The sequence below is a fragment of the Halosolutus halophilus genome, assembly GCF_022869805.1.
Classification (GTDB): Archaea; Halobacteriota; Halobacteria; order Halobacteriales; family Natrialbaceae; genus Halosolutus; species Halosolutus halophilus.
In genome coordinates this window covers 2772835-2829053 of sequence record NZ_CP094974.1, presented here as the reverse complement: position 1 = coordinate 2829053, position 56219 = coordinate 2772835, and the positions used below count along the sequence as shown (strand labels likewise).

At 65.4% G+C, this 56219-nt stretch carries 53 protein-coding genes, 1 tRNA gene and 2 pseudogenes (1 of these 56 running past the window's edge); 32 read left to right on the top strand and 24 right to left on the bottom strand.

Translation table 11 applies throughout. The features are described 5' to 3' along the window. The first annotated feature begins 49 nt into the window (after positions 1 to 49). Genes MUG98_RS13790 through MUG98_RS13780 form a run of 3 tightly spaced genes read left to right on the top strand, consistent with a single transcriptional unit; the run spans position 50 to position 3220 of the window. A complete protein-coding gene (locus MUG98_RS13790; protein WP_265108021.1) occupies positions 50 to 1258 on the top strand; it encodes a substrate-binding domain-containing protein in 1209 nt (402 codons plus the stop codon). Positions 1259 to 1283: 25 nt separating this feature from the next. Beyond that, positions 1284 to 2264 carry a carbohydrate ABC transporter permease gene (locus MUG98_RS13785; protein ID WP_265108020.1) on the top strand — a complete coding sequence of 327 codons (981 nt, stop codon included), beginning with the start codon at positions 1284 to 1286 and terminating at the stop codon, positions 2262 to 2264. Next, entirely contained in the window at positions 2264 to 3220 is a 957-nt protein-coding gene (locus MUG98_RS13780) for a sugar ABC transporter permease (protein ID WP_265108019.1), read from the top strand. Before MUG98_RS13785 ends, MUG98_RS13780 begins: the two co-directional genes overlap by 1 nt. On the opposite strand, the gene MUG98_RS13775 is transcribed toward MUG98_RS13780, so the two are convergent. Then, positions 3160 to 3531 carry a class I SAM-dependent methyltransferase gene (locus MUG98_RS13775; protein ID WP_265112460.1) on the bottom strand — a complete coding sequence of 124 codons (372 nt, stop codon included), beginning with the start codon at positions 3529 to 3531 and terminating at the stop codon, positions 3160 to 3162. The two genes, MUG98_RS13780 and MUG98_RS13775, sit on opposite strands and share 61 nt — an antisense overlap. On the opposite strand from MUG98_RS13775, the gene MUG98_RS13770 reads away from it, so the two are divergent. Beyond that, positions 3511 to 3651, top strand: a complete 141-nt coding sequence (locus MUG98_RS13770) for a hypothetical protein (RefSeq protein WP_265112562.1) — start codon at positions 3511 to 3513, stop codon at positions 3649 to 3651. The genes MUG98_RS13775 and MUG98_RS13770 overlap by 21 nt on opposite strands. Before the next feature lie 131 nt (positions 3652 to 3782). On the opposite strand, the gene MUG98_RS13765 is transcribed toward MUG98_RS13770, so the two are convergent. From MUG98_RS13765 to MUG98_RS13745, 5 genes and pseudogenes are all read right to left on the bottom strand, one after another. After that, positions 3783 to 5918 (bottom strand): alpha-amylase family glycosyl hydrolase, encoded by a 2136-nt coding sequence (locus MUG98_RS13765; protein ID WP_265108018.1) that lies wholly within the window; start codon positions 5916 to 5918, stop codon positions 3783 to 3785. A 186-nt stretch (positions 5919 to 6104) separates the two neighbouring features. Then, the gene (locus tag MUG98_RS13760; RefSeq protein WP_265108017.1) at positions 6105 to 7343 is read right to left on the bottom strand and encodes a mandelate racemase/muconate lactonizing enzyme family protein; all 1239 of its coding nucleotides are present in this window, start codon (positions 7341 to 7343) and stop codon (positions 6105 to 6107) included. 72 nt (positions 7344 to 7415) lie between these two features. Beyond that, positions 7416 to 8690: an alanyl-tRNA editing protein gene (locus MUG98_RS13755; RefSeq protein WP_265108016.1), complete on the bottom strand. Its 1275-nt coding sequence runs from the start codon at positions 8688 to 8690 to the stop codon at positions 7416 to 7418. A 50-nt stretch (positions 8691 to 8740) separates the two neighbouring features. Next, the gene (locus MUG98_RS13750; protein WP_265108015.1) at positions 8741 to 9280 is read right to left on the bottom strand and encodes a helix-turn-helix domain-containing protein; all 540 of its coding nucleotides are present in this window, start codon (positions 9278 to 9280) and stop codon (positions 8741 to 8743) included. Between the two features lie 89 nt (positions 9281 to 9369). Beyond that, a pseudogene (locus MUG98_RS13745) lies at positions 9370 to 9552 on the bottom strand (IS200/IS605 family accessory protein TnpB-related protein); the annotation flags it as partial. A gap of 419 nt (positions 9553 to 9971) precedes the next feature. Here MUG98_RS13745 and MUG98_RS13740 point away from each other — a divergent pair. The 4 genes from MUG98_RS13740 to MUG98_RS13725 all read left to right on the top strand — a co-directional run bounded on the left by MUG98_RS13740 (position 9972) and on the right by MUG98_RS13725 (position 11929). Continuing rightward, positions 9972 to 10056: transfer RNA gene (locus tag MUG98_RS13740), tRNA-Leu, on the top strand. Between the two features lie 404 nt (positions 10057 to 10460). Then, the gene (locus tag MUG98_RS13735) at positions 10461 to 10739 is read left to right on the top strand and encodes a hypothetical protein (RefSeq protein ID WP_265108014.1); all 279 of its coding nucleotides are present in this window, start codon (positions 10461 to 10463) and stop codon (positions 10737 to 10739) included. After that, a complete protein-coding gene (locus tag MUG98_RS13730) occupies positions 10708 to 11670 on the top strand; it encodes a hypothetical protein (RefSeq protein ID WP_265108013.1) in 963 nt (320 codons plus the stop codon). Before MUG98_RS13735 ends, MUG98_RS13730 begins: the two co-directional genes overlap by 32 nt. Further along, positions 11663 to 11929, top strand: coding sequence for a MarR family transcriptional regulator (locus tag MUG98_RS13725; RefSeq protein WP_265108012.1), 267 nt, complete (start codon positions 11663 to 11665; stop codon positions 11927 to 11929). Before MUG98_RS13730 ends, MUG98_RS13725 begins: the two co-directional genes overlap by 8 nt. 179 nt (positions 11930 to 12108) lie before the next feature. On the opposite strand, the gene MUG98_RS13720 is transcribed toward MUG98_RS13725, so the two are convergent. Both MUG98_RS13720 and MUG98_RS13715 read right to left on the bottom strand, forming a co-directional pair. Next, entirely contained in the window at positions 12109 to 12576 is a 468-nt protein-coding gene (locus tag MUG98_RS13720) for a GNAT family N-acetyltransferase (protein ID WP_265108011.1), read from the bottom strand. 636 nt (positions 12577 to 13212) lie between these two features. Next, on the bottom strand, positions 13213 to 15462 hold the full coding sequence (locus MUG98_RS13715) for a PQQ-binding-like beta-propeller repeat protein (RefSeq protein ID WP_265108010.1): 2250 nt from the start codon (positions 15460 to 15462) through the stop codon (positions 13213 to 13215). 596 nt (positions 15463 to 16058) lie between these two features. Here MUG98_RS13715 and MUG98_RS13710 point away from each other — a divergent pair. Continuing rightward, complete coding sequence (locus MUG98_RS13710) at positions 16059 to 16274, top strand: PLDc N-terminal domain-containing protein (protein WP_265108009.1); 216 nt, start codon at positions 16059 to 16061, stop codon at positions 16272 to 16274. Between the two features lie 166 nt (positions 16275 to 16440). On the opposite strand, the gene MUG98_RS13705 is transcribed toward MUG98_RS13710, so the two are convergent. Further along, complete coding sequence (locus tag MUG98_RS13705) at positions 16441 to 16689, bottom strand: HalOD1 output domain-containing protein (protein ID WP_265108008.1); 249 nt, start codon at positions 16687 to 16689, stop codon at positions 16441 to 16443. A gap of 181 nt (positions 16690 to 16870) precedes the next feature. Here MUG98_RS13705 and MUG98_RS13700 point away from each other — a divergent pair, with 181 nt between their 5' ends. The 3 genes from MUG98_RS13700 (at position 16871) to MUG98_RS13690 (ending at position 19003) form a co-directional block, all read left to right on the top strand. Beyond that, positions 16871 to 17152: a hypothetical protein gene (locus MUG98_RS13700; protein WP_265108007.1), complete on the top strand. Its 282-nt coding sequence runs from the start codon at positions 16871 to 16873 to the stop codon at positions 17150 to 17152. Positions 17153 to 18098: 946 nt separating this feature from the next. Next, entirely contained in the window at positions 18099 to 18296 is a 198-nt protein-coding gene (locus MUG98_RS13695) for a hypothetical protein (protein WP_265108006.1), read from the top strand. 143 nt (positions 18297 to 18439) lie between these two features. Then, positions 18440 to 19003 (top strand): DUF420 domain-containing protein, encoded by a 564-nt coding sequence (locus tag MUG98_RS13690; protein WP_265108005.1) that lies wholly within the window; start codon positions 18440 to 18442, stop codon positions 19001 to 19003. A gap of 17 nt (positions 19004 to 19020) precedes the next feature. Here the strand turns inward: MUG98_RS13690 and purF are convergent, their stop codons facing one another. Together purF and MUG98_RS13680 are read right to left on the bottom strand one after the other, a co-directional pair. Further along, complete coding sequence (purF, locus tag MUG98_RS13685; RefSeq protein WP_265112459.1) at positions 19021 to 20493, bottom strand: amidophosphoribosyltransferase; 1473 nt, start codon at positions 20491 to 20493, stop codon at positions 19021 to 19023. Between the two features lie 311 nt (positions 20494 to 20804). Next, positions 20805 to 21695: a ribonucleotide-diphosphate reductase subunit beta gene (locus MUG98_RS13680; protein WP_265108004.1), complete on the bottom strand. Its 891-nt coding sequence runs from the start codon at positions 21693 to 21695 to the stop codon at positions 20805 to 20807. A 162-nt stretch (positions 21696 to 21857) separates the two neighbouring features. Between MUG98_RS13680 and MUG98_RS13675 the strand changes: the two genes are divergently transcribed. Then, positions 21858 to 23669 carry a MutS-related protein gene (locus MUG98_RS13675; protein WP_265108003.1) on the top strand — a complete coding sequence of 604 codons (1812 nt, stop codon included), beginning with the start codon at positions 21858 to 21860 and terminating at the stop codon, positions 23667 to 23669. Positions 23670 to 23728: 59 nt separating this feature from the next. Here MUG98_RS13675 and MUG98_RS13670 read toward each other — a convergent pair whose 3' ends face one another. Together MUG98_RS13670 and MUG98_RS13665 are read right to left on the bottom strand one after the other, a co-directional pair. Then, complete coding sequence (locus MUG98_RS13670) at positions 23729 to 24289, bottom strand: DUF6735 family protein (RefSeq protein ID WP_265108002.1); 561 nt, start codon at positions 24287 to 24289, stop codon at positions 23729 to 23731. Positions 24290 to 24500: 211 nt separating this feature from the next. Beyond that, positions 24501 to 26015 carry an HTTM domain-containing protein gene (locus tag MUG98_RS13665; protein ID WP_265108001.1) on the bottom strand — a complete coding sequence of 505 codons (1515 nt, stop codon included), beginning with the start codon at positions 26013 to 26015 and terminating at the stop codon, positions 24501 to 24503. A gap of 181 nt (positions 26016 to 26196) precedes the next feature. Here MUG98_RS13665 and MUG98_RS13660 point away from each other — a divergent pair, with 181 nt between their 5' ends. After that, positions 26197 to 26877: an HAD family hydrolase gene (locus tag MUG98_RS13660; protein ID WP_265108000.1), complete on the top strand. Its 681-nt coding sequence runs from the start codon at positions 26197 to 26199 to the stop codon at positions 26875 to 26877. Between the two features lie 85 nt (positions 26878 to 26962). Here the strand turns inward: MUG98_RS13660 and MUG98_RS13655 are convergent, their stop codons facing one another. Next, entirely contained in the window at positions 26963 to 27403 is a 441-nt protein-coding gene (locus MUG98_RS13655) for an SRPBCC domain-containing protein (protein WP_265107999.1), read from the bottom strand. Positions 27404 to 27652: 249 nt separating this feature from the next. Here MUG98_RS13655 and MUG98_RS13650 point away from each other — a divergent pair, with 249 nt between their 5' ends. From MUG98_RS13650 to MUG98_RS13635, 4 genes are all read left to right on the top strand, one after another. Next, complete coding sequence (locus MUG98_RS13650) at positions 27653 to 28942, top strand: DUF7405 family protein (RefSeq protein ID WP_265107998.1); 1290 nt, start codon at positions 27653 to 27655, stop codon at positions 28940 to 28942. 341 nt (positions 28943 to 29283) lie between these two features. Further along, positions 29284 to 30045: an ABC transporter ATP-binding protein gene (locus tag MUG98_RS13645; protein ID WP_425601052.1), complete on the top strand. Its 762-nt coding sequence runs from the start codon at positions 29284 to 29286 to the stop codon at positions 30043 to 30045. Next, positions 30035 to 31315 (top strand): FtsX-like permease family protein, encoded by a 1281-nt coding sequence (locus tag MUG98_RS13640; RefSeq protein ID WP_265107997.1) that lies wholly within the window; start codon positions 30035 to 30037, stop codon positions 31313 to 31315. The genes MUG98_RS13645 and MUG98_RS13640 overlap by 11 nt, the downstream gene beginning before the upstream one ends. Further along, the gene (locus tag MUG98_RS13635; protein ID WP_265107996.1) at positions 31312 to 32553 is read left to right on the top strand and encodes an ABC transporter permease; all 1242 of its coding nucleotides are present in this window, start codon (positions 31312 to 31314) and stop codon (positions 32551 to 32553) included. The genes MUG98_RS13640 and MUG98_RS13635 overlap by 4 nt, the downstream gene beginning before the upstream one ends. An 88-nt stretch (positions 32554 to 32641) precedes the next feature. Here MUG98_RS13635 and MUG98_RS13630 read toward each other — a convergent pair whose 3' ends face one another. Next, positions 32642 to 32782 carry a hypothetical protein gene (locus tag MUG98_RS13630; RefSeq protein ID WP_265107995.1) on the bottom strand — a complete coding sequence of 47 codons (141 nt, stop codon included), beginning with the start codon at positions 32780 to 32782 and terminating at the stop codon, positions 32642 to 32644. A gap of 400 nt (positions 32783 to 33182) precedes the next feature. On the opposite strand from MUG98_RS13630, the gene MUG98_RS13625 reads away from it, so the two are divergent. The 3 genes from MUG98_RS13625 (at position 33183) to MUG98_RS13615 (ending at position 35554) form a co-directional block, all read left to right on the top strand. Next, positions 33183 to 34196, top strand: coding sequence for an alcohol dehydrogenase catalytic domain-containing protein (locus MUG98_RS13625; protein WP_265107994.1), 1014 nt, complete (start codon positions 33183 to 33185; stop codon positions 34194 to 34196). Between the two features lie 200 nt (positions 34197 to 34396). Further along, a complete protein-coding gene (locus MUG98_RS13620) occupies positions 34397 to 35197 on the top strand; it encodes an NAD-dependent epimerase/dehydratase family protein (RefSeq protein WP_265107993.1) in 801 nt (266 codons plus the stop codon). A gap of 135 nt (positions 35198 to 35332) precedes the next feature. After that, complete coding sequence (locus MUG98_RS13615) at positions 35333 to 35554, top strand: DUF7535 family protein (RefSeq protein WP_265107992.1); 222 nt, start codon at positions 35333 to 35335, stop codon at positions 35552 to 35554. 46 nt (positions 35555 to 35600) lie between these two features. On the opposite strand, the gene MUG98_RS13610 is transcribed toward MUG98_RS13615, so the two are convergent. After that, positions 35601 to 36608: a glutathione S-transferase family protein gene (locus MUG98_RS13610; protein ID WP_265107991.1), complete on the bottom strand. Its 1008-nt coding sequence runs from the start codon at positions 36606 to 36608 to the stop codon at positions 35601 to 35603. Between the two features lie 235 nt (positions 36609 to 36843). On the opposite strand from MUG98_RS13610, the gene MUG98_RS13605 reads away from it, so the two are divergent. Then, on the top strand, positions 36844 to 37266 hold the full coding sequence (locus MUG98_RS13605; RefSeq protein ID WP_265107990.1) for a DoxX family protein: 423 nt from the start codon (positions 36844 to 36846) through the stop codon (positions 37264 to 37266). A 70-nt stretch (positions 37267 to 37336) separates the two neighbouring features. On the opposite strand, the gene MUG98_RS13600 is transcribed toward MUG98_RS13605, so the two are convergent. Together MUG98_RS13600 and MUG98_RS13595 are read right to left on the bottom strand one after the other, a co-directional pair. After that, on the bottom strand, positions 37337 to 38539 hold the full coding sequence (locus MUG98_RS13600; protein WP_265107989.1) for an iron-containing alcohol dehydrogenase family protein: 1203 nt from the start codon (positions 38537 to 38539) through the stop codon (positions 37337 to 37339). 36 nt (positions 38540 to 38575) lie between these two features. Next, on the bottom strand, positions 38576 to 39541 hold the full coding sequence (locus MUG98_RS13595; protein ID WP_265107988.1) for a ring-cleaving dioxygenase: 966 nt from the start codon (positions 39539 to 39541) through the stop codon (positions 38576 to 38578). A gap of 192 nt (positions 39542 to 39733) precedes the next feature. Here MUG98_RS13595 and MUG98_RS13590 point away from each other — a divergent pair, with 192 nt between their 5' ends. Further along, entirely contained in the window at positions 39734 to 39979 is a 246-nt protein-coding gene (locus tag MUG98_RS13590) for a hypothetical protein (RefSeq protein WP_265107987.1), read from the top strand. Beyond that, the gene (locus MUG98_RS13585) at positions 39976 to 40818 is read left to right on the top strand and encodes a beta-keto acid cleavage family enzyme (RefSeq protein ID WP_265107986.1); all 843 of its coding nucleotides are present in this window, start codon (positions 39976 to 39978) and stop codon (positions 40816 to 40818) included. The genes MUG98_RS13590 and MUG98_RS13585 overlap by 4 nt, the downstream gene beginning before the upstream one ends. A 35-nt stretch (positions 40819 to 40853) precedes the next feature. On the opposite strand, the gene MUG98_RS13580 is transcribed toward MUG98_RS13585, so the two are convergent. Both MUG98_RS13580 and MUG98_RS13575 read right to left on the bottom strand, forming a co-directional pair. Then, the gene (locus MUG98_RS13580; RefSeq protein ID WP_265107985.1) at positions 40854 to 41855 is read right to left on the bottom strand and encodes a calcium/sodium antiporter; all 1002 of its coding nucleotides are present in this window, start codon (positions 41853 to 41855) and stop codon (positions 40854 to 40856) included. 148 nt (positions 41856 to 42003) lie between these two features. Then, the gene (locus MUG98_RS13575; RefSeq protein ID WP_265107984.1) at positions 42004 to 42414 is read right to left on the bottom strand and encodes a high-potential iron-sulfur protein; all 411 of its coding nucleotides are present in this window, start codon (positions 42412 to 42414) and stop codon (positions 42004 to 42006) included. 193 nt (positions 42415 to 42607) lie between these two features. Here MUG98_RS13575 and MUG98_RS13570 point away from each other — a divergent pair, with 193 nt between their 5' ends. Beyond that, positions 42608 to 43966 carry a 4Fe-4S ferredoxin N-terminal domain-containing protein gene (locus MUG98_RS13570; RefSeq protein WP_265107983.1) on the top strand — a complete coding sequence of 453 codons (1359 nt, stop codon included), beginning with the start codon at positions 42608 to 42610 and terminating at the stop codon, positions 43964 to 43966. A 203-nt stretch (positions 43967 to 44169) separates the two neighbouring features. Beyond that, positions 44170 to 45231 carry a site-specific DNA-methyltransferase gene (locus MUG98_RS13565; RefSeq protein ID WP_265107982.1) on the top strand — a complete coding sequence of 354 codons (1062 nt, stop codon included), beginning with the start codon at positions 44170 to 44172 and terminating at the stop codon, positions 45229 to 45231. A 315-nt stretch (positions 45232 to 45546) separates the two neighbouring features. Here MUG98_RS13565 and MUG98_RS13560 read toward each other — a convergent pair whose 3' ends face one another. Then, positions 45547 to 46209: a potassium channel family protein gene (locus MUG98_RS13560; protein WP_265107981.1), complete on the bottom strand. Its 663-nt coding sequence runs from the start codon at positions 46207 to 46209 to the stop codon at positions 45547 to 45549. Between the two features lie 169 nt (positions 46210 to 46378). On the opposite strand from MUG98_RS13560, the gene MUG98_RS13555 reads away from it, so the two are divergent. Both MUG98_RS13555 and MUG98_RS13550 read left to right on the top strand, forming a co-directional pair. Beyond that, positions 46379 to 47815, top strand: a complete 1437-nt coding sequence (locus MUG98_RS13555; RefSeq protein ID WP_265107980.1) for an NCS2 family permease — start codon at positions 46379 to 46381, stop codon at positions 47813 to 47815. Positions 47816 to 47905: 90 nt separating this feature from the next. After that, entirely contained in the window at positions 47906 to 48151 is a 246-nt protein-coding gene (locus MUG98_RS13550; RefSeq protein ID WP_265107979.1) for a glutaredoxin family protein, read from the top strand. Between the two features lie 36 nt (positions 48152 to 48187). On the opposite strand, the gene MUG98_RS13545 is transcribed toward MUG98_RS13550, so the two are convergent. Next, positions 48188 to 49153, bottom strand: coding sequence for a transcriptional regulator (locus MUG98_RS13545; protein WP_265107978.1), 966 nt, complete (start codon positions 49151 to 49153; stop codon positions 48188 to 48190). A gap of 170 nt (positions 49154 to 49323) precedes the next feature. Between MUG98_RS13545 and MUG98_RS13540 the strand changes: the two genes are divergently transcribed. After that, positions 49324 to 50676: a tRNA(Ile)(2)-agmatinylcytidine synthase gene (locus tag MUG98_RS13540; protein WP_265107977.1), complete on the top strand. Its 1353-nt coding sequence runs from the start codon at positions 49324 to 49326 to the stop codon at positions 50674 to 50676. A 241-nt stretch (positions 50677 to 50917) separates the two neighbouring features. On the opposite strand, the pseudogene MUG98_RS25555 reads toward MUG98_RS13540, so the two are convergent. Beyond that, positions 50918 to 51064, bottom strand: a pseudogene (locus MUG98_RS25555) (hypothetical protein); the annotation flags it as partial. Between the two features lie 179 nt (positions 51065 to 51243). Between MUG98_RS25555 and MUG98_RS13530 the strand changes: the two are divergent. The 3 genes from MUG98_RS13530 to MUG98_RS13520 all read left to right on the top strand — a co-directional run bounded on the left by MUG98_RS13530 (position 51244) and on the right by MUG98_RS13520 (position 55040). Beyond that, positions 51244 to 52356 carry an OBG GTPase family GTP-binding protein gene (locus tag MUG98_RS13530; protein ID WP_265107975.1) on the top strand — a complete coding sequence of 371 codons (1113 nt, stop codon included), beginning with the start codon at positions 51244 to 51246 and terminating at the stop codon, positions 52354 to 52356. 125 nt (positions 52357 to 52481) lie between these two features. Beyond that, on the top strand, positions 52482 to 54197 hold the full coding sequence (locus tag MUG98_RS13525) for a Na+/H+ antiporter NhaC family protein (protein WP_265107974.1): 1716 nt from the start codon (positions 52482 to 52484) through the stop codon (positions 54195 to 54197). Between the two features lie 48 nt (positions 54198 to 54245). Beyond that, on the top strand, positions 54246 to 55040 hold the full coding sequence (locus tag MUG98_RS13520) for a VOC family protein (RefSeq protein WP_265107973.1): 795 nt from the start codon (positions 54246 to 54248) through the stop codon (positions 55038 to 55040). A 99-nt stretch (positions 55041 to 55139) separates the two neighbouring features. On the opposite strand, the gene MUG98_RS13515 is transcribed toward MUG98_RS13520, so the two are convergent. Then, positions 55140 to 56219 carry the 3' portion of a hypothetical protein gene (locus MUG98_RS13515; protein ID WP_265107972.1) on the bottom strand. The gene runs 144 nt beyond the window's last position, so the window shows 1080 of its 1224 coding nt (coding positions 145-1224); its start codon lies off the right edge, out of view — the gene reads right to left on this strand; it ends in the stop codon at positions 55140 to 55142.

The following is a 56219-nucleotide window of genomic DNA, read 5'->3' as shown; positions in this document are numbered from 1 at the left end:
AATCATTAAATACGTGAAGTCATAATTCCTCACTGATTGCAGCATGTCAATGCAACGCAGATCACTGCTCAAGGGTATCGGTGGGGCGACGGCGACACTCGGAATGGCCGGCTGTCTGGGCGTCTTCAGCGGTGACGATCGCGGACCGGTCCTGTGGCACGACTTCGCGGATTCGGAGGAGGAGGATCTCGAGAACTACCTCGGGGAGTTCAACGACGGTCGGGACACCGAACTCGAGGCCGACGCGGTCTCGGACCTGGAGCAACAGCTCAACACGGGGATCCCCGCCGGAGAGGGGCCGGTTTCGTTCGCGTGGGCGCACGACTGGGTCGGCGCGTTCGAAGACAAGGACTTCCTCTACGACGGGTCCGACGACATCGAGGTCGACCTCGAGAGCACGTACACGGAGGCCGCAGCGGAGGCAGTTTCGTTCGACGGCGGCGTTTACGGCCTCCCCTACGCGGCCGAGACGGTCACGCTGATGTACAACGCCGAGATGGTCGACGAACCGCCGGAGACGGTCGACGAAATGGTCGACATCATGGAAGAGTACCACGATCCGGATCAGGGTCGATACGGGCTTTCCTACCCGTCGACCGACCCGTACTTCGTCAGCGCCTGGATCCACGCGTTCGGCGGCTACTACTTCGACGACGAGACCGGCGAACTGGGACTCGAAGACGACGCCACCGTCGAGGGTCTCGAGTACCTCGCCGACAACTTCTGGCCGTACGTGGCGGCCGATCCGGGCTACGAGTCCCAGACCGCCGTGTTCAGCGACGGCAACGCACCGTTTGCCATCCAGGGACCGTGGGAACTCGGTGGCTTCCGTGACGGCGGCGTCGACACCGAAGTCGCCCCGCTGCCGACGGCCGACGGGAACGACCCCTCCCCGTACACCGGCATCCAGATGTGGTACTTCACGTCCGAAGTCGGCGATGCGGACGAGAACGAGCGAGCGGCGACGGCCGACTGGGCCGAATGGTACACGACGAACGAAGACGTCATTCTCGGCAGTGCAGAGAGCCACGGATTTATTCCGGTCCATCAGGACTACATCGGCAGTGACGAACTCGGTGACGACGTCGAGACGTTCGCCGAGACCGTCGACATGGGGATCCCCATGCCGACCGATCCGCGAATGGACCAGGTGTGGGTGCCGGTCGAAGAGGCCCTCGAGTCGGTCTTCAACGAGGAGGCGACCGCCCAGGACGCGTTAGCGAACGCCGCCGAGCAGATCCGCGGCAACTGGGACTAACGTGCCGATCGACTAGGTCCACCTCATGACCTCGCTACCGTCTCTCCGACCCCACTCGTGGGTCGAACGCGACTTGCCGTTCGGCTCACGAGACGTCGGTCTGTTCCTCGTCCTGCCCGGGTTGATCCTGTTCTCGATGTTCATGATCTACCCCATCGCCTTCCTGGTCTACCTGTCGATGACCGACGCCACCCACGCGGGGACCGTCATCGGCGGTAACTCGGCGTTCGTCGGACTCGAGAACTACGCCGAACTCTTCGCCGACAGCCAGTTCTGGACGTCGATGGGGACCACCTGGATCTTCCTCGCAGTGAGTCTGGTGTTCAAGGTCGTCGTCGGAATCGGGATCGCAATGATCCTCACGCACGCCCGCGTCGTCGGCAAACGCTTCATGCGGGCGCTCGTGATCGTCCCGATGGGATTCCCGCCCATCTTCACCATCGCCGTCTGGCGAGGGATGTTCAGCGGCGCCCGGTTCGGCCCGTTCAACGAGTTCCTCGCCGTCTACAACCGCTTCGTTAGCGCCTTCGGTGCCCCGGAACTGTTGCTCGCCGACGTCCCGATCGGGTGGCTCAGCGGCCGCTGGAGCGCGTTCGCGGCGTACGTGACCACGGAAGTGTGGCTCGCGTACCCGTTCATGGTGATCATCATCGTGAGTGCACTCCAGGACGTCTCCGCCGAGTTGCACGACGCCGCGAAGGTCGACGGAGCCGGTTTCTTCAACCGGTTTTTGCACGTGACGTTGCCCTCTATCAAGGGCCCGGTCATGTTCGCGTCGATCCTGACCGCGGCCACGTCGTTCCAGCAGTTCCTGATCCCGTGGGTGTTCAACCAGGGCGGCCCGGCGCGCCAGAACGAACTGATCCTGGTCTACGGGTTCCGTGAGGCGATCCAGCTCAACCAGTACGCGTTCGCGTCGGCAATCATGGTCACAGCAATCGCGTTCATCGGCGTGTTCATGTGGATCGCAGTGAAGAAAGGCGGCCTCGCGGAGGGGGTGAACTGATGAGCGTTCGCGACCACGTTCGGTCCTGGGCGCACCGGAAGGCCACCTGGCCCAGCCGCGCCGTCGCGACCGTACAGAACACGATCCACGAGGTTCGAACCGGTCGTCGGAGCCCGTGGGACGTCGCCAAGACGATTCTGGCGACGTCGGGAGCGATCGGCATGCTGCTGGTCCTGATGTTCCCGGTGTACTGGATCGCGACGGCCTCGCTCTCGCAGGGCTCGTCGTTGATGTCGTCGAACGGAATCTTCGCCGATCCCGCGACGTACAACCTCGACGCCTACTACTGGGTCATCCTCGAGTCGAAGTTCACGGACGCACTCGTCAATAGCCTGACCGTCGTGTTCGTGACGGTTACCGTCTCCATGTCGGTGATCATCCCCGGAGCGTACGCGCTCTCGCGACGCCAGTTCGTCGGCCGCGAGAAGATCCTGTACTTCTACGTCGTGTTCACGCAGGTCGGGGCGGGGCTCTCGATCGCCACGCTGATCGCGCTGTACGCCCTGTTCGTCAACCTCGGTCTCGCGGACAACCTGTTGATTCTCGGGCTCTTCTACGCGGCCGGTGCGATCCCGTTCAACACCTGGCTGCTGAAGACCTTCATGGACAACATCCCCGTCTCCTACGAGGAGGCGGCGATGGTCGACGGTGCCAGCCAGTGGCAGGCGATCCGCGAGATCATCCTCCCGCTCTCGAAGCCGGGGCTCGCGGTCGTGCTGATCTTCACGTTCCTGGCCGGCTGGAACGAGTTCATCATCGCCCAGACGCTACTGGGCCCGGACAACTACACGCTGTCGGTCGAACTCTACCGGCTCGTGACCAGCGGTCGCTACGAGACGCCCTGGACCGAGTTCGCGGCGTTCGCGATCGTCTTCGCGATGCCGGTCGCGATCGTCTACTTCTTCGCCCAGCGGTACGTCGAGAGCGGGCTCTCCTTCGGCGGCATGGAAGGCTGAGCACTCGATTCTCTTCTCCGGCTCTGGCTTCGGGTCCGTCCGGAAGATCTGACGATCACGCGGATGCGACGAAGCGGAGACGGAGGACGTTCGGATGCATTGCCCCGTACTCGTGCCGCTCCGGGTTCGCCCGCCGGTACTCCGCGGTCGGCGTCGAGCGGAAGGGGGCGTCCGAGGTCGGCCTGAACGAAGCCAGCATCGGGGGCCCGTTCCCGGGCGTACGTCAGCATGTCGCGGCTCACGTCGAGACCGACGACCGGAGCGCTACGATCCCGCAGTTCCCCGGTGAGATGGGCGGCCCCGAAGCCCACATCGAGGACGTGACTGGCCTCGACGTCGAGGAGCAACGAAAGCGTTCCCGATCGTTCGAGGTGGCCGTTCGCGGGCTTTGCGTCTCCTCCCGGTCGGATCCGTCGGCGAGTTTCCCGTAGGCGTCGGGGCGATCGGCCGGGTCGGTCTCTCGGTCATTCCGTTTCTGGACGTACTGCGATCGGATACGGGTTCGAATTCCCGGCGTCCTCGAACTCCGACGACTCGTCGGAAACCGGAGCACGGGACCCGGTTACTCGGATCGCGATCCGCGACCGGGACGTGCGGCTTCGAGGACCGCGACGCTGTCGACTACGATGGTACCGGTTTCGGGATCGAGAACGGCGTCGCCGGTCAGCAGATCCGTCCCGTCGATCGACTCCTCGATCGCCACCGACGCGGCGCCCTCTCCGAAGTGGATCGCGACGATCACCCGCCGACCGGACCCGGGAGCCGATCGGGCGAACGCCACGGCGTGATCGGTGTCGGCCTCGTAGGGGATCCGCTCGAGGGCGGCGTCGGATCGCAGTGCCGGCTCCGCCTGTCGGATCTCGAGCAATCGCTCGTAGAACGCGAGCAACTCCTCGTCGAACGCGCCCCAGTTCATCGGGTCGCGGCGGTTTCCCAGCCCCGTCTCCTGACCCTGGTAGAGCATCGGGGAACCGGGCATGGTGAACGTGACAGCACCCGCGGCCCGCTGTGCGTCCCGCCCGTACTCCGCGAGGTACCGAACAGTGTCGTGATTCTCGACGTACAGCAGCCACTCCGAGTCGGGGTGGGAACCCCGGCGTGCCCGCTCGTCGATCGCGTCGAGGATCGCCTCGGCCCCGTCGACGTCGACGCCGGAATCCGTGAATTCGTCCGCGACGGCGTCCTCTTCGCCGTCGCTGGGATTACCGTCGTCGTGAGCGTCGCCGCTGACACCGGCTACCGACTCGCCGATCGCTTCGAGCGTGTCGTGGAGGACGTCGTCGTGGTGCATGTGGAATCGGGGACCCCCCATCTCGACGTCGGAGGGGAGCGTCTCGTCCAGCAGGAAGAACTCGTCGTCCGTCCCCGTCAGCCGATCGGAAATCTCCGTCCAGAAACTCAACGGGACACCCCAGGCGACGTCCGTCCGGAAGCCGTCGACCGTCCCGGCCCAGAAGTCGACGACGTCGAGCAGGTACTCCCGCACCTCGGGGTTGCCGTGGTCGAGGTTCGGAATTCCATCCCAGCCGAAGTAGGTGTCCGGATCGCGCGCCTCAACGTCCTCCCACCGGTACCAGTCGCGGTACCGCTCGTGGTCCGGGTGGGACTCGTCGACGGCGGCCTCGTAGAACGGGTGGGTGTCCGCCGTGTGGTTGATCACGAGGTCGAAGACGACCCGTATGTCGCGATCGTGACAGGCCTCGACCAGCGCCTCGAAGTCGGCCATCGTCCCGAGGTCCGGGTCGACGCCGAAGTAGTCCCGCGTGTTGTAGCCGTGGGGGCCACCGTGCTCCGTGGGCGTCCCGAATCCGCTCTCGGCCTCGAGAAACGGCGTCAGCCAGAGCACGTCGATCCCGAGCCGATCGAGGTGGTCGAGCCGATCGGCGATCGTCTCGAAGGTCGGCTCGTCCTGGTCGGGGAACCGTCTGGTGAAGATCTCGTAGACGATCGCGTCCTCGACCCACGCAGGCGGCTCGAACGGGTGCTCGACGCGAACCGATGCGTCGCTCTCCTCGCTCCTGCGCCCGTCGTCACCGTCCGCGGGCACGAGTTCGATCGCGTCGGGGACGGAGTGCCGATCGCCGACCGCGACGGCGTAGACTCGCACTCGATCGGTCACGTCCTCGATCGCGATCGTCCCGTCCGATCGGATCTCTGCGTCGTCGCGGTCGTCGACGTAGTACTCGATCTCGAGGTCGTCGTCGGCGCCGCCGGCGATCGTCGCGGTCGCCGAGAGTTCGACCCGATCGCCCTCGACCGCCGCGTCGAGCGACGCCTGCGGTCGGGGATCGGCTTCGTCTTCGGCTGGAAAGGCTCGAACCGTCAATTCGTGAGTTCCGTCGGGGGCCTCGAGCGCGAGCGTGTACTCACCCGGGACGTCGGGTTCGAACGCCGCGATCGGCTCGTCGGTCGGCTCTGCGCTGGATCCCAGCGGCGCGTCGACGACGGCCCACTCGTACTCGCCGTCGGCGTCCGGGTTCCACGGCGCGAGGTCGTCACGCGTCTCCATCTCGCGTCCATTCGGGTTGCCGATACCGTCGTCGACGGTGACGAACCGCGGCGGTCCCGGATGGTGCGAGCCGTCACCGCTCTCGAACTCCCGCTTCGATTCGTGACCTCCGCCGTCGGGCCGGAATCGCTGGTCGCTCGTCGGTTCGTTCGATCGGCCGGTCGTCTCGGGATCGGATCGATCGGTCATACCGGATCGATCGGTGCCGAGGATTAAATCTGTGGTGTACTCGTTCGTCACAGAATCCTCGTCGGAGTTCCGGACCGACGCGAGCGATTTACGCTCCGTCGAACGCCGAAAACCGGGCTTTCTCGAGCGTGACGAAGCGATACTTCGCCACGCAGCGCAATTCGGATAGGTGCCCGTTCGACGGGCTTACGCCGCGTCGAAGAGTTCTTCGCCCTCGACCATGTGCGCCGCGACGGCGTCCATATCGAGGGTGACGCCCAGTCCCGGCTTTTCGGGGACCTCGACGTAGCCGTCCTCGATGACGTCTTCCTCGACGAGGTCCTCCCACCAGCCGAGTTCGTAGGAGTGGTACTCCACCGCGAGCGAGTTCGGGATGGCCGCGCCGACGTGGACGCTGCCCATCGTCGCGACCGGCGAGGCGACGTTGTGCATCGCCACCGGCATGTAGTACATGTCGGCTTTGTCCGCGATTTTCGCCGTCTCACGCATGCCGCCGACCTTGGGCATGTCCGGCGCGATGATGTCGACGGCCTGGTTTTCGATCAGCCGACGCTGGCCGTGCTTGCGGAAGACGTTCTCGCCGGCCGCGATCGGTGTACTTGACGACTGGGTGACCTCGCGCTGGACGTCGTGGTTCTCCGGCGGGACGGGGTCTTCGAGCCACCAGACGTCGTAGGGTTCGAGCGCGCTCGCGAGCCGTTTGGCGCTGCCGCCGGAGAACGACCAGTGGCAGTCGAAGGCGACGTCGGCCCGCGAGCCGACGGCCTCGGTGACCGCCTCGACGATGCTCACCTTGTGGGCGATTTCCGGCTCTCGAAGGTGGCGGTTGGCGCGGTCTTTCTCGTGGCCGCTGGGGACGTCGAGGTCGAACTTCAGCGCGTCGTAGCCCAACTCTTCGACGACGCGTTCGGCTTCCTCGGCGCAGGCGATCGGGTCCGCCTCTTCTTCAGTGTGACAGTCGCAGTAGACGCGGACCTCGTCGCGGTACTTCCCGCCCATCAGCTGGTACGCTGGAACGTCGAGGATCTTGCCGGCGAGGTCGTGGAGGGCGACCTCGATGCCCGAGATGGCGGTGACGGTGACGCCGCCGATCGACCCTTCACCGGACATCTTCTGGACGAGGTGCTCCGTGAGGCGATCGATGTCGAGCGGGTTTTCGCCCTGGAGGAACGGGGTCATGCGCTCGATCAGTTCGGGTGCACCCGCGCCCCAGTAGGCTTCACCGGTGCCGACGATGCCGGCGTCGGTATAGATCCGCACGAGCGTCCACGGGAAGTTGCCGTCGACCATCGTCGTCTGGACGTCCGTGATCGCGACGTCCCGGTCGCCGCCGCGCTCTCGCGTCACTCCCATCGTCTCCGCCGAGAGGTCCCGCATCGTGTACTCGGCGTTCGGGTCGCGAAGCTGTGAGTAATCGATTCTCATACGTCGTCTCTCGGCCGCACGGCAGTAATAGGTTGTACCGGGCGATGCCTGACGGTTGTGCCGGTGCGTCGGCTACTCGAACGCGTCGAGCAGTTCGTCGGGGGTCGCGTCGAATCCGCCACCCTGGGCGATCGTCTCCGACCCGCCGCCACCGCCGCCGAACTCGTCGGTGAGGTCGTCGAGGACGGCCGCGGCGGAACGGGATCCAGTCGCGCCGACGACCGCGAACGGCGGCCCATCGTCGGTCCCGCCGACGGCCACTACGACCTCGCCCTCGTCGTCGCCACCTTCGGCGATCGAGCCGACCTGTTCGCGGACCACGTCGCTCACCGTGTCCGTGGGGAGGTCACCGACCCGCGCCGTGAGCCACGTCTCGCCGTCACGATCGACGGGGTCGGCGTTCGCGAGCCGTTCCGCGACGAGCGATCGCTCTCGCTCCGCGAGGTCCGCAGCGAGTGCGTCGCGTTCGTCGGTGAGCCGATCGAGTTCGTCGGGGACGTCCCCGATTGCGACGCCGAGGGTTCCCTTCGCGTCGTACGCGGTTCGTTTCTCGGTGGTTCGGCGATCGATTGCGCGGGGTCCGACGGCGAGTTCGACCCGCGTCAGTCCCTCGCCGGGGTTCGATCGACCGAGCACCGTCACGGGGCCGACCTCGCGCGTGTTCCGGACGTGCGTCCCGCCACAGGCGGCGACGTCCCACGGGTCGCCCGCGTCGCCGCTGGTGGTCCCGTTCGGCCGTCCTCCGTTCCCGTTGTCGTTCTCGCTCCCTATCGTGACGATCCGGACGCGGCCCTTCTGGAACGCGCCCTCTTCGGTCGCCTCGTTGAACGCGATTTCGTCGCGCTCGCGCGCCTCCGCGACGGGCACGTCCTCCCACGAGACGGGCCGGGACTCCCAGACGGCCCGGTTGACCAGTTCGTTCAGTTCGATCAGCGTCTCGTCGTCGATAGCGGTGCTGGTCTCCAGGTCGACCCGGACCTTTTCGTCGCTGATGTCGAACCCGCCGTAGCCGAGGTCGTCGAGGAGCCGTCTTCCGGCGCCGTAGAGGACGTGGCTGGCGGTGTGAGCCCGCATGCAGTACATCCGGAACGACCAGTCGATCGAACACAGCACGCGCTGGCCGGTCTCGAACGACGGTTCCTCCGCGAGGACGTGGCCCTGTTCGCCGTCGACGTGCTGGACGTCCGCGACCGCGACGCCGTCGATGGTTCCGCGGTCGGCGGGTTGGCCGCCGCTCTCGCCGTAGAAGTAACTCGTCTCGAGCCAGACCGTCCGCCCGTCGATGGCGGTCACTTCCGTCTCGAATCGCGTCGTGTACGGCTCCGCTGCTGCCCGTTGCCCACTCATCGAAGCGTACTCGGTCGGCCGCCACCAAAAGTCTGCTCGCCGATCGGCGACTACTCGGCGAGTTCCACGTCGAGTCGATCCTCGAGCGCGTCGATCAGGCCGCCGCCGACGCCCGCCTGGGTTGCCCGTCCCTGCTCGATCGCGAGGACGTCTTTCTCGCGCGCGCCGAGTTCGTCCGCGAGTTCCTCCCGCTGAAGGCCGGCCTCCCGACGGGCCTCGACGAGGACCTCGCCGTAGTCGGAGACGAGGTACGGCAGGGGGTCGTCGTCGTAGTTCGTCCCCTCTTTCTCCCAGTGTTGGGAGTCGCCGTCCCAGACCGGATTCGCCTTCGCGACGTTCTGGGCCGCCTTCTTCTTTCGACTCGTCTCGTCTCGGGAGCCGCCGGAACTCCCGGAACCGCCGCTCTGGTCCCGGCGTCCCTGCCCGCCCCGGCCGCCCGTTTGACTGTCGTCGTGGGGCGCACAGTCGGGGCAGACCTCGAGTTCGGCTCCGGCGACCTCGGCACGTCGCAGCGAGTTGCTCTCGGCGCCACAGAGTTCACAGTTCGTCCCGCCGCCGCCGGAGGACGAACCGGTCGAATACTTGGCCATGTTAGACTTTGGCAACTATCGCATTTTAAATCTCCGCTTGGGCCGGTTCCGTGTGACCTCGGGGCAGGCGCGGCCCAAAGGAAATGTTCGACATGGCATCCATACAGATCCGCTTTGTATTCAAGCAGTCGGATGAACTGTCGCCACGCCGCGTTCTGCTTGTTCTTCGCGTTCTCCGCGGATTGCATCATTTTCTGTACGTTCAACTCCTCGACGAACACCGCGTCATACTCGGTGACCGGCCACGTCGTTAGCTTGTGCTGGAAGTCTTGTCGTTCTCGGGACTGTTCTCGTAGTCCCATTTCACGTGGTTGTAGAGTTGACGGTGAGTATCGATGTGGTACTTGGCGTCCGCGGTTACGCCCGCCCAGTCCGGATAGGTGCGATATCGATAGCTGTACCACATTCGCATATCTTGTTTTATAGATTTATAATTAATAGTTTTAATTTCATAGGTGATTTATATTCCAAAGGCACGCCGAGAGATGTCCAAAACCAATCGCGAGATACACCTTTCCTCGATCTTGTACCTCGGGTAGCGTCTATTTGTTGCTGATATTGACATCTGTCAGTACAGACGACGTATACATTGGTACGATCACGCAGAATCGAATAAGATCGTGATGTATTTAAGGGGGCACCGCCCACGTTCAGTTGCAGTCGGCACGAAGCCGACGACAAAGATGGCGGCGCGTGGGTAGCCAAGCCAGGCCAACGGCGCAGCGTTGAGGGCGCTGTCCCGTAGGGGTCCGCCGGTTCGAATCCGGTCCCACGCACTACGCTGATGGTGCAGATATTCCCGCTTCAACGGGGGTCCCCTTCATAAAGGGACATGCACCCACGCATCATCCTCACGGAACTACTCCTCGAGCGCCAGCAGCGGCGCTCGTTGTACCAGATACCGCGATAGCGACTGCTGGACCTTCAGCAGAAGCACGGGGTGGTCGGCGTGAGTCCCCGATCGATCGTACTCGGGGCCCGCACTCGACGGGACTTACCAGTACATTACCGAGCGTCCCGAACTCGAGAAGGATGCCGATCGGACCCTCTACGCGACCGAACCCGAGCCACGGGGCGAGGAACGCGCTGAGAACGTCCCCGATCCCGAGAAACCAGAGTCAGCTGCCCGTCCAGATGTCGAGGGGCAGACCACCCTCTCCGACTGGGGAGGTGGTCAGGCGTGAGCGACGACGATGAGTGGAACCGCGAGGGAGTCTCGGTCGTCCTCGACGAGAGCAACGACGTCCGGTCCGTTCGCGTAGTCCCGGACTTCGGTTCTGCTCGATCAGTCGTCGGGCTGGACGCCCATCCCGCGACACCGCTCTGGCAAGCGAGTACGCTCCCGTGGATCAAGACTACCAAAGTCCTCGATTCGGAAGAACGCCAATTGTGGCGGCGCTACGAACGCGGGCTTCGCGTCGTCCAGGTTGGCGACGCGACCCGGCCGCTGTCCGGGTGACAAGGCACTGGAGTGGCTCAATGAGGGTGAACTCGAGGCGCTGCTCGACCATCTCGTCGACGAGTACGGCACCCAGTTCCGCACCGCGATCACGACCGCGCAAGTCGAGGATCGTCTCGAGGAGCTCATGGAGGAGGCCGGCTGTCGCCGTCCGGAGTTGATGCACTTCGGCGAGGAGAAGTCACGCAACGACTTCGCGAACGAACGCGTCGGGCACGTCAACGGCTGTATGGATCCCGGCGACGACTATGTGATCGACCCGCTGGCCGAACTCGATCTCGAGGCCCATCCCGAAACGGCCGTCGACGGTACGGGCGAAGAGTACCGAACCCGTGGGCGTGGGTTCGACGGCGAGGACGCCGAAACCGCCGCCGAGATCCTCGCCAGTGTTCGCGAGAACCACATCGCCCAGGCAGCCGGGCGCTACGCTCGTGACCCGACTGATCCCGACGTCAACGCGACGGTGTTCGTTCGGACGGCTGCAATGCCACCGGGCTTCGCCGATGTCCAGACGCCTGGGGTGGAATGGGTCTCCACCGATCTTCAGGAGGAAATCGTCGAGAGACTCCGTTCGAGTCAGCACTCACGAACGGCGCGGGGGATCGCCGACGCTGTCGGCTGCTCGAAAGAGCACGTCCGCCAGACACTCGAGCGACTGGCCGACGACGAGGTCGGTGAGCCCGCGGTCTACGTGGCCGAGGGTGCTGGGTCACACGGAGCAACGCTCTACAGCGACTCCGGCCTGCCATCCGTTGGATTCGTGGACGTTCAGGAATCGCCAACTACCTCCTACGGGGACTCTAGTAGGTGGGCGTTGGCGATCCGCACCCCCGCAGACGGTGGTGACGTTGATCGAGAGGTGACTGAGACGGATAGTGGCGACACTCACCCGTCAATCTGGCCCCGATCGGCCTCTGATCGAGGTGACTGACGTCGCCACCTCCCGTCGCGACGACGTTCCAGCGGACCTCCCGCCCAGTGCCAAGTACGTCATCTTCGTCCTCGAGGAGAGTGGTGGATCGATCACCCGGTCGCAACTCCAGGAGCGAACCGATCTCGCCGATCGGACGCCCGATCGAGCACTCGATCGGTTCGAATCCGTGGGGATAGTCCGTCGCGATCGTGACGCTGACGACCTGCGTTTCGTCCGGATCGAGTTCGATGCCTCTGTTGATACACTCAGAGAGTGATAGGTATAGACCCTCCAGCGTTCAGTACAGGCGAACAATGTAATGCGACGGATCGGAATCGACCCAACTCCTGTCAAGAATTGCGTGCTGAAGACAGAGGATATGTTCAGCAGAAGACCAGCGAGGGAACAGTCGTTAGGTAGTGGGTCCCTTTGTCTGTACCGAACGCGTATCGTGATTCACTCTAATGGTTGCGCATAGTCGACTTGCTTCGGCCGGAACCCCGTGTCGTGGTAGAATCGGCGTGCGTCCTCGTTTTGCCACTCACAGGAAACCTTGAGATGGTCGCAATCCCGGTCGCGGGCCATCTCCTTCACGCGCTCAACGACTTCTGTACCGTGACCTCGGTTCCGGTGGTCTTCGTCGATAGCAAGGTTCACGATGCGGAGATAGTGCGAGTACTGTCGGGAGGGATGATGGCCCTCGCGGAGTGTGACAAAACCGATGGTCTCGTCCTCGTGGACGATAAGGTGGTCAGCGATTTCCTCTTCGTCGAGATGAGTACGGAAGCCCTCATCGGAGACTTCGTCGATATTCGCGTAGGAAAGTGCATTCAGTTCGTCGTACGCTTCCATCGCCTTTGCGAGGGAATACCAACGACTGACGAGTGCGTCGAGGTCCTCAACGGTGGCTTCGATGAGTTCCATACGGCGACTCCTGGGCGCTCATTCTTTAAACTACGTCGGGTGTGTTAGTGACTGCCGCAGCATTCGCACCCTTCACAGACCGAGCGAAATCTCATGTACCATTCGCGCCTCGTATTCAGCAAGACTCGATCGAACTACCGAACCACTGTCAAGATCGGCGTGCTGGATAGAGAGCATGCCTTGTTTAGACGCCCCTGAATGGACGAATCAGGAGTCCTTTCGTCTAACCAGAATACGGTAGTGACCACCTCACAGTCCAGTTTTGTATGTAGATAACAACGTGTGAGAGCCGATTGTTTCCGCGTCTAAACACGGCCCAGAGCATGTATGCAGCATGGCGAGTTTTTTATTTCACATTACTGAACCAGAATCACCCAACTGAGAACGTGCGTATTGATCGCTGGAAGTTCTACCACGTAACGATCTCACTCGTAGACCCGGGTGTGTATTCGATAGGTGAAACCTACCCCGATTCTGGCCGACATCTCTTCGTTTGCCGTCGAACTCGATTACAGCCTTCTCCAGAACCAACGCTTCTTTGTCGGGTATCCGAACCGCGAACGGAGGGGAGAGACATTGTCCGCGAGCGGTTCGTCGGGGGCTCGGACGTAATCGTGAGCCCCTTTCATCGATCCGTTACCCGTCCGGCTCGAGCGTCGACAGCGCGAACCCCCACGTCACGTCGACGTCGTCGTCGCCGAACCCCTGTTCGAACGCGTATCCGTCGCCATCGCGCGGATCGTCCGTCTCGGGGTGGGTGGTGACGATAAACTGCGAGGTACTCGTCTCGCCGGGATCGTACGCCGTCGTGCTCCCGCCACGAGCGATCGATTCGTGTGGGAGGAAGGCGGGCTCCCACCAGCCGGCGTCGGTGCGGTCGACGAACCCTGGTGCGAATGTCTCCGCGGGCAGGAGGACCAGCCGGCGGCCCCCGGGACCGAGGCCGACGTACGAGCCGAAGGGCCAGCGGCGCATCGACGCGATCAGCGACCGCTCGTCCGTGACGTTCTCGAACGTGATCTCGATCAGGCCCGGGTGGGTGTCGGTGACCGGTTCGAGGACGTCGACCGTGAACTCGCCCATGAACGCCTCCGGGAGGTCAACCTCGTCCGCGACCGCAAGCTCGTGGACGATATCGCCCTCGTCCGTTCCGCACGCCGCGAGTTCGACCGCTCCCGTCACCTCGAACTCCCATCCGTCGTGATCGTTCCGGCCCTCCGCCGGCCGCAGGAGCTGTGCGACGGAGAATTCGTACGATCCCGGCCGGATGCCGTGGGTCTCGTCCGAGAGCGTGTAGGTCTCGCTCACCGTCTCGCCGGGCGGAATCTCGGTCGACAGGGCGATGCTGTTCACCATCCCGACCCCGCGGTGGGGAGTCGTGTGCACGTGACCGCTCTCCTCGTACGCCGAGGTCCACGCGACGAGGCCGTGATCCCGATTCTCGTCGCTGAGCCTGAAGATCCCGAACGGCTCCGGCGCGCCGGTGGTGAACCCCAGCGGCTCGTCACCGTCGTTCGTCACGGCGAGGGTCACCGACACGTGCTCGTCTGCGTCGATCCGATCGCCCTCAATCACGAACGAGATGTCTACGGGGGCGTCCTCGTCCACCGAGACGTCCCACTCCGCATCGACGTCGAAGCCGTTCATGCCGAACGGGAAGTCGCTCTCGGCGTAGGTCGGCTCCGGCGGGGTAGCGTCGCGGTCCGGGATCGGCTCTGCATCCGACTTCCACACACCGGCGCGGCCGTCCCCCGACTCGATCGCCAGCAAACGGCCGCCCACGCTCACGTACAGGGTCCCGTTAGCGACGGCGGGGCTGCCCACCGGCCACTGGAACCGAAGCCACCACTCGATATCTCCCGTCCCGCGATCGAGGGCGTACACGCGGTAACGGGTGGCGACGTAGACGATCTCGCCGGTGACGACGACGCTCCCGGCTCCGAGGCCATCGTCGTCCCGACTCCATTCGACGTCCCCTGTCGCCGCATCCACCGCGAGTGCCCGCGATATCCACTCCTCGCCCTCCTGTTGCCGGCCCGCAAGGTAGATCGTCCCATCGATCGTCGCGATGTCAGTTCCGCGGAAGCTCCCATCGAGCGTCCACTCGCGTGCGCCGGTCGCGGCGTCGTAGGCGAATAGATCCCCGCGCGTGGCGGTGAAGACCATCCCGTCTGCGACGGTAGGGGGGCTGCCGGCGCGGTCGATCGTCTCCTCCCACTCAGTGTCGCCGCTCTCAGCGTCGATCGCGACCAAGTTGTCGTTTCCGACTGCGAAGACGCGACCGTCGGCCACGGTCGGTGCCGTCAGAGTGTGGATGTCGCGGCGCCAGCGCTCCTCACCGCTGTCGGCCTCGAGCGCGACGATCGGGCCCCCTCCACCGGCGGAGGCAAAAACGGTGTCCCCGTCGAGGGCGACGCCGCGCGTCGTATCGATGCGGTCCATCCACTCTTGCTCGCCCGACTCGGCGTCAAGCGCGTACACGCCGCTCGCGGATGCATAGACGGTTCCGTCCCCGACCGCGAGCGCACGTTCGATATCGTCGCCGATCGGTGCTCGCCATTGCCGTTCGCCGGTGGCCTGATCGAACGCCAAGACGGACTGGTTGCGGAGGCCACTGCCGACGTATACCGTCCCGCCCTCGATGACCGGGCTGGTGGAGATCCCTGTCGTGTCGCTCCACCACCGTACCCGCCCGCCACCATCCGGACCGGCCGCGGTCGTCGCCCCGGTGTGGGCGGCGTTGGCTTGGAACTGCTGCCATTCACCGGTCAGTCCATCTGTTGTGCCGTCAGCGTCATTACCGGGATCTTCGCCGTCACCGAGACACCCGGTTAACGGGGCCACGATCCCGGCAGATGCTCCGACGAGGAGCGTCCTTCGTCGCATACGGCGATGCAACAGGTTGGATTGATAAGTAGTTACTGCAAACTAAAACAACGATTTAACATACGCTAATAGCATGTGGGTGATGGCAACAATTGTATAGATACTCATCCGATTATCGTAGGCAAATCATAAGTTCAGGTCCGAAACCCAACAAGAAATAATCATATTTGTTCTCGCTTGGCGATTACACGGTCTGCACAGAGCGATTCTCATATTCGAAACTTGACGCAAATCTCCTGCAACATTCGCGCCCTGTATTCAGTACGCCGCTGTGAGCATTACTATTATCTTATATGTGTGACAGCGTTATGTTCATCTGCGCACTGATCACCCGTCCGACGAACTGGATGCATGAGCAACGGCGTCAACGGCCGATTTTCTCCGCAAATTTGTAGACAGAAAAATACTCTGCTGAAATCTAATTCTTCAGATGTGTCTTTTCGCGAAACACACGCTCATTACATGTGCGAACGTATCGACAGGAAGAGTTGATTATTCGGCACGAGCGTCAGCTGTCGTCACTTTGCCAAAGTGAGACTCACCCTCGAATCCAACGATATCAGAAAGTTTTTCTATTTGAATTTAACAAATCAACTATGGTCCCTACCATTATCCTGCAAGGGAGTGGCGGTGGCGCAGCGGCATTGATTTTTTTGCTTTTCTTGTTCGCCTTCATTGCCCTGACTGTGTGGGTGTATGTAGACGCGGAAAGTAACAGCAACCACCCGGCGTTTTTGTGGGCGCTCGTCGTCTTTATGGCCCCATTGCTAGGACTCGTCTTGTATTTCCTGCTCGGGAGAAACGTCCGATAGCGTTTTTCGCTGCGGGTCGAGTACGCCGACCCAGTTCGGATGGGTCACGCTGATATACGTTCCGAGCCTGCTCAGTAGTTCCTCTGTACTTCCCACAGAGGATTCTGAGCCCATCACTATCGGATGGTTTCAACAGAGCCAAAAATTCGAAAAATCCCGAAAGGAGTTATTCGATGTGAATGTGACCGTCACTTCGCACAGTGATCACGTATCCCTCGTACTCGAATTCAATTTGAACCGTTCCTTCAGAGCGCGAGACCAATGCGTTAAGCGCGTCCGGATCGACGACCTCGAAAAGTGAGTCAAGGTCAATCGGATCAACATCTTTCGCATCCGCGACCATCATGACGACTCCCGTCGCAGGTTCGTCCCAAGTCCCCGATCCGTCATTCCCTCCTTGGATGCCAGTCTGCATCGTTCATCACACATATACAATATCATAAACGAGTAGCGTTCGTTCATCACTGTTCAATCTCTGTTCATCCATGAGAGCCACTGTTACTCCATCTAGTGGCTTCTATCTATATTTTAGATGTAATAGCAAAAACATCAAAACGGTCGCATAGTTTAAATACAAGTAGTAAAGATCGGCATCCGTGACAGATTCAGAGATAGAGCAAGAAGCCGAGACAGAGGAAGAAACCGAGACGGAGGAAGAAACCGAGACGGAGGAAGAAACCGAGACGGAGGAAGAAACCGAGACGGAGGAAGAAACCGAGACGGAGGAAGAAACCGAGACGGAGGAAGAAACCGAGACGGAGGAAGAAACCGAGACGGAGGAAGAAACCGAGACGGAGGAAGAAATCGTGATAGAACAAGAAACAACGGAATCGGACGGACTGATCGCTCGACTCAAACAACTGCTCACCCGCTGGTAACTGAGGGCAGGATGAGCTGACAGACCAGTCAGAGCGGTCACGAGCTAATTTTCCAGAGTACCCTCGTACAGCATACTGTTCATGCTGCGCTGTCTTACAATCTCGCGTTGATTGTCACGTACTGTGTCACTGGTTCGGAACCGCTCTATACGTTAATCTCTGTCAACTGAGGAGCGAACGAACCGTATCAACGATCTCCTCCCGAAGCGCGAGAACGAATTTTAACAGAACGAAGTAGGCGAAACATCCTGAGACCCTCGAAATCCGGCATCTCAAAGCAACGGTCGCCATTATGGCGCTCGTACGGACTCTTATCAACTTCTCTCGACATATATGCAAATAATACGATCGCGACAGGGGCGTCGAGTCGGCGACGTTACCGTCGCCGGTGATGAACCCGTCCGCCCTGTAGCGACGCTTTTCTCCAGCCCAGGTCAACGACGACAACTCCCACGTCCTCGGACGGTCACGTTTCCCTCACAGCGGGCGTTCGATCGGCGCATCTGGCACAATCCTCGTGTGTGTAACGGCTGCTTCGAACACGTGAAGTCCGTCGACGAAACTCGGCTCGTTCGCAGCCGTGCCGAACCGCTCGACGTCGAGGCCCACCACCGCACCGAACACGCAACACTCGAGCAGGACGTCGACGGGATGGATCCGGCGCCCGAGGCCCAGTCCCAGGATTCCTACGGTGAGCGTGGTCGGGCCGTGCCGCGGACGACTTGCCGCAGCTGCGCTCGAATCGGCTGCTGGGCTGACAACGACACGCTCTCGAAGGTGCAAGCGCTCCGTCTGGCCGAACCACTCGCCGATCGTCTTCGCGAACAGGGCCTCGAGTTCGACGAGGCGGCACTCCGGAGGGCAGTTCGAAAGTCGCGACGATGTTCAGGGCTACGATACCGAAATCTTCCGCCGTTCAGTCAAACTGGCGGCGCAGCGAGGGACGATGGTTCAGGATCTCACCGCTTACGACCTCAGCGATCTCGATCCGGAGGTACTCCTCGAGGAGGCACTCCAGGACGACGCGGTCCTTCGTCTCATCGAGGACGCCGTCCGGATTGGTCGGGCCCACGCCTCTGGCTGGATGGGCGCCGTCAACAGGGAAGACATCGTGACGCTCGACCCGGAGTACGAGACCGAATAGCTGCTCGGTATCGTCCTCGTCACGAACCGAGAACTTCCCTTCTCTCGTCTTCTCGAATTCTTCCAGACCGAGATCGCGGTCAGCCCGGTCCGGGACGACACCGAGACAGTAACCCCTTTCCTCCGCCGGGCTAACGATCAGCTATGGAATACGTTCCCCGAGAGCGCGTCCGGCCCCTCGCTGCGGTCCTGAGCGTCGTCTCGCTCGCGATCGTCTTCGCGGCGGCCGGCGGTCGAATCCCGTCCTCGACGGTGCCGACCGCACCCGAATGGGTCCTCGAACTGATTCCGCACGTCAACGTCGTCATCAGCGCGATCGCGATCGGAACGATCACGATCGGCTGGCGGGCGATCCGCCGCGGCCGGGTCGACAGACATCGACTCGCGATGCTGACCTCCTTCGGGCTCTTCGTGGTATTTCTCACGCTCTATCTCTACCGACTGGTCGCGACCGGCGGCCCGCAACCGTTTCCCGGCCCCGAATCCGTCTATCAGTTCGTCTACCTGCCGGTGCTGGCGATCCACATCTTCCTCGCGATCGTCTGCATCCCCCTGCTCTACTACGCGCTGTTGCTCGCCGCGGCCTACCCGATCGACGATCTCCGGCGAACCAGCCACGCCCGCGTCGGCCGGATCGCGGCGAGCCTGTGGCTGATCTCGTTCTCGCTGGGGATCGTGGTCTATCTCCTGTTGCACGGCGTGTACTGACGATTACGACGGGAGAATCAGTCGTCCGCCTGGAGCGGTTGGCCGCCGATATCGGGCCGACTCGCGTCTCGATCGGTCTCTTCGCCTTCTATGTCGTAGGGATACTCCCCCGTGACACAGCCCAGACAGAGGTCCACTCGCTCGTTCCCGAGGACCTCGGCCACGGCGTCGGCCGAGAGGTAGGCGAGGCTGTCGGCGTCGATCGCGTCGCGGATCTCGGCGGTCGTCTTGTCCGACGCGATCAGTTCCTCGCGGGTGGCCATGTCGATCCCCATGTAACACGGGGCGACGATCGCCGGCGCGCCGATGCGAACGTGAACCTCCTCGGCGCCACAGTCCTTGAGAAGCTGGACTAGCTGGGTCGAGGTGGTTCCGCGGACGATCGAGTCGTCGATGACCGTCACGGTCTTCCCTTCGATCGTGGACTTGATCGGGTTGAGCTTTAGCCGCACCGCGCGCTCGCGCTCGTCCTGGGTTGGCATGATGAACGTCCGCCCGACGTAGCGGTTCTTCATCAGCCCCTCGGCGAACTCGACGCCCTCGTCGTCCGGGTCGCGAGGCTCGCCGTCGGGGGTCGTCTCGCTCGCGGCGTCGGCGTAGCCCGAGGCGAACGCGCGCCCGGAGTCGGGGACCGGCATCACGACGTCGGTCTCGACGCCGCTTTCCTCCCAGAGCTTGCGCCCCAGGTTTCGGCGCGCCTCGTAGACGAGCGTCTCGTCGATGACGCTGTCCGGGCGGGCGAAGTAGACGTGTTCGAAGAAACAGTGAGCCGTGTGCTCGTTCTCGACCAGCTGGTAGGAGTCGAACCCCGTGCCGTCTTCCTGCAGGACGACCAGTTCACCCGGCCGGACGTCCCGGACGAGTTCCCCGTCGAGGGTGTCGATCGCGGCCGACTCGGAGGCGAGGATGTAGCCGTCCTCGAGTTCCCCGATACAGAGCGGGCGATTGCCCTGCGGGTCGCGCACGCCAAGGATCGTATCGTCGTGGCTGATCGTCAGCGCGTAGGAGCCGTGGATGCGTCCCATCGTCCGTTTGACGGCCCGAACGAGGTCCTCTTCGAGCAGGTTCCGCGCGAGGTCGTGGGCGATGACCTCGGTGTCGCCGTCGCTGGTGAAGGCGTGGCCCGCGGCGGCGAGTTCCTCGCGGATCTCGTCGGCGTTGACGAGGTTCCCGTTGTGCGAGAGGCCGAGCGACCCGCTCTTGAACGAGACGGAAAAGGGCTGGGCGCAGGAGGAATCGACCGACCCGGCCGTCGGATACCTGACGTGGCCGATTCCGGCCGGACCGTTGAGCACGTCGAGGTCGTCCTCGTCGAAGACGTCGCCCACGAGCCCCATCTCCACGTGGCTGTGCTGCTGGAAGCCGTCGTGGGTGATGATGCCCGCGGATTCCTGACCGCGGTGCTGGAGTGCGTAGAGCGCGTAGTACAACGGTCGTGCCGCGTCTCGACCGTCCAGTGAGACGCCGACGACGCCACACTTTTCGGTCATCCCTGTTCGCCGGGGAGTCTCGCCCCGCCCATCAGTCATGCTCGTCCGTAGGGCACCGAGCGGATAAAAATCCCCGTGTTTGTGCTCCTCAAGCAGCGATTCACGTCGAAAATTATCCACGTCCGTGCATATGCCTGCCGTCGTCGACGGGTGGGACTCGCCCGTATGCGGAGTGCCGTCGCGAGGACTGCGCTCGCGATCGACGGCGCCGGGCCACTCCGTCCCGTTCGGGATCGCGATCGACCGCGAGAGCGGGGCGGTAACCCACGACCGTGCGTATCTCGACCGATCGCTGCTACGGCCGATCGCCGCTAGGGTTCCAGTTCGACGAGTTCGTCGACGTCGGGCATCGCCGCGCTGGCGTCGGTGATCTGGTCCATTCGCTGGCCGTGTTTCTCGGCGGCGTAGCTCACCAGTTCGGTTTCGTCGACGCCCGTCTCGTCGTCTTCCGCGGAGTAGCTCACGATCTGCTGGGTGAGCTGGGCGAGTTCGCCCACGGTGCTCGTGACGAGATCGGGATCGACCCCCTCGTCTTGGACCAGCGTCTTGAGTTTCCACATCCCGAACCCGACGTGGCGGCCCTCGTCGCTCCGGATACTCGAGAACCCCTCGACGAGTCCCGGGAGCCGGGGGAGTTCCTCGTAGTCCCCGCTGAAGTTGTTCTGAACGCCGTAGTAGCCTGTCTGGGCGAGGATCCCCTCGATCGCCATGTGATAGTGACAGTACGCGAGCGCGCGATTCTCCGGCGTGTCGTCGACGAGCAGTCGGTGCATCGCCGCCTCGTTGCGCTCGAACAGTTCGTCGTAGGGCTCGTTGAACCACCGGTCCTCCATCGGCGACGATCGCTCGAGACCGCGTCGCTTCTCTTCGGGATTGATCACGGTGTGCCAGTACCGATCGAAGAAGTCGGCGTGTTTGGCCTCCTCGTAGAGCTGGGTCGTGACGAACAGCTGGTCGGCGACGTCGTCGAGGACGACCGCGAGCGGGGAGAGGTCCTCGGCGACCGCTTCTTCGCCGGCCCCGAACAGCGCGAGCGTCTCGCGAAGCCCGTCGAAGGCGTCCTCGGGAACGTCCTCGATCGCCGCCCGGTCGGCCTCGAGATCGATCTCGTGGGGGTCCCAGTGGCGCTCGACGGCGTTGCGATAGTACCGGAACGATCGGCGATCGTGATCCAGGTTCGAGCGCGTGCCATCCGTGCTCATGTCACGTCCTTTGCAGGGCGGCGAAAAAACCGTGTCGACTAGCTCCACCGTGTCTTTATGTGGTCGGTCTCGCCGGCTCGCGGCCGATGGCACAAATCCGATCCGTATCCCTGGACCGCGCGATGACACAGTTTCAAGACGATCGACGCGAACCCACAGGACATGCGACTCGAGGAGTACTGGGGGGTCGGTCCGAAAACGCGGGAACGGCTGGTCGAGGAACTCGGCCGAGAACGAGCGATCGAGGCCATCGAGAGCGGAGACGTCCGTACCCTCTCGGACGCCGGCCTCGCTCGCGGTCGGGCGACGCGGATCCTCCGCCGGGCGACCGGCGGGGACGGAATGGAGATTCTGGCGACGAGCGACGCCCGATCGGCCTACAAGGACCTGTTGAATCTGGCGGTCGAGCACGCAGTCACGCAGCGTGCTGCCGATCGAATCCGGGTGCTCACGCCGCTCACCAGCCGCGAGGCGATGGCGGACCGCCTCGACGACGTTCTCGCGGCACGCGACGCGTGGGCGGCCCTCGACGACGTTGATCGGGAGGCCGTCCTCGCGGCGTACGAGCGCTACGACGAGCGCGACGGAAGCGACCACGCCGCCGTCGAGGCCGCGCTCGCGTTGCTCGACGCCGGGGTCGATTCCGGTCCGTTTTCCGCGATCGCCGACCTCGACCGAGAGACGGTCGCCGAGGCCGCGGACGCGCTCGCGGCTCTCGACGGCGACCGCGGGCGGGTGTGCGAGGGGGCCGACGAGGAACTCGATCGACTGCGCGACGCGCTCGGGACCGTCGAGGACCTGGACGCGAACGCCCTCCAGCTGATCGAGGACCTCCGATCGGACGGCGTCCGGGACGTCGAGGGGTTCCGCGAGGCTTTCGAGGATCTCCTCCTGAGCGAGACCGACGTGACGATCGACCGGGTTCGGGCGGCCATGCCGACCGACGCGGCCGATGCGACCGACTTCGTCGGCGGAACCCTGCGGACGCTCCGATCGGACCTCACCGAGGCGATCGACGAGCGCGAAGAGACAGTCGCGATCGATTTCGAGGAGACGCTGGCCGAGGCCCACGACGCCGTCGATCAGGCGATCGAGGCCGTCGACGACATCGCACTTCACCTCTCGATCGCCCGGTTCGCACTCGAGTACGACTGTACGCGACCGGTCTTCGTCGACGGGGACGAAGCCGCCGTTTCCGTCGTCAACGCGCGAAACCTCACGCTGGCCGCTCACGACGATGGTTCCGCGGCGCGAGCCGGAGGCGGCCGCGAGGACGAGTCCGTCCAGCCGATCACCTACGGCCTCGGCGATCACGGCGTGTCGTCGATCCCCGAGAGCGTCGAAGCGCCCCCCGGCGAGGAACGCGTCGCGGTCCTGACGGGTGCGAACAGCGGCGGGAAGACGACGCTGCTCGAGACGCTGTGTCAGGTCGTGCTGCTCGCGACGATGGGGCTGCCGGTCCCCGCCGATCGAGCCGAAGTGACCCCCGTCGATTCGCTGGTCTTCCACCGCCGGCACGCGAGTTTCAACGCGGGCGTACTCGAGTCGACGCTCCGATCGATCGTGCCGCCGCTCTCGACGGGCGGGCGCACCCTGATGCTCGTCGACGAGTTCGAGGCGATCACGGAACCCGGCAGCGCGGCGGACCTGCTGCACGGGCTGGTCACGCTCGCCGTCGATCGGGACGCGCTGGCCGTGTTCGTCACGCACCTCGCGGACGATCTGGAGCCGCTGCCGCCCGAGGCGCGGGTCGACGGCATCTTCGCGGAGGGGCTGAACCCGGACCTCGAACTGCTCGTCGACTACCAGCCCCGGTTCGACACCGTCGGACGGTCGACTCCGGAGTTCATCGTCTCGCGACTTGTCGCCAACGCGGCCGATCGGGGCGAGCGCGCGGGCTTCGAGACGCTGGCCGAGGCGGTCGGCAACGACGTCGTCCAGCGGACGCTGGCCGACGCCCGCTGGGGCGAGTGACCCGATCGCCGTCGGCCACCGATCGCGGGTGAGTCGGGACCGATCGATCGCTCGAACCGTCACCGTCGGTCGTCCTCGGGCCAGTGGTCGGGCCTTGAATCGTCGCCCGTGCCACGGCCCGCGCCGCCGATCGTCCCGCCGTAGGTGTAGACCGTCCCGTCCCGTTCTTCACAGATTCGGGCCTCGAGGTACGCCAGCGCGGCCCGTCTCGAGAGCCCCCCCATCTCGACGACGTCCCCCAGGACGGTCTTGGTTGCGCGAAACCACGTTCGGAGGTCACGGTCGGCAGACCCAGGACTGACCTCGACGATCGCACCCCGGCTGCCGTCGCGACCGTCGCCCCACTCGAGCCAGCAGACGCGGGAGGAGGTGACCGCGTACTCGGCTGCGGGGGCGACGACGTACAGCGCCTCGTGGATGCAAGGATCGAGGTGCTCGGCGAGGATCCGATCGCGGGCGATCGCGTCCGCGAGCAGGTCGGCCGCGACCGCGCCGTCGGCCAGCGGCGTCTCCTCGGTGATCGCTCCGGCGAGCGAGAGGTCCTCGCCACCCCAGTGGCTGTACCGCAGGTCGTAGAGGTGGTCGGGTCGCCGGTAGGCGACGAGCGCTCTATGGCCCATCGTCCTCCCGATCGGAACGGCGTGGATTGGGCTGCCCGACGCTCGAGCGGGGTGTCGTGTGACGGGTCACGCCGGGTCTGGTCGCCCGTCCGTACTTGAACCTGCGGACGAGGTGGTGATTCTCGGCGATGCGTTCGATCGTCTCGCGATCGGAATCGCGACCGCAGATGGGCGACCGTCGACTGGCGGTTTCGAGCCCCGAACGACCCACTCAACCACAGGAAACGGTGATCCGATCGCGCGAAATCGGTTCGCCGACCGGTCCGTCGGCGTCGACGGGCTGGTCGACGCGATGGACGGTTACCGACTCGACGTCGTCGGACGCGCGCTCGCAGAAGTACGCTGCCACCGGCTCGAGGGGGGAATCGCCCGCGCCCCGCACTTTCGTGCCGTACCGCTTCCAGAGCGTGGAGGGATACCGGGCCATGGCGTTCGGCGGGCGGTCGAAATCGACCGCCGTGTCGTCGACGAGATCGATGGCCGGCCCGGACTCGCGTTCGGCTTCGACGACGTACCAGCTGTAGGCGTCCGGCGGGTTCGGTGCGAAGAATGCCCAGTTCGCACGTTCCAATTCTCCTTCGTCTACCGGCGACGGGGTGTCGACGAGCCCCGCTGCCCCGACCTGCCAGTTCGCCACGAGGAGAAAGTACGCGAGCAGCAGCGTCGCGGCGAGCCGACTTCCACGTCGAACGGGCGGCGAGCGTGCGGGACCGGCTACCGACGCTCCAGTGCCGTCCTCGATCGCTCGCGGCGCAACGCGCTCGGGACGCCGGACGACCTCGGTTCCGGCCGCGAGCCGGTCGATCGAGTCCCAGACGGGCGGTGGGAGGTACAACAGTAGCGCGGTGATCATGACGAACGGAAAGGCACCCAGACGAATCGTCGCCGCCATCCCGAGGTGTGCGGCGACGAACGCGAGGACGGTCGCAACGCGGAGCCACCCGGTCGCGAACACGAGCAGAACCGATGCGCACAGCGTCGCGGTCCAGAGCCAGTTGATCGCGGTGAGCGCCGTCGGATACTCGGAAAGGGTCGGACCCAGCAGGAAGACGAAGTCCTCCAGGTGAAGGATGCGCCGGACCGCGACGCCGCTCATCCAGGCCTCGCTCCGGAACTTGAGGATCGCGTTGATCGCGTAGATGATCGCGACGTGCAGCAGAATCGTCGCGGTCGCCACCGAAAGGATGCGAGGGCCGTCGCCGCGAGAGACACCGTACCGACGATCTCCGGGGCGACTGCGCAGCGACCACTGCCCGTCGAGCGGCAGGAACGCTCCGAAGACCAGCAGTGAGACGAGAATCGTATCGCCTCCGTTCGCCAGGTACGGGTTGCGGGCGTGCAGCGACGCGAGGAGCAGCCCCGACCCGGCCGCCGCGAGTCGAGATCGGTAGCCGACGAGCAGGCACGCGGCGAGGGCGACGGCGACCCCGACCAGCAGGGTTTGCACCCACAGCGACCCCGACTGGGCGTGCAGTGACAACCGCGCCAGTCCGGGATAGGCCTCCGCGAGGGCCGATCGCGGGAAGATTCCCCCATCCGTGTAGAACGTTTCCAGACCCGGTATCCGAAAGACGAGGAGATCGAAGAGGAGGACGAGTGCCAGCCCGATCCGGAACGCGGCCAGGGCACGGGGGTCGATCCCCAACCGCGATCGGACGCCCGCTCGCAGTGCTGCGAGCGTCACCAGTCCGTTACTGGACGTCGATTCGGAGGGGGCGGCCGTCATAGCGGATCGATCGGATGGACCCCAAGTCGTCAGCCGATGTATAAGTGTTTTCTCATAAATCCCATCTCGAGAAACCGGTGGGGAACTCCGGTCTCCTGCTTCGGAGTCGGCCGACCGATCCGGCAGAGAGGATGCTGATGGGCACAACGCCGAAATCCCTGCGCGTTCTAGCGACGACCACATGGGAACACGGATGGCCTACGACGCGATCGTTTTCGACAACGACGGCGTGCTGACGACACCGACGGATCGCGACGCGCTCGTCGAGGCGGTCCGCGCCGCCTTCGACGAGGTCGGCGTGAACGATCCGCCGGACGAGCACATCGAGACGCTGCTTCGTCCCGACGTGGACTCGCTCCGGCGGATGGCAGCCGAGCACGACGTCGCCCCCCACGACCTCTGGAGCGCCCGCGAACGCGCGGCGATCGAGACGCAACTCGAGGAGATTCGCGCCGGCAGGAAACGCCTGTACGACGACGTCGACGCCGTCGAATCGCTCGCCACGACGAACGCGATCGTCAGCAACAACCAGCACGAGACGATCGGGAACATCCTCGATCACTTCGACCTCGCGGTCGACGTCTGGTACGGCCGCGAGCCGACGCTCACGGGGATCGATCGCAAGAAACCGACGCCGTACTACCTCGAACTGGCACTCGAGGACCTCGACGCGACGAATCCGCTGTACGTGGGGGATAGCTGGGTCGACGTCGAGGCCGCCGACGCGGCCGGCATCGATTCGGCGTATCTCTGGCGCGATCACGCGAGGGGATACGCGGAGTGGACGTCGTCGAAGCCCGAACACGAGATCGAATCGCTCGCGACGATCGCCGACCTCGTCGGCCCTACCGCGGGTCGATAGGCGGGCGGATCGGCCGACGGACAGAGGTGTCCCGTTCAAACGGCGATGGAGACGTGCCGTTCGGGCCGCGATGGAGACGTCCCCATCAGGCCACGATCTGAGCCTCGGCGCGCTCCTTGAGCGCGCGGTTCATCGCCCGGAATCCGCGTGCGATCTCGTCCCTGTCGAACAGCAGGGGGACGAGCGCGCCGCGGACGGTTTCGCGCTGGAGGAGTCGCGTTCCCGAACCCTCCGCGATCGGTTCGAGGTGAAACTCGTGGTAGCCGTCGAAGGCGAACGGGACGCCCAGCCGCCCCATCCAGACGAGCCGCCAGTTCTCTTCGACGGCGAGCACCTCCGGTTTGTACGTGAACGCTCGCGACTCCGGCGGATCGATCCGGATTCGGAGCTGTTCGCCCGGCACCGGAACGCCCTCGATCGACCGGATGAACGGGTTCCACGAGGGATAGCTCTCGAAATCGAGGAGGACGTCCCAGACGACGTCCGGCGGGGCGTCGATCTCCTCGAACACCTCGACCTGATTCATGCTAACAACCTACAGCGCGGAGGGGGATGCCTGTGTCGGTCGTGGCGATACCGGCGAAATCGAAGGTGTGGCAAAGCGACGGCCCGGCCGATCGAGTCGGTCCCGTGTCGAGGGTCGACGATCGGACGGCAACGGGGCGATGATCGAACGGTACCGGATCGACGATCGGGTATCGTCCGAGCGCTACGCGCTGTCGTCGAACCCGATCGCACCAAAACCCCCTTTATCGCTCGGCCCTCAGGACCGACAATGACAGGGTCAGGTCCCCGTTCCGGTTCGCCCCGGGGTCTCTCCCGGCGGGCGTTCGTCCGGACCGCCGTGGCGATCGGCGGTGCGAGTGCACTCTCGGCGTGTCTCGGACGCGAGGACGCCGACGTGCCACAGGCCGACCTCGCCCCCGACGAGCGTCCCGATCGGCAGCACGCGTGGAACGAGTTCCTCGCGACCGACGATCACGGGAACGTCCGCCCGCCGGAACACCACCTCCTGCTCGGCCTCGAGTACGTCGGGGACGGTCCGTCAGATCAGGAACGCGCCCAGCTCGAGGACGCGCTCGCGAGCGTCGAACGCGCCTACCGGTACGGCAACGACGGCCTCGTGTCGACCATCGGGTACGGACCCGCCTACTTCGACCGGTTCGACGACGACCTCCCCGGGTCGGTCGACCTCCCCGAACCCGAGGCGCTGGCCCCGATCGAGGACCCCGAACTCGACGGCTACGACGCGCTCGTTCACCTCGCCAGCGATCACGGCCACGTCGTCCTGAGCGCGGAGGAGGCGCTCACCGGCGACCTCGACGAGGTTAACGACACCCCCGTCGAGGGAACGTTCGGGGAAATATTCGAGGTGGCCGATCGCCGAACGGGGTTCATCGGGGAGGGACTTCCGGCCGAGAACCAGGAGGGTGTAACCGGCATCCCGGACACCGAACCCGTTCCGGAGGACGCGCCGCTGTTCATGGGGTTCAAGAGCGGGTTCGAGCGCAATCAGGCGAGCGAGGACCGCGTGACGATCGAGGAGGGCCCGTTCGAGGGCGGAACGACGACCCACCTCTCGAAGATCGATCTGCGACTCGAGCAGTGGTACGAACAGGACAGCCACGAGCAGCGAGTCGCCAAGATGTTCTGTCCGGCCCACGCGTCCGAGGACCGCGTCGAGGGTGCCGGCCACAACCTCGGCGACGCCAGCGGCGTCGAGGGCTGTATCGACGACGCCGATGACGACGCCCGGAACGCCGGTATCGTCGGCCACGCACAGAAGGCCGGCCGCGCACGCGAGGACGGCGATCCGATCATCCTTCGCCGGGACTTCAACTCGACCGACGACGACCGGGCGGGCCTGCACTTCCTCGCACACCAGCAATCGATCGCCGACTTCGTGAAAACCCGGACGGCGATGACCGGCAGCGATCTCACGGCGGGTGCGGTTGGTCCGATCAACAACAACGGCATTCTCCAGTACATCACGGTCCGCAGGCGGGCGAACTATCTGGTCCCGCCGCGGCGTCACCGGGCGTTACCGACTCCGATTCCGGAGTAGGAGTCGCGTCGACCCGGGTGACTTGCCGTCACCGGTCCCGCGTCCAGTCACGCCGGCCGGGCCCAGTTGTCGTCAGCGTGACTGTCCGCTCGACCCGTCTTTCACGGCCTGTGACGTGTCCAGTCGGCCGTTCTCGGACGATCGAGTTTGCCAGCGACTACAGCACCGTTTCCACGAATTGCAACCGTATTGCCCGATTTTCTCTCGGCCGATCCGAACGGTTGTAGGATCGACAAAATCCGTTTTGAGGAACTGTACTGGCAATAAATACCTCCCTGATGATCGGAAGCCGGACCGAAACAATGGGCCGGCGGGCCGTTCGTTCAGACGAGAACCACCCCGTGACAGTATCCAACCGGAATGCACGGTCGGACGCGTCCGGGATCGCCGACGAGCGTGCGCGGTCGGCGATCGTCCGCCTCGAGAACGTTTCCCACGAGTACGGATCGACCAGCCGGGGCATTCGATCGCGGGAGGCCCGAACGGTGACCGCGCTTCGTGACGTTTCGATGACCGTTCGAGAGGGCGAAATCGTCGGACTCCGGGGACCGAGCGGCAGCGGCAAGTCGACGATCCTGCACGCGATCACCGGGCTCCTGGTGCCGACCGAGGGACGGATCGAGTTGTGCGGTACCGACCTCACGGCAGTTTCGGGTCGCGAACGGACGCAGTTGCGCCGTCGGCACGTGGGGATCGTCTTCCAGCGGTTTCACCTCCTGCCGTCGCTCTCGGCCCGTGCGAACGTCGCCCTGCCGCTCGTCCAGGCGGGCGTTCCCCGATCCCGCCGACGAGCGCGGGCGACGACGCTGCTCGAGGAGGTCGGACTCGAGGACCGCGTCTCGCACCTCCCCGGCGAACTCAGCGGCGGCGAACGACAGCGCGTCGCGATCGCCAGGGCGCTGTCGACGGATCCGGACGTTCTCGTCGCCGACGAGCCCACGGGCGAACTGGACACGGGAACCGGGACGGACGTCCTCGAGTTGCTGACCGACATCGGCCGGGATCGGGCGGTCGTGGTCGCCTCGCACGACAACTCGACGCTGGCCGTCGCCGATCGGGTGGTCACGCTCCGAGACGGGAGGGTGATCGAGGATGGACGATGACGCCGCCGACCGGGATCCCGGCGAGGTGGACGGACGGCGACGGACGCGGTGGGCCGGACTCGTCGGGCTCACGGCGACCAGGCTCTGGAAACGGGCGACCCGAACCGTCACGGGGCGTATCGCGTCGACGATCGTCGCGGTCGCGCTGACGATCGCGTTCCTGCTGGTTATCACGGGAGTCGCACTGGCGCTCGCCGAGGGCGGGGTCGCGGCGGAGACCGACGCGGACGTCCGGATCACGCCGGACGAGAGCGGGACGCTGTCGACCATCGACGGCCTCGAGGGCCCGCGACTCGGGATGGCCAACGAACGGGCCGCGACGATCCGATCGCAGTCGGGGGTCGATCACGCCTCCCCGGTGCTGCTCGAGACGGTGCGACTCGAGTCCGCCGAGGGCGAGCCGCGAACGGTGCTCCTGGTCGGCGTCGCTCCCGACGGGGAGTCGCGGACCGTCGCGGGGCTCCCGACGACCGACCTCGAGCCGGTCGATTCGCGGGGCGACGGCGGCGGGGACGGGCGGTCGTCGGACGCGGGGATCGTCCTCTCCAGCGCGGCCGCGGACCGCCTCGACGCGTCCCAGGGCGACGAGGTCGCCGTCTCGAGCGTCTATTCGGGATCCGGAGGGCCGTCGCTGACCGTCACGGCCGTCGAGGAGTCGAGAGCGGACGCGGAGAGCGACGTTCCCGTCGCGCTCGTCCGACTGGACGAACTGCAGGCGGTCGCCGGCGCCGACGACGGGCAACTCGCCACCCAGCTTCTGGTGTGGGGCGAGCCTGACGCGGCGGCGTCGGCCGCCGAGGAGGCGTACCCATACGCCACGGTCGAGTCGACGGCCGGCGGCGATCCGTCGACGCTGTTCGGCGACGGGCTGGCACTCGCGACGAGCCTGCTCGCGCTCGTCGTCGGCGTGACGATCTGCGCGGCCTTCGTCGCGACGACGATGGGACTGACCGTCGACCAGGATCGCCGTGCGATGGCCGTCCTCGAGGCGGTCGGCTTTCCGGCCCGGAGCCGGCTCGCGGTCGTCGCACTGACGACGGGAATCACGACGCTCTGTGGCGCACTCCTGGGGCTCTGTCTCGGCGTCCTCGGGATCACTGCCGTCAACGCGATCGCGAGCGCGACCCTCGCCTCGGACACGGTCGCGATCGTCACGCCGCTGTTCGTGCCGTACGCGATCGGCGTTGCACTGCTGGCCGGGCTGGTAGCCGTCCCCTACCCGCTCGCGGTCGCCTCCCGGACGACCGTCCTCGAGGAGGTGAGTCGATGAGCGTCGGCGGGCTGGCCGTGCGGGCGAGCGCCGTCGTCGGGATCGCCGTCGCACAGCTCCGACGGGCACCCGGTCGGACCGCGCTCACCGTGCTCGCGGTCACGCTGGCGGTGCTCTCGGTGACGCTGCTTGCGGGCCTCGGAATCGGCGTCATCGAGAAGGGGGAGGACGGCCTCGACAGCGCGGATCGCGACATCTGGATCTCGAGCGAGCCCGTCGATCCGGCCGCCAGCGGGACGGAGAACCCGATCGCCGACTCCCACGGCGTCACGAGAGCGGTCACGGCACGGGACGACATCCAGTCTGCGACCCCGATCGCGATGCACGTGGTCTACGTCGGCACGGAGCCGTCGGACCTGGAACGTCGATCCGCGGTCGGGGTCCACGAAACCCACGACGGGTTCGACTTCGAGGAGGGTGGCGGCTTCGAACTCGACCAGGAGGACGTGGAGGCAGCCAGTGGCCCCAGTCCCGACGAGGTCCCGAGCGGCGAAATCGTGATCGACCCGCGGATCGCCGAGTCCCACGACGTCGGCGTCGGCGACACGATCTACGTCGGCGCGAGCCGCGAGGGGGAAGGGGCGAGGGAGTTCACGGTCGTCGGAATCTCCGGGCACCACTCGCAGTACCTGGGCTCACCAGCGGTGACGGTCCCCCTCGTCGACCTGCAGGTCGTCACAGGCACGGCAGGGACGGATCGCGCGACGTTCGTCACCGCCGACGTGACCGAGGACGCCGATCGGGACGCCGTCCGCGACGACCTCGCCGAGGAGTATCCGGAGTACGACGTCCGGACCAGCGACGAACAGGTCGAAGCGATGATCGAAGAGCGACCGATCGTGCTCGCGAGCGGCTTCACGCTGGTCGGCCTCGCCGTCGTCGGTGGCGTCGTTCTCACGGCCAATCTGTTCGTCCTCGTGACCTCCCAGCAACGCGAACAGCTCGCCGCCCTCCGGGCGCTCGGGCTCTCTCGCTGGCTCCTGGCCGGGACGATCGGCGTGCAGGGACTGGTCGTCGGCCTGCTGGGTGGGCTCGTCGGACTCGCGGCGACACCACCGATCGCAGCCGCCCTGAACCGGCTTGCGGCCTCGGTCGTCGGGTTCGAACGGCTCCTGCGGACGTCCCCCGAAGTCTACGCCGCCGGCTTCCTCCTCGCCGTCGGCGTCGGGACGCTCGTCGCGCTCGTCACCGGCTGGCGTGCCGGGCGGTACTCCCGAATCGAGCACCTCGAGGAGTGATCGGGGGTAGCTCGAGTCGGTCGGGACGTGTGTCGGAGTTCTCGTTCCTACCGCAGGCGTCCGCGTCGCCGTTCGGGTCGATCGTCGGTCAGCCGAGTTTCGATCGGTCGGGCGGCTGATCGTGCTCGGCGCGATGCTGGAGCATCGCGTCGTACTGCTCGACCGCGAAGACGCAGTCCGATCGCGGTCTGGCGACGCAGGTCGTCTTCGGGGTAGTACCGTTTCGCACGGCCGTGATCGACCTCGGCGTCGATTCCGTCACGTGTGGCTCGAGGACACGGATGGGCAGCCGAAAAACGATCCGCGGGCAGGCTCAGGCGCTCGCGGCGAGTGGCGCTTATAATGAGTGACGATCGGCGACGGGTGGCGCTCGTAGAACCGACGACGGGTGGAGACGCTCACAGAAACGACGGCGGGTGGAGACGCTCACAGAAACGACGGCGGGCGGAGACGCGATCGAACCCGGCGTCGATGGCGGTCTCCCGCCCAGTTTCCCGGCGTTCATCACGAATGCCGTCGCATCATCCACATACCAGACACTTCGGACGAGGGACCAGACCCCTTCCTCTCACCCGTTCTGGCCGCTCTCTCCCACAGTATCTTTGCACTCGAGGTCGATTCAGAACGCGATGCGCGCCGCAGCCTTCACCGAATTGAGTGGTCCGGATGGGGTAAGCGTGATCGACAAGCCGTCCCCTGACCCCGGCCCCGACGAGGCCGTCGTCGACGTCGAAGCCTGTTCGATCAATCGACACGATCTGTGGGTCCTCGAAGGGGATTCGGCGATGGTCGACGCCGACGATCTCCCGTTCGTGACGGGACTGGATCTCGCTGGTGTGGTCCGCGAGGTCGGGACAGACGTGTCCGGAATCGACCCCGGGGACAGGGTCGTCCTCTGTCCGAACCAGACGTGCAGGTCGTGCCGATTCTGCAGGGAGGGGCCGGAGAACATGTGCGAGCGGTTCTCACTGTACCACGGCGGGCTTGCCGAGGCAGCCTGCGTCCGGGCCGATCGACTCCTCGAGTTAGCCGCCGACGTGAGCGCGACGACTGCCGCCTCGCTGCCGACAGCGTACACCACGGCATTTCACATGCTTCGGCGTGCCGACGTTGGCCCGGCCGACCTCGTCTTTGTTCCCGGCGCAACGGGCGGTGTCGGCGTCGCGACCGTCCAGCTCGCGTCTCTCCTCGGTGCTCGAACGATCGGGACGTCCTCGTCAGGAGCGAAACTCGATCGCGTGCAGGAACTCGGCCTCGATCACGCGATCTGCGCGACGGACACCGACGAGATCCACGCGGCAGTGACGGAGATCGGCGAGCCTGACGCGGTCATCAACCATCTCGGTGGTGAGTACACCGCGCTCGGACAGGACGTGATGCGACGCGGTGGAACGATGACCATCTGTGGGCGAACGGCGGGGGACACGTCGTCGATCGACGTCCCGGATCTGTTCCTGGAACACAAACGCGTCGTCGGGTCGACGATGGGAACACAGGACGACCTGCGTCGACTCGTCGACCTCGTTGCAGAAGGCGAACTCGAACCGGAAATCGACGAGACGTACCCGCTCGAGGAGACGAACACGGCCTTCGAAGCGATGGAGGACCGTGAGAGCGTCGGAAAGCTCGTCCTCGAGCCGTAGTCTCGAATGGCCGTCGTTCGTCTGCGCTGGACACGAACGAGTGTCACCTTCCCGGTCTTTCAACCACCGAGTGGGACTGAAAAGGGTGTTCTCGATGTTGTCTCTCGAACATTTCCGATAGCACTCGTCGTTCGATCCCGGACCGAGCGGCCGGAACGCGCTGGCCCGATCTATTTCCGTCGGGTCGGTGTCGACTTCCTATGACTGACATCGCGATCACCGGCGCGTCCGGCCGGGTCGGGCGACAGGCGATCGAGGCGCTGTCGGACGAGGATCTGACGCTCTTTTCGCACAGCGAAACCGAGGATCTGGACACCACGCCGATCGAAATCTCCGATCGGGACGCGTTCGTCGACGCGCTGGGGGACCAGGACGTCCTGATCCACCTCGCGGCCAACCCGAGTCCGCGAGCCGAGTGGGACGCGGTTTCGGGTCCGAACGTCGACGGCGCCTACAACGCCTACGAGGCGGCCGAGGATCACGGCGTCGAGCGCGTCGTCTTCGCGAGTTCGAACCACGCGGTCAACATGGGGAACGCGGTCTCCTCGATTCGCCCGGAGTCGACGATCGGGTCGCCGGCCGTCATCCGACCCGACGACGCGCCCGATCCGGACACGTACTACGGCGTGACGAAGGTCTTCGGCGAGGCGATGGGGTCCTATTACGCACACCGGGTCGGTATGGACGTGGTCAACCTGCGGATCGGCTGGCTCCTCTCCCGGGACGAACTCCGGGAGGAGGTCGCGGACCGCGACGCCGCCGGGGAGCGCTACGCCCGCGCGATGTGGCTCAGTCCGGACGACTGCCGGCGGCTGATCCGGGCGGTCGCGACCCGGGCGCTGTCGAAGACGCCGACGGTCGCCCACGGCATCTCCCGGAATTCGGAGCGGTTCCTCTCGTTGACGGAGACGATGCTCGAATTCGACTATCGGCCGCAGGACGACGCGGCCGAGGTGCTCGACGACGAGGACGACGGGCGAGACGGACTGACGACGACGTGACGGGATTCCGAGAATCGATCGGTTTGCCTATCGAGGCGGGTTCCGAAAGGACGTCGCATCCGAGGCCGTCGTCCGGTTTCGACGCCGTTCCTCGAGACCGAAAGACGGAATATCGGAACGGTCGTAGGCTTACACATGTCAACCAAGGTGTCGGAGTCGACGGGCTACACCGAGAACTTCCAGATGTCCGCCTTCGGCTACATCATGGCGGCGATTCTCGTCATCCTGCTATTGCCGCTGCTCCCGGTCTTCGCGGTCGCGTGGATCATCTGGCGCGTCTTCCGATCGGACGAGGAGATCGAGGAGAGCTTCGAGTCGTGGCGGGAGGGATCCCAGCGCCCCCCGAGCGGGACGTAGAGCGTTCGTAGATCGTTTCTTCTGTTCCGTCGTTCGAAACGGCCCCTCAGTCGTCGGCACTCGCCGCCGCGAGGGCCGTCGGCGGACTTCCGGGAAGGTCGTCCCGATCGTGTGGCTCGTCGAAGGCGAGTTCCGGACCGCGGGCGACGATGCGGTGCGGGTTGACGCCCGGGTGCGTCGTGTAGTAGTGTTCTTTGATGTGATCCATGTTCACCGTCTCGCCGATGCCGGGCGTCCCGTACAGGTCGCGGAGATACGGCCAGAGGTTGTCGTACTCCCGGACGTACTGGACGTTACACATGAAGTGGGTGTGATAGACCTCGTCGAACCGGACGAGCGTCGTGAACATCGCGATATCCGCCTCCGTGAGCCGATCGCCGGCCAGATAGCGCTGGTCCGCGAGCACGTCGTCCCAGTGGTCGAGCGCCGAGAACAGGTCGTCGATCGCTTCGTCGTAGGGCTCCTGTTCGGTCGCGAACCCGGCCCGGTAGACGCCGTTGTTGATCGGTTCGTAAATCTCGTCGAGGATCCGATCGACCGCCTCCCGGTACCCCTCGGGGTAGAGGTCGACTTCGTTCTCTCCGATCCCGTCGAACGCGGTGTCGAGCATTCGCATGATCTCCCTCGACTCGTTGTTGACGATCGTGTCCCGTTCTTCGTCCCAGAGCACGGGGACTGTCACTCGACACGTGACGTCGGGATCAGCCCGGACGTATAGCTCCCGGAGGAAGTCCGCGTCGTGGACGTGATCGCGGGTACACCCCTCCTTCTCGGGGGTGAACTGCCAGCCGTCCTGGTCGCGGTACGGGTCGACGACCGAGACGGAGACGGCGTCTTCGAGGCCCTTCAGTGCGCGCGTGATCAGGGTGCGATGGGCCCAGGGGCAGGCGGCGGAGACGTAGAGGTGATACCGCCCCGCTTCGGGCTGGAACTCGGCGTCGGGATCGTCGCGGATCCAGTCCCGGAACGTCGTCTGCTGTCGCTCGAACGATCCCTCGTCGGTGGTCGATTCGTTCGCGTCGGTGCGCCACTCGCCGTCGACGAGCATGTTCATGCCCCGGAGTACGGACTGGAGGAAAATAGGCGCTCGCTAACGGTCGTGTTACCGCCGTCGAGAGTGCGACCGGTTGATCCGACGAGATAACACGCGTGATAGTTGGTAACCCTCGTATCAGATAAGATATATTTGGGTTCGAAAACGAACTAGATAACGTAGTGATACTGAATACCGACTCACTGCTCACGCACCGACTCACAGACGACGCACCCGGCACGGCGGGGTGGGACTGATGGTCGTCGACGCTGGCCCCGGTGCGATCGCGTTCCTGCTCGCTCGAGTGCTCTTCGGCGGGTTGCTCGCGTTCCAGGGACTCAATCACTTCGCGAACGCCGACGCGATGACCGGCTACACGGAGGCGAAGGGAGCCCCCGCTCCCCGGCTGAGCGTCCTCGCCTCGGGCGGGGTCCTCGTCGTCGGCGGACTGGGGATCGCGCTCGGAGCCTTCCCGGCGATCGCCGCGGGGCTACTCGCGGCGTTCTTCCTCGTCGTGACGCCGGTCATGCACGACTTCTGGGCGGTTCCCGAGGATCAGCAGCAGTCCGAGATGACCGACTTCATCAAGAACGTCGAACTGTTCGCCGGCGCACTCGTCTTTCTCGTCCTCGCCCTCGGCGTCGAGTCGTGGGCGTACGCGCTGAACCTCGGGCTGTAGACGGACCCGGGTTCGTCCCGGTCGAGTCCGAGTGAGGAATCGATTTTCCGCCACTATCGCAGCGTCGACGTCAGTACGCGTCTTCGAGCACGGCCTCGATCGCCTCCTGCGTCGGCTCCAGCCCGGCCGGCGCGTTCGCCACGAACGAGTCCTCCAGAATCGCCTCGGCGACGGCCGGGAACTCGTCCGGTTCGGGTCCGTCGACGTCCCGGAGCCGCGCCGGCAGATCGAGCGCGTCGCGGACGTCCGCGACGGCGTCGACGATCGCCTCGGCCCGATCGGCCGCGTCACCGACGCCCAGCGCGTCCGCGAGGAGGTCCCGCCGGCCGTCGACCTCCTCGAAGAGGTACCGGAGGACGTGTGGCGCGACGACGCCGTGGGCGGCACCCTGTTGCACGTCGTACGATCGGGTCAACCCGTGACCGAACGCGTGGACGATCGAGAGCGTGGTCTCGCCGGGGCGGGAGATGCCGTACTGGACGACCATCGTCCCCTCGAGTACCGGTTCGAGCACGTCTTCGGTCGGGCCCTCGTCGCCGAGTCGCCGGAGGCCGTCCCGCAGGAGTCCGAGACCGCGCATCGCAGTCGCGTCCGTCACCGGCGTGGCGGTTCGGGCGTAGAGGGTCTCGATCCCCTTGTCGAACCCGTTCATCGCGGAGGCCGCGAGGATCGATTTCGGAGTCGTCGCGACGAGCGCGGGGTCGTAGACGATCGCGCCGGGCATCAGCCGCGGATCGCCGACGCCGCCGCTCGTCGGCGCGTCGACCAGGCCGCCATCGGGTGCCGCCGTCACGCCGGCGACGGTCGAGAGGTCGGCACCCGCGAGCGTCGTCGGAATCGCGACGATCGGTGCCAGCGATCCCGACGGGATCGAGATCGTGCCCCGCTCTTCGAACTCCCGCCCGATCGCCGCGGGATCGCGGTCGGCGGCGTCGAGGACGCTGATGACTTTCGCGACGTCGAGGCTGCTCCCGCCGCCGAGTGCGACGAGGACGTCCGCGTCGTGGGCGTCCATCGCTTCGGTCCCCTCGACCGCCGTCGCGAGGCGCTTTTTCGTCGTCGTCTCGGCGAAGACGCCGCCGAGTCGATCGCCGAGTCCCTCGGTGACCGGATCGATCACCGCGGGCGAGTTTCCGACCGTCGAGCCGCAGACGAGGAGTGCCCGATCGAACCCCTGCCTCGCGAGTTCGTCCGCGAGGTCGTCCACCGAGCCGGATCCGAACCGGAGGACGCCGGGATCGTACTCGAACCGGAAGCCGTCGCGCCGGCTCACGCGGGTCCCCTCCGTAACTCGTCAGTCCGGCTCACGTCAGTTCCCTCCCGTCTCGGCGGTCGGGCCCTCGAACTCGGGCAACTGAGCTTCGATCCGCTCGCGTTCGTCCTCGAGCCACTCGGGGAGGGTGAGGGTCGAGCCGAGTTCGTCGACGTCCTCGTCGACGGTGAAGCCGGGGCCGGTCGTCGCGATCTCGAAGAGCACGCCGCCGGGTTCCCGCGAATAGATCGACTGGAAGTACTTGCGATCGATGACCTCCGTGACGTCCAGTCGGTGATCTCGGAAGACGCCGCGCCACCGCTCTTGCTCGTGGACGTCCGCGGCCTCGAACGCGACGTGGTGGACGGTTCCGACGCCCATGTGGCCACGGTCCGCGTCGGTCTCGACGAGGTCCACTGCCGATCCCGGGCCGCCGTCTGGCGTCCGATACCGGCGGCGACCGTCGTCCTCGCCCTCGAGTTCGTAGCCGAGGACGTCGGTGAGCACCTCCGCGGTCGGTTCGAACGCGTCGACGGCGAGGGTCACGCTGTGGAAGCCGCGGAGCTGGTGATCGGCGGGTACTGGGCTGTCTGCCCACGGTTTTGCGTCGGCCTCTCTGGCCGCCTCGCTTCCGACGAGTTCGAGCCCGATCCCGTCCGGGTCGTCGAACCCGAGTACCGTCTCGCCGAACCGCTCGGAGCGATCGACCGCCACGCCCTGCGATGCGAGTCGATCAGCCCAGTAGTCGACGGAGTCGGATCGAATCAGGTAGGCCGTGTCCCGCGTCTGGCCGGCCCCGAACTGGCCCGAGTGGCCGCGATCGGTCCACGGAAAGAACGTGATGTTCGTCCCCGGCGTCCCCTGCTCGTCGCCGAAGTAGAAGTGATAGGTCCCCGTATCGTCGTGGTTGACGGTTCGCTTGACGAACCGCAGGCCGAGCGCGCCGACGTAGAACTCCGCGTTGGCCCGCGGGTCGCCGGCGATCGCCGTCACGTGGTGGAGACCGGGTGTCGTCGGTGCCATAGTAGTTCCACGTAGGTATCGGATGCGGGTATCGTTTAGCGGACATCGGTGTTACCGGACGCGGTCCGCGACATCGCACCAACCGAACTTGTTCACACACCGAACGCACGACGGCTGTGCGATCGGGTGTGCACCGACTGTCAGTGGCGACGATAGCACCACCGTTAATCCGATTCCGGCCGAGACGGTCGTATGGGCTGTCCGTATCTGGAATACCGGCGCGAGTCGAACGAACTCGCGTTCGACCACGAGCGAGCGTACTGTACCGTCGCCGATCGGTTCGTCCAGCCGATGCGCGCCGACATCTGCAACGATCGCTACGACCTCGAGCACGGCGACCACTGCGAAATATACCGGGCCCACGCGGACGGCGACGGGGCGGGCAACGACGACGGTGCCGGGGCCGATCGATCGTCCGAGGAGGGCACCGACGGATGAGCTACGAGGACTTCCTCGGCGGCGATCCGGTGATCGTCACGGCGGCGCTGACGGGCGGCGTCCACGGGAAGGAAGCGAATCCGAACCTGCCGGAGACGCCCGAGGAGATCGGCCGGGCCGCGGCCGCAGCCGAGGAGGCCGGCGCGTCGGTCGTGCACCTCCACGCCCGCAAACCGAACGGTGAACGATCGTTCGCGACCGATCGCTTTCAGGAGATCGACGACGCGGTTCGGCGACACGCCGACGACGTGATCGTCCAGCACTCGACCGGCGGCACCGGTGCGCACGCCGAGGAGCGACACCAACCCCTCAGAACGGATCCGCCGCCGGAGATGGCCTCGCTCGACATGGGCCCGCTGAACCGGTACGATCACCTCACCAGCGAGAACACGCGGGCGATGGTCGACGCGCTCCACGCGGAGATGCAGGATCGCGGTATCAAACCGGAACTCGAGGTGTTCAACGACGGACACGCGAACGAGGTCTACGGACTGCTCGATCGCCGCGACCTCGCCGAACCGGTGTACGCGACGCTCATCTTCGGCGGTGGCACGCTCACGCGACCCCGGCCGCGGAACCTGCTGAACGCCGTCTCGAACCTCCCGGACGGAGCACGGTTCAACACGCTCGGGTTCGGCCCCCACCAGTTGCCGTTCGCGACGCTCGGAATCCTGCTCGGCGGCCACGTCCGCGTCGGCCTCGAGGACAACGTCTATTACCGGCAGGGCGAACTCGCGACGAGCAACGCGCAACTCGTCGAGCGCGTCGTTCGCGTCGCCGAGGAACTCGGTCGCGAGGTCGCCACGCCGGCGCAGGCACGCGAGATACTGGGCCTCTGAGACCCGAGTACTCCCGCGATCGGGAGGCGGCCGGGTCAGTGGATGGTCCACACCCAGTAACTCGCACCGATGGCGAGCAGGCCGACACCTTCCAGCCGGGACAGTCGTCGGCCGGTCGCGAGGACGGCCGACGCGATCGCGGTGACAAGCGCGAGCCACGCCAGTCCCGACAGGACAGCCCCGTCGACGGAAAGCGGGCGCACGACCGCGGCGCTCCCGAGGACGACGAGGACGTTGAAGACGTTCGAGCCGACGACGTTCCCCGCCGCGATACCGAGGTTCTCGTGGCGCGTCGCGACGATCGAGGTCGCCAGTTCCGGCAGCGACGTCCCGCCGGCGACGATGGTGACGCCGACGACCCACTCCGAGACCCCCATCGACAGGGCGATCCCGCTCGCCCCGTCGACGAGGAGTCGACCGCCGACGAGGACCAGTGCGAGACCGACCAGCAGTCTCGCCCCCTCGGCGCCGTATCGAATCGACTCGGCGTCTCGATTCGGCTCGTACGAGTCGCCGCCCGCGGGGGTCGGCGACGCCGGATCGGTGGTGGGACTTCCGGCGTCGTGACGCTCCGTAGCTGCCGATCGGGTCACGGTACGCCAGATCCAGCCGAGGTACGCCGCGAACAGCGCGAGTAACAGGCCGCCCTCGACGCTGGAGACGACGAGATTCGCGAGGACGGCGATTCCGACGGCGGTCGTCGCGGCCATCGCGACGGTGTCCCGTCGGACCAACTTCTCCGAGACGCGGAACGGGCGCACGACCGCGACGAGTCCGAGGGTGAACGCGAGGTTGAAAACGTTCGAGCCGACGACGTTCCCCGCCGCCACGTCGGCCCGCCCCTCGAACGCCGCGCCGACGGAGACGACGAGTTCCGGCGCGGACGTCCCGAACGCCACGACGGTGAGGCCGACGACGAGCGCGGAGATGCCGGCCGCGCGCGCGAGCGTCGCCGCCGCCGTCACGAGCCACTGGGCGCCGAGCCACAGCGCGACTACGCCGCCGAGTACGAGTGTGACGTCTCCAACCAGGCTCATTCGTGCGCTCGCGAATTCGACGAGTCGGGGCAAAAGCTTGCGGCCTCCGTGCGGGGACCTCTCCCTCGGGCCGGAGACGCGGGCTCGTCCGCCCGGTCCGCGACGAATCGGACGGGCACCGGGTCCGTATCACTCCGCCGCTACCGGCTCACTCCTGGGGCGCCTTTTCTCTCGCCGCCCAGATCCCACACCAGTCGACCGATCGGATCATCCCTTCGACTTCGGTACACGCACCGATCCCGTCGCCGTTCTTGTCGTCGATGTAGAACGTGCAGTTCCCGCACAACTGTCCTTCCTGCGGTCCGCACTGGTACGCGGCGTCCTCCTTCGATAGTAACTCGCTCTCGTCTTTCCGCTCGATGCCGTCGGTACTCACTGCGTTCCGTTCGACCTCCGGAACGGAGCCCTCCAGTTGGTCGAGACACCAGTCGGCCGGGCGTTCTTCGCCGGTGTCCCCGTCTTCTTCGTCGCCGAGACAGCCCGCGAACACTAGTACCGGGCCGGTCCCGGCGATGCGAAGGAATCGGCGGCGTGGTTCCCGCGACTCGCCGTCACTCATACCCCATGGTACGCCCTGTCGCTCCAAAAATCCCTGGTTTGCGGCCCAATCGATGGGAATCGCGAGCTTCGATCGGCCGGGGTTTCCGTCCCCGGCAGATGCATGCCGGTCGTTTATTCGATCGGGGCTGGTCAGTCTTATGTTAGACGATATCAATGAACGTATTCGACGAAACGAACGGGGCCCGGGAACGATGACATCGAACGAGGACGTCGATTCCGCTGACGAGTCGTTCCACCCGCTCGGGAAGGCGTGGCAGGAGGAACTCGAAGCGTCCCTCGACGAGACCGAGTACGACACGGAACTCGGCCTCGAGATGGCCGAAGACGCGATGAAGGTCACGAAGGGGGAACTGTCGGAGGAGGAGTTCCACGATCGGTACCACGAGGACGTCCTGGCCGAGTTCGGTGAGGACGAACGCCCGGTCGAGTCCGGCGATGGAAGCCGATTCGACGAGGCGCTCTCGCGGTTCGGGGTCGACGAGGAGTCGCGTCGCGAGGTGATGAAGAAGATGGGGGCCGGCGCCGGTGCGGTCGGACTGGGCGCCTGGGGGACGGCCGAATCCGGCGGCGAACCGGCAGTCGAAGCCACCCAGGAGGACGAGGAGGGCGGTGGCGAGTACGGGGACGGCGAGGGCACCCAGTGGGGCATGGTGCTCGATCTCGAACAGTGCGACGGCTGTCTCGCCTGCGTGGTCTCGTGTGCGGAAGAGCACAACTGGGACCAGGGCGCGAACTGGATGTACGTCCTCGACTACGAGGACACCACGCCCGGCGGTCGGAACCGCCTCATTCGCCCCTGCCAGCACTGTACGGACGCGCCGTGTGAGAAGGTGTGTCCGACGACGGCCCGTCACACGCGGGATTCGGACGGTCTCGTGCTGACCGACTACAACGTCTGCATCGGCTGTCGGTACTGTCAGGTCGCCTGTCCGTACGGCGTCAACTACTTCCAGTGGGGAGAGCCCGAGGTGCCGGTCAGCGAAATCGAGGAAGACCACATGTACGACCAGCGCGGCCGGTGGGTCAGCAGTCGCGGCCCGCGGGGAACCATGCAGAAGTGTACGTTCTGCGCCACCAGGCAGGACGGCTCCAAGGGCGAGGAGTTGGTCGGCCGGACCGCCTGCGAAGACGCCTGTCCCCCCGAGGCGATCCAGTTCGGCGACATGAACGATCCCGAGAGCGACCCCCGGCAGTACCTCGACGACCCCGCGCTGGCTCGAGCGCAGACCATGAATTCATCCGATGAGGAGATCCAGGAAGCGATCGCCGTCGTCACGGGCGAGACTGAACCGGCCGAGGACGAGGGCGGCGACGGCCTAACAGAGCGTGAGGCCCGGGGACTCCTCCAAGCCGAAGCCGGGACCGGCGATTCGACGTTCAAGTTGCTCGAGGACATCGGCACCAACCCGAACGTCGTCTACATCGGCAACGAACCGGGACCGGAAGCCGAGCAGGTCGAGGGGGAGATCTCCTACGAGGACGTCGGCCAGACCGACAACCGCAAGACGGTCCTCGACGACGAAACGGTCGACCTCGGTTGGTTCGCCTGACGGATAGGATTGCTCGTGGGCCGGCGACACCGGTTCGTCACCGCGTTCGAACGAGGTGCATCCATCCCTGCTGCGCTCGCCCCCTCGACCGGTGAAAAGCGGCCGTATACTGTCCGTGGGATTCGTCGAGGTAATCCGGAGAATCCACCACACCGACGTACAGCCGACAGTATATTTACGGTATCGGGGTAACCACTCCCGGTATGGCAGACGACGGGGACCGGCATCGACAGAGTCGGCTGTTCACCGACGAGGACGGGTCGTTCGACGCCGATCGGGCGCGAGACGAGGCGCTCCCGGTCGAGGACGGCGAGGTCGTCGACACCGACGCCCTCGCGGATCACCAGCGGTACGTCGAGGGCCGCGGGGTCTACGACGAACGCAACCGAGTCAACGACCTCACGGGGACGGAGTGGAAGTACGCGACGAAGTCGGTGCTCGCCGAGGGCTACCCCCCGGACGTCCAGCACGACCTCCGGAGCGAGCACGGCGGCCAGAAGCCGCCACGGCTCTGTGCCGAACTGATCGGTCGGTTCAGCAAGGCCGGGGACACCGTCCTCGACCCCTTCGCGGGCGTCGGCGGGACCCTGCTGGGCGCGAGTTTCTGCGAGCACGAGGGGACGGGCCTCCGGGAGGCGATCGGGTTCGAGCGCAACGATCGCTGGGTCGACGTCTACGAGGCGGTCCTCGACCGGGAGAACGAGGAGCGTCGTGCTCGCGGCGAACCGCCCCTCGCCCCGCAGGACATGCGCCGCGGAGACTGTGCCGACCTGATCGAAGACGTGCCCGACGACTCGATCGACCTGCTCCTGACAGACGTCCCCTACTGGAACATGGACGAACTCGAGCAGACCCGAAACGAACGGCGGACCCGCGAGAGCAAACTCGGCTCGTTCGACGACGGCGATGGCGACGGCGACGACCTCGATAACGGGCCGGACGGCGAGCAGTCGACCGGGGGGACGAAAGCCGAGTGGCTCGCGGACATGGCCACGAAGTTCGATCGGTTCACCGACGCGGTCGCCCCGGACGGCCACGTCGTAGTCTTCATCGGCGACATGTACCGCGACCAGTCCTACGAATTCCTCTCGGCGGACCTCGCGCGGGCGATCGAGTCGACCGCACCGGTCACGCTGGCGGCGAACCTGATCTGGTACGATCCGACCAAGGACCTCCACGTCTACGGCTACCCGTTCTCGTTCGTCCCCTCGATGGTCCACCAGAACGTCCTGGTGTTCCGACTCGAGGACGGTGACGGCGACTGAGAACGCGTCGACGTGTCTGCTCTCTGACTTCTGTCATCCGATCGTCTGACGCAGTTTTAACTTCCCCCAGTATCGAGTGGAAGATAGGCGCGCTGTACGGACCCGTCCCCATCCTCCCGTCTGCGCGCCTACCCCCCCAAACTGCTCCCATCCCCTTCCTCGCCCGTTTCGGTCCCCGGGGCCGCCCCATCGGGGGCGACTCAGGCACCCGGACCGAAACAGGGCAGTGGACCTCTCGCACGGCGATCGTCCGTCACCGACGGTTCTCGATCGTCCGCTCGTCCGATACCGCGTCCATCGCTTCGTCCACCCGTCTCAGGCGCTCGTCGGCAGCAGCGCCGATCGGACGTCGTCCGCCCTGTCCGTCTCGACGATGATCGCAACCTCGTCGCCGACCGCGAGTTCCGTTCCGGGCAGTGGAATCGTCAGCGACTCGTGTTGGCGTCCGTGGGCGTAGATCCGCGCAGCCTCGGGCAAGTCGAGTTCGCTGATCCGCTTGCCGACGGCGGGCGACCCATCTCGGATCTCGAGGACGGTCAGCTGGAGGTTCGCCGCGAGGTCGGCGACGACGTTGAAGTCTCCGCCGAGCATGGCGGTCTTGGCACCGGCTGCGCCGAGGCGTTCGGGATAGATGATCTCGTCGACGTCCGCGGCGTACTTCTTGTAGATGTCCTCGCGGTAGTCCTCGTCGATCCGGAGGACGGTCCGGCAGCCGTGGTGGGTGCCGACCATGCAGGCGGCGAAGTTGACGTTGAGATCGGGCGTGAACGCGCCGATCGCGTCGGCGTCCTCGATTCCCGCGTCGACGAGGGCCGACTCGTCGGCACCGTCGCCCTGGACCGTGTCGAACCCTGCCTTGCTGGCTCGATCGATACGATCGATGTCGACGTCGACGACGACGACGTCGTGGCCTTCCTCGGTGAGGATGCGTGCCGTCCGCGAGCCGACCCGACCGTATCCCACAATAACAAACATCATGATAAAGGGGTACACGCTCCGGGGTCAAATACGTTCGTTCGCGACCGACGGTCGGATCGCCGTGATCGACGGTCGCAACCGCCACGTGTATACACGAACGTGGCTATCTCCGCGTTACTGGAGACGAAAACACTTAACTAAGCCCTATTAGTATGCTCGACTATCCAATATGGGGGTCACAGAAGCGATCGCGGACTACTTCGAATTCGAGGAGTACGGGACCGATCTCGAGACAGAACTGCTCGCCGGCCTGACGACGTTCCTCGCGATGTCCTACATCATCGTGGTCAACCCGGCGATCCTCAGCGAGGCGATCCAGATCGAGGGCTACTCCGGGCAGGAAGTGTTCCAGATGATCGCCGTCGCCACGATCCTCGCGTCGGTCGTGGCCATCCTGGTGATGGCGTTCTGGGCCAACAGACCGTTCGGCCTCGCGCCGGGGATGGGATTGAACGCCTTCTTCGCGTTCACCGTCGTCCTCGGTCTCGGGGTCCCGTGGGAGGTGGCACTCGCGGCCGTCTTCGTCGAAGGTGTCGTCTTCATTCTCCTGACGGCGTTCGGTGCCCGACGGTACGTCATCGAACTCTTCCCCGAACCGGTCAAGTTCGCCGTCGGGGCCGGTATCGGTGTCTTCCTGCTCTTCCTCGGGTTCCAGGAGATGCAGGTCGTCGTGACCGACGAAGCGACGCTGGTAACGCTGGGCAACGTCGCGACCAGTTCGATCGCCGCGCTGTCCCTCGCCGGACTCGCCCTGACGTTCGTCCTCTGGGCCCGCGGCATCCGCGGGTCGATCGTCATCGGAATCGTCACCACTGCGATCGCCGGCTGGGTGCTCACGCTCGCCGGTGTGGTCGCGCCGGGCGTGCTCACGCCGGGCAACAGCTACGAGCAGGTCACCCAGGACGGGATCGCCCAGATGATCGCGGGCGTCCAGTACGACTTTACGCCCCTGATCGCCGGGTTCGTCGACGGACTCGGGCAGGTTACCGAGGATCCGCTCGTCTTCGTGCTCGTCGTGTTCACGTTCTTCTTCGTCGACTTCTTCGACACGGCGGGGACCCTCATCGGCGTCTCTCAGATCGCCGGCTTCCTGGACGAGGAGGGCGACCTCCCCGAGATCGAGAGGCCGCTGATGGCCGACGCGATCGGCACCACGTTCGGCGCGATGATCGGGACGTCGACGGTCACCACGTACATCGAATCCTCGACGGGGGTCGAGGAGGGCGGGCGCACCGGCTTCACCGCGCTCGTCGTCGCGGTGCTCTTCGCGCTGTCGCTGGTGGTCGTGCCGTTGATGGCTGCGATCCCGCAGTACGCGACCTACATCGCGCTCGTCGTGGTCGGCATCATCATGCTCCAGGGCGTCGCCGACATCGACTGGAGCGACCCCGCGTGGGCGATCTCCGGCGGCCTGACGATCACCGTCATGCCCCTGACCACCTCGATCGCGAACGGCCTCGCCGCCGGTATCATGAGCTATCCGCTGATCAAGGCGTCGATGGGTGAAGGCGAGGACGTCTCGCTCGGGCAGTGGATCCTGGCGATCGCCTTCGTGATCTACTTCGCCGCCTACTTCGCGGCCACCGCCGGCATGCTCGCCTTCTAGTCCGCCGCCGCGCCGGCACGTCCAACCGGGCTTCCGGCAACGACGCGGGCGATCGGTGGTCTCATACGTCTTCCGTGGCAACGCTGAATTATGGCTGACATTACCTTCTACGAACTGCCCGGCTGCCCGTTTTGCGCGAAAGTCCGCACGAAACTCGAGGAACTCGACCTCGAGTACGACACGGTCGAGGTCCCTCGCTCACACGCCGATCGGACCGAGGTCGAGAGGGTCAGCGGCCAGACCGGCGTCCCGGTCATCACGGACGAAGCGCAGGGCGTCGAGGGGATGCCGGAGAGCGACGACATCGTCGAGTACTTGGAAGAGACGTACGCCTGAGTGGGTCGAACCGCCGAAAACCGATCGAACCGCGGATCACGCTGCTTCTTCGCGTTCGGACCGCTCCCGGATGACGTCCCGGAGGTCGTCCGCGTCGCGGAGTTCTTCGAGTTCGTCGCGCTCGACGATCGCCGTTCCGTCGACGGACTCCTGTTTCGCCCGATCGACCACGTAGACCGATCGGGTGCGCGTGACGTGGCCGATCGAACTCATGATGCGAGCGCGTTTCTCGGCGGCCTTCGTGAACTTCGAGTGGCCGGTGAGGACGACGTCGCTATCGTCCTCGTCCTCGCTGACGGCCTTGAACGGTGACCGGACCGTCGGGTGGACCTGGTAGCCGGCGCGCGTGAGAACGGCGACGACTTGTTCGTCGCCGGGGTCGGCCTCGGGGTCGTCGGGCGTCGACTCCGGTTCGTGGACGTCGTCGGCACCTTCGAGGACGTCGACGGGACTCGTCAGTTCCGAGTCGAACATCTCCTCTAGGGCCATCGCGACCTCGACGGAGGCGTTCATGCCGTCCTCGTACTTGGAGACGGTCCGCCGTGAGACGCCGAGTTCGCTCGCGAGTTGGCCCAGACTCCAGTCGCGGTCCTCTCGTTCGTCGGCAAGCAGGTCACCGTCGATGTTGACGTAGAGACCACCGGGTGCGGCGTAGATCAGCGGCGGCACGTCCTCGATGAACAGGTTGTACGCGGTGTCGGGACTGAAGACCGGCACGCCGTGGCGGAAGTAGACGACGTCGGGTTTGAGGTCCTCGTCGCGACTGCGAAGTCCGATCACGAGCGGCGTCGCCCGGAGGTAGTTCCCCAGCCGTCGCATCTCGTGGCCAGTCGCCTCGTTGAACGCGTCGATGTTTCCGAGGATCTTGACGAGCAACAGGTCCTCACCGCGCCGCGCTGCGACGTCGAAACTCTTCGGCCGGATCGCACACCGGTCGCTGACCACGAATCCCGCGTCCTCTAACATCGCGGTCACGTTGCCGACCAGTGCGGAGCGGGACATACGGGGTTGTAAGCTATTCCTCGTATAAGAGAGTTTCCCTGCTTAGACCGTGGTGCTGGCACGCGATTCTCCGATCGAGACGGCACCACCCTTATATAATGGTTCACGATTCTTCACGGCGACGGCGCCGTCCCGAAAGGCGTTACTCCGCCGGGTTGCAACCACGGACGATGACCGTCGTCGGAATCGACGATACGGACTCCCGCGAGCGGGGGATGTGTACGACGTACGTCGCGGCGCAGGTCGCCGAGCGACTGCGCCGCCAGGGTGCCGGAGAAACCGACGGCGGGGTCTCCCGACTGCTCCTCGTTCGGCTCAACCCCGCGGTCGAGTACAAGACGCGGGGCAACGCCGCGCTCGCGATCCACACCGACTGCGACCCCGATCGAGCGTTCGAACTCGCCCGCGATCGGCTCGCGTCGCTGGCGGAGACGGCGGACGAGCGGACGAATCCGGGGCTCGTCGTGGCCGACGGCGGACCCGAGGCGGTGCCCGACGACGTGCGCGAATTCACGTGGCGGGCGATCCGGGAGCAGCTAACGGTCGCGGACGCGACGGACCTGATCGACCGGCACAACTATCGATCGTGGGGCGCCGGCAACGGGCGCGGACGCGTCGGTGCGCTGGCGGCCGTCGGAAGCTGGGCCGCTCTCGACGAGTGGACGGACGAGTACATTTCCTACCGCGAGCCCGATCGGTGGGGAACTGCCCGCGAGGTCGACCACGAGAGCGTCTTCGACGCGGCCGAGTGGGGGTATCCGACAGTGTGGGACACCGTCGATCGCGGCGAGGACGAGACGGTCTGCGTGCCACACACGCCGGGGCCGATCCTCCACGGCATTCGCGGTGACGACCCCGATACCGTGCGCGCGGTCGCCGATCGCATCGAGAGCGAACCCGTCTCCGGGAGCCAGCTCTTCGTGACCAACCAGGGGACCGACGTCCACCTGCAGGAGGGCTCGATCGAGACGGTAGCGGACGGCCGCGCCTATCGCGTCGACGGTCGGGTGGCCACTGCTCCCGAAACGCGTCGGGGTGGCCACGTCTTCGTCACGCTCGAATCCGATCGGAACGGACGATCCGACGACGACGCCGATGACGCCAGCCCACCGGCGGGCGCCGACGGGACCGACTCGCGATCGCGACTCGAGTGTGCCGCCTTCGAACCCACGAAGCGGTTCCGCGATCGAGTCCGGGCCCTACGAATCGGCGATCGGCTCACCGTCTGCGGCGAAGTCTCGCGCGGAACGCTCAAACTGGAGAAGTTCGCCGTCCGGGACCTCGTGACCACGGAGCGCGTGACGCCGACCTGTCCCGACTGCGATCGCACGATGGAGAGCGCCGGGCGGAACCAGGGGTACCGCTGTCGGGACTGCGGGACGAGCGCGGCCGAGAAGGTCGAGATCGACCTCGATCGAAGCCTCGAGCGCGGCTGGTACGAGGTCCCGCCGTGTGCCCGTCGGCACGTCGCGAAACCCCTCGTTCGCGGCGGGTTCGACGCGCCGACGCACCCGGAGCGGTAGGCTGAGCGGGAGACCGAACCCGGTGTGGGGACCGTTTTCGGTGCACAACGGCGGTGTCGTCGCGGTATCGTCCGGTACCGATCCTCGATCGTCGGAACGGAGCGGTCGCGCCCGCCACCCGCTCAGCAGGCGTCGGCCCGCCGATCGCGCAGAAGATCCCGCGTCTGCCGTGACTCGCGCCCGATTTCCTCCGGGAGACGGCGCCCGGCAGCGTCTCGATGCAGCCGTGGCAGTACGTGTATCCGAGTTCGTTCTCCGCGCCGCACTCGAGACAGACGACGACGCCGTCCTCGCGATCGACGATCGGCTCGTCGTCGGCGGCCGCCGCGCCGACGTTCGACGCGAATCGGCGGAGATGGACGAAGACCGGGTGGAGGGCGACGATCATGGCGAACCCGGCGAGTAGGACTGTTGAGTCCATCCTCGTTTGAGCTGGATTCCTGAATCGCCTTCTATTTTTTGCAGACCACAAACTCTTGTTCTCCGTTACGGATTCCGGGGGAGGTTCGATCGCCGACGTGCGGTTCTCGAAAGGGTTTTTCCGCGCGACCGGTTGAATACAGACAAATGGGGCTCGAGGAGGAGATCGAGGAGATCGAAGAGGAAATCGCCAATACGCCCTACAACAAGTCGACGGAGGCTCACATCGGCCGGCTGAAGTCGAAGCTTGCGGAGAAAAAGGAGAAACTCGAGAACCAGCAGTCGGGATCCGGGGGTGGCGGCGGCTACTCCGTCGAGAAACACGGCGACGCGACGGTCGCACTGGTCGGGTTCCCGAGCGTCGGCAAGTCGTCGCTGCTGAACTCGCTGACGAACGCCGAGAGCGAGACGGGATCGTACGAGTTCACGACGCTGGACGTCAATCCGGGGATGCTCAACCATCGCGGGGCCAACATCCAGATGCTCGACGTCCCCGGCCTGATCGAGGGTGCGGCGTCGGGAAAGGGCGACGGTCAGCAGGTCCTGGCGGTCGTCCGCAACGCCGACCTGATCGTCTTCGTCCTCTCGGTGTTCGAAATCGACCAGTACGATCGGCTCCGGGAGGAACTGTACGACATCAACATCCGCGTCGACCGGGCGCCGCCGCGGGTCACCGTCCGCCCGAAGCACAAGGACGGGATCAAAATCACCTCGAGCACCGACCAGGACCTGGACGAGGGGACGATCAAGGACGTCCTCCGCCAGCACGGCTACGTCAACGCCGACCTCAACCTCCAGGAGCGGGTCACGATCGATCGGTTGATCGACGGCCTGATGGAGAACCGCGAGTACATCCCCTCGATCACCTGCGTGAACAAGGTCGACCTGATCGAACCCGACTACAAGGAAACCGTCGACGAGCAGTTGCGCGAGCGCGGACTCGACCCCGAAGAGGTGACGTTCATCAGCGCCGAGGCGGAGAAGGGTCTCGAGGCGCTCAAGGATCGGATCTGGGAGAACCTCGGACTCATCCGCGTCTACATGGACAAACCCGGCCGCGGGATCGACTGGGAGGAACCGCTCGTCGTCGAAGCCGGGACGACCGTCGGCGAAGCGATCGAGAAACTCGGCGGCGAGATGGAAGAACGGTTCCGGTTCGCCCGCGTCACGGGGCCGAGCGCCACCCACGACCAGCAGCAGGTCGGCAAAGATCACGTCCTCGAGGACGAGGACGTCCTCAAGCTGATTCTGCGGCGATAGCCGATTGCCCTCCTGGGGCTGACGATCCCTCCCCGAATCGGCCGAATAATCGTCAAAACCAGTGCATATGATCGATAAATATCACAATCAGTAGCATTATTTGCCCGTCCATCGAGTAGTGAGATATGGCTGAGTTCGGAGCCCTATCGCTCGTACCGCCGCTGCTGGCGATCGCGCTCGCGATCTGGACGCGTCGGCCGATCCTGTCGCTGTTCGTCGGGATCTGGTCGGGTGGCGTCATCGCGACCGGCAGTCTCGGCATCGGGCAGACGTTCGACTGGATCGCCGAATCGATCGCGGACGTGTTCCACGCACAGATCCTCATCTTCACGCTCCTGCTCGGGTCGGGAGTCGCGCTCATCTGGCGACTCGGCGGGGCGTCAGCCGTCCGCAACTGGGCGACGACGCGCCTCGAGACCCAGCGCAACGCCGGCCTGGCGACGTGGATCCTGGGGATCCTCCTGTTTTTCGACGACTACGCCAACACGGCCATCGTCGGCAGTACGATGCGCGAGATTTCCGATCAGATGCGCATCTCTCGGGAAAAGCTCTCCTACATCGTCGACTCGACGGCCGCACCCGTGGCGACGATCGCCCTCTCGAGCTGGGTGGCGTTTCAGCTGTCGATGATCGACGAGGGATACACCGCCCTCGTCGAGAGCGACGACTACAACGTCGCCGCGGCCGACACGCCGGGCATCTTCGAGACGTTCGTCGGATCGATTCCGTTCAACACCTACTCGCTGCTCGCGATCGTCATGGTGGGCGTCATCGTCCTGTCGCGACGGGATTTCGGCGAGATGTTAGACGCCGAACACCGCGCCTGGCAGACGGGGAAAGTGAACCGCGACGACGCTCAACCGCTCCAGGAAGTCGAGAAGGACCTGGGGGCGCCGATCGAGGACCGGCCGATGCTCCGGACGTTCTTCGCGCCGATCGTCGTCCTGATCGCGGTCACGCTGGCCGGCGCGTTCTGGACCGGCTACGAGTCGTGGGTCGGCGAGCAGGCCGAGGCGGGCGCGACGACGTCGCTCTCGACGGCCATCGGTAACGACGGCGTCGTGCAGGTGCTGGTCGACGTCGTCGGGGCCGGCGACTTCGCGGCCGCGCTCGTCTGGGGCTCGTTCGCGATGGTCGCGACCCTGATCGTCATCGGGCTGGCCTACGACCTCTTCGACCTCGGCGACGGCGTCGACACCGTGCTCGAGGGGTTCAACCTCATGCTGACCGCGGTGACGATCCTGGTCCTCGCCTGGTCGATCAGTGCGGTCGCCGACGAACTCGGCACGGGAAGCTACGTCGCCGGCGCTGCGGAGGGCGTCGTCTCGCCGGCCATCCTCCCGATCGTCGTGTTGCTCGTCTCCGCGTTCGTCGCGTTCACCATGGGGTCGTCGTGGGCGACGATGGGCATCGTCACGCCGATCGCGATCCGCGTCGCCTACGAACTCACCGGCACGTTCGAACTCATGCCGGTGATGGTCGGCGCGGTGTTCTCCGGGGCGATCTTCGGGGACCACACGTCACCGATCTCCGACACCTCGGTCCTCTCCTCGACGTTCACCGGGGCCGATCTCATCGATCACATCCGGACCCAACTGTACTACGCCGGAACCGTCCTGCTCGTCGTGATCGTGTGTTACGCGCTCTACGGCTTCCTCGGCGTTCCGCCCGTGATCTTCCTCCCGCTGGGCGTCGTCCTGCTGATCGGCCTCGTCTACGGCTTCTCCGAACTCGACGCCCGACGCAAGGGCATCGCTCCCAGGCCCTCCTCCGCCGCGGTGGACCTCGGGAGTCGGGGGCCGGAGACCGAACCCGGTTCCGCCTCGAAAGAGGTCGACTAGACCGCCGCCTTCGCCACGTTTTTGCCGTCTGCAGGTGACGTATCGCGTATGGACGGAACGCTCGATCACACGATGATCCGCGTCGCGGATCTGGCTGAATCACTCGACTGGTACCAGACCCATCTCGACTACGAGGAGAAAGACCGCCACGAGGGAGACGGGTTCACGATCGTCTATCTCGGGCCCGAGGACATGCACGAGGACGGAGCGATGCTCGAGTTGACCCACAACGAGGGGGCGGACCTCGAACTGGGCGACGCCTGGGGGCACATCGCCGTCCGCGTGCCGGAGGGCGAACTCGAGGACTACTACCAGCAACTCATGGACGAGGGCGTCGAGGACTACCGCGACCCCGAGTCCTGTGGCGGCCGCTACGCGTTCGTCAAAGACCCCGACGGTCACGAGATCGAGATCGTCCAGCGCGACCCCGACGAGGGCGCGCTGTGGTCGCTCGACCACACCATGATCCGCGTCGAGGACGCCGACGAGGCGCTTGGCTTCTGGACCCGGAAGTTCGAGTACGACGAGGTCGGCCGCTGGGAATCCGACACGTTCGCGAACTACTTCGTGGAGCGCGAGGGCGCGGCACCCGAGGAGATGTCCCTCGAACTCACCTACAACTACGACGGCCGGACCTACGACATGGGCGACGCCTGGGGCCACCTCTGCGTCCGGGTCGACGACCTCGAAGACGACTGGGACCAACTCGTCGAGCGCGAGGCACCGGACTACCGCGACCCCGAGAGCAACGACAACATGTACGCGTTCACGAAAGACCAGGACGGCCACGAGATCGAACTGCTCGAACGCGATCCCGACGCCGAGTCGCTGTTCCCGTTCTAGCCGCCCGCACCGGGCGTCTGACTTTCGTTCGCCGGGTAACGAACCTTCGCCGTCACCGATCACGACGCCGACCGAGAACCGCGAGAAATCGAGTTCCGGCTACGGGTCTTCGGCCACGACGTCTTCGTTCCAGGTCGCCGAGACGGTGACCCGATCGTCGCCGACGTCGTGAGAGACGTCGTCGGCGGAGGACCCGAACTCCTCCTCGATCGTGGCCTTCGCCTCGTCGTCCAGTTCGTCGAAGACGGCCGCGAGTTCGCCGGTCGACTCCGACTCCCCGTCGATCGTGAGCGACGCGACGACCCCCCTGGCGCCGTCGAGTTCCTCGAACTCGCCGGTCCCCTCGGGATCGATCTCCATCTCGCCCGTTCCGTCGGCGGCGTCCGTCTCGTCGTCGAAATCGCCGTAGCCGCCGAACGCGACGTGGCCGTGGCCGGCCGCCTCGAGCATCCACGCGACGTCGTCGTTCTCGTCGGCGGCCCGCTTCCCGTCACCGGCAGCGGCCTCGATCGGGCCCCTGACGTCGTCGATCGCGTCGGTGGCCTCGTCGCCGGTCGTGAAGACGATCGCGTCCGCGCTGACGGCGATCGCGTGGTCCTGTACCATGCTGAACGAGTTTTCGTCCTCGCCGTCGTCGGCCGGTTCGTAGACGACGAATTCACCGATCTCGTCGGTTTGCTCGTAGACCGTCTTGAACCCCCACTCGCTCTCCGGCGGCTCGGTCAACGTGTCGTCGATTTCGTCGGTGTCGACGTCGCCGACCAGGACGAACGCGTCGTTGACCATGAGGACCGCCTCGACCGCCGATTCGAAGTCGGCCGCCGTGGTCTCGCCCATGCCGAAGTCGGTTTCGCTGGTGTTTTCGTCCGCTTCGTCGTCGGCACCGTCGGCCGGGGAGAGCAGTCCGGACAGGCCGGTGCCCACGAGACCGAAGCCGGCCCCGAGCGCGACGATCAGGATACTCACGGACGGCAGTGCGAGCATCGGGTCGTCGTGCTCGAAGACGCTCTCGTCGTCGAGTTCGCCGCCGTCGGTCGAGCCGGCTTCGCCCACGGACCCGTTCAGCTCCGCCCCTGCATCGAAGTCGTCGAGCTCCGAGAGCCCTTTCCAGTCGACGTACGCGTAGAACGTCCCGTCGTTCTCCTCGTCCCAGGACACCCACCGGGCGTACGCCGGGAC

Bases quoted from the DNA above. Each gene is read 5' to 3' on its own strand.
- MUG98_RS13590 (WP_265107987.1), top strand. From the start codon at position 39,734: ATGGGCTGTCCGTATCTGGAATACCGGCGCGAGTCGAACGAACTCGCG.
- MUG98_RS13755 (WP_265108016.1), bottom strand. From the start codon at position 8,690: ATGAGTGGGCAACGGGCAGCAGCGGAGCCGTACACGACGCGATTCGAG.
- MUG98_RS13665 (WP_265108001.1), bottom strand. From the start codon at position 26,015: ATGACGGCCGCCCCCTCCGAATCGACGTCCAGTAACGGACTGGTGACG.
- MUG98_RS13560 (WP_265107981.1), bottom strand. From the start codon at position 46,209: ATGATGTTTGTTATTGTGGGATACGGTCGGGTCGGCTCGCGGACGGCA.
- MUG98_RS13625 (WP_265107994.1), top strand. From the start codon at position 33,183: ATGCGCGCCGCAGCCTTCACCGAATTGAGTGGTCCGGATGGGGTAAGC.
- MUG98_RS13785 (WP_265108020.1), top strand. From the start codon at position 1,284: ATGACCTCGCTACCGTCTCTCCGACCCCACTCGTGGGTCGAACGCGAC.
- MUG98_RS13650 (WP_265107998.1), top strand. From the start codon at position 27,653: ATGACAGGGTCAGGTCCCCGTTCCGGTTCGCCCCGGGGTCTCTCCCGG.
- MUG98_RS13545 (WP_265107978.1), bottom strand. From the start codon at position 49,153: ATGTCCCGCTCCGCACTGGTCGGCAACGTGACCGCGATGTTAGAGGAC.
- MUG98_RS13610 (WP_265107991.1), bottom strand. From the start codon at position 36,608: ATGAACATGCTCGTCGACGGCGAGTGGCGCACCGACGCGAACGAATCG.
- MUG98_RS13680 (WP_265108004.1), bottom strand. From the start codon at position 21,695: ATGAGCACGGATGGCACGCGCTCGAACCTGGATCACGATCGCCGATCG.
- MUG98_RS13760 (WP_265108017.1), bottom strand. From the start codon at position 7,343: ATGAGAATCGATTACTCACAGCTTCGCGACCCGAACGCCGAGTACACG.
- MUG98_RS13615 (WP_265107992.1), top strand. From the start codon at position 35,333: ATGTCAACCAAGGTGTCGGAGTCGACGGGCTACACCGAGAACTTCCAG.
- MUG98_RS13715 (WP_265108010.1), bottom strand. From the start codon at position 15,462: ATGCGACGAAGGACGCTCCTCGTCGGAGCATCTGCCGGGATCGTGGCC.
- MUG98_RS13565 (WP_265107982.1), top strand. From the start codon at position 44,170: ATGGCAGACGACGGGGACCGGCATCGACAGAGTCGGCTGTTCACCGAC.
- MUG98_RS13770 (WP_265112562.1), top strand. From the start codon at position 3,511: ATGGGCGGCCCCGAAGCCCACATCGAGGACGTGACTGGCCTCGACGTC.
- MUG98_RS13555 (WP_265107980.1), top strand. From the start codon at position 46,379: ATGGGGGTCACAGAAGCGATCGCGGACTACTTCGAATTCGAGGAGTAC.
- MUG98_RS13790 (WP_265108021.1), top strand. From the start codon at position 50: ATGCAACGCAGATCACTGCTCAAGGGTATCGGTGGGGCGACGGCGACA.
- MUG98_RS13570 (WP_265107983.1), top strand. From the start codon at position 42,608: ATGACATCGAACGAGGACGTCGATTCCGCTGACGAGTCGTTCCACCCG.
- MUG98_RS13530 (WP_265107975.1), top strand. From the start codon at position 51,244: ATGGGGCTCGAGGAGGAGATCGAGGAGATCGAAGAGGAAATCGCCAAT.
- MUG98_RS13640 (WP_265107997.1), top strand. From the start codon at position 30,035: ATGGACGATGACGCCGCCGACCGGGATCCCGGCGAGGTGGACGGACGG.
- MUG98_RS13620 (WP_265107993.1), top strand. From the start codon at position 34,397: ATGACTGACATCGCGATCACCGGCGCGTCCGGCCGGGTCGGGCGACAG.
- MUG98_RS13655 (WP_265107999.1), bottom strand. From the start codon at position 27,403: ATGAATCAGGTCGAGGTGTTCGAGGAGATCGACGCCCCGCCGGACGTC.
- purF (WP_265112459.1), bottom strand. From the start codon at position 20,493: ATGACCGAAAAGTGTGGCGTCGTCGGCGTCTCACTGGACGGTCGAGAC.
- MUG98_RS13670 (WP_265108002.1), bottom strand. From the start codon at position 24,289: ATGGGCCATAGAGCGCTCGTCGCCTACCGGCGACCCGACCACCTCTAC.
- MUG98_RS13585 (WP_265107986.1), top strand. From the start codon at position 39,976: ATGAGCTACGAGGACTTCCTCGGCGGCGATCCGGTGATCGTCACGGCG.
- MUG98_RS13695 (WP_265108006.1), top strand. From the start codon at position 18,099: ATGGTTCAGGATCTCACCGCTTACGACCTCAGCGATCTCGATCCGGAG.
- MUG98_RS13675 (WP_265108003.1), top strand. From the start codon at position 21,858: ATGCGACTCGAGGAGTACTGGGGGGTCGGTCCGAAAACGCGGGAACGG.
- MUG98_RS13750 (WP_265108015.1), bottom strand. From the start codon at position 9,280: ATGGCCAAGTATTCGACCGGTTCGTCCTCCGGCGGCGGCGGGACGAAC.
- MUG98_RS13525 (WP_265107974.1), top strand. From the start codon at position 52,482: ATGGCTGAGTTCGGAGCCCTATCGCTCGTACCGCCGCTGCTGGCGATC.
- MUG98_RS13635 (WP_265107996.1), top strand. From the start codon at position 31,312: ATGAGCGTCGGCGGGCTGGCCGTGCGGGCGAGCGCCGTCGTCGGGATC.
- MUG98_RS13540 (WP_265107977.1), top strand. From the start codon at position 49,324: ATGACCGTCGTCGGAATCGACGATACGGACTCCCGCGAGCGGGGGATG.
- MUG98_RS13705 (WP_265108008.1), bottom strand. From the start codon at position 16,689: ATGCAGACTGGCATCCAAGGAGGGAATGACGGATCGGGGACTTGGGAC.
- MUG98_RS13595 (WP_265107988.1), bottom strand. From the start codon at position 39,541: ATGGCACCGACGACACCCGGTCTCCACCACGTGACGGCGATCGCCGGC.
- MUG98_RS13780 (WP_265108019.1), top strand. From the start codon at position 2,264: ATGAGCGTTCGCGACCACGTTCGGTCCTGGGCGCACCGGAAGGCCACC.
- MUG98_RS13720 (WP_265108011.1), bottom strand. From the start codon at position 12,576: ATGGAACTCATCGAAGCCACCGTTGAGGACCTCGACGCACTCGTCAGT.
- MUG98_RS13550 (WP_265107979.1), top strand. From the start codon at position 47,906: ATGGCTGACATTACCTTCTACGAACTGCCCGGCTGCCCGTTTTGCGCG.
- MUG98_RS13575 (WP_265107984.1), bottom strand. From the start codon at position 42,414: ATGAGTGACGGCGAGTCGCGGGAACCACGCCGCCGATTCCTTCGCATC.
- MUG98_RS13765 (WP_265108018.1), bottom strand. From the start codon at position 5,918: ATGACCGATCGATCCGATCCCGAGACGACCGGCCGATCGAACGAACCG.
- MUG98_RS13690 (WP_265108005.1), top strand. From the start codon at position 18,440: ATGGAATACGTTCCCCGAGAGCGCGTCCGGCCCCTCGCTGCGGTCCTG.
- MUG98_RS13580 (WP_265107985.1), bottom strand. From the start codon at position 41,855: ATGAGCCTGGTTGGAGACGTCACACTCGTACTCGGCGGCGTAGTCGCG.
- MUG98_RS13660 (WP_265108000.1), top strand. From the start codon at position 26,197: ATGGGAACACGGATGGCCTACGACGCGATCGTTTTCGACAACGACGGC.
- MUG98_RS13710 (WP_265108009.1), top strand. From the start codon at position 16,059: ATGGTCCCTACCATTATCCTGCAAGGGAGTGGCGGTGGCGCAGCGGCA.
- MUG98_RS13520 (WP_265107973.1), top strand. From the start codon at position 54,246: ATGGACGGAACGCTCGATCACACGATGATCCGCGTCGCGGATCTGGCT.
- MUG98_RS13605 (WP_265107990.1), top strand. From the start codon at position 36,844: ATGGTCGTCGACGCTGGCCCCGGTGCGATCGCGTTCCTGCTCGCTCGA.